54 protein-coding genes, 2 tRNA genes and 1 pseudogene (1 of these 57 running past the window's edge) are annotated in these 57671 nt (G+C 28.7%); 15 read left to right on the top strand and 42 right to left on the bottom strand.

Annotation, left to right across the window (positions count from 1 at the left end; translation table 11 throughout):
• A protein-coding gene (gene pckA / locus B3630_RS01815) for a phosphoenolpyruvate carboxykinase (ATP) (protein WP_346894997.1) crosses the window boundary here: on the bottom strand, positions 1 to 1536 show its 5' portion. 39 nt of this gene lie to the left of the window's left edge; the window shows 1536 of its 1575 coding nt (coding positions 1-1536); the start codon lies at positions 1534 to 1536; its stop codon lies beyond the left edge, outside the window.
• A 386-nt stretch (positions 1537 to 1922) separates the two neighbouring features.
• On the opposite strand from pckA, the gene B3630_RS01810 reads away from it, so the two are divergent.
• Positions 1923 to 3272 (top strand): Mur ligase family protein, encoded by a 1350-nt coding sequence (locus B3630_RS01810; RefSeq protein WP_346895003.1) that lies wholly within the window; start codon positions 1923 to 1925, stop codon positions 3270 to 3272.
• Between the two features lie 15 nt (positions 3273 to 3287).
• Positions 3288 to 4010, top strand: a complete 723-nt coding sequence (locus B3630_RS01805; protein ID WP_346894995.1) for a glutamine amidotransferase — start codon at positions 3288 to 3290, stop codon at positions 4008 to 4010.
• An 81-nt stretch (positions 4011 to 4091) separates the two neighbouring features.
• On the opposite strand, the gene B3630_RS01800 is transcribed toward B3630_RS01805, so the two are convergent.
• From B3630_RS01800 to B3630_RS01770, 7 genes are all read right to left on the bottom strand, one after another.
• Positions 4092 to 5351, bottom strand: a complete 1260-nt coding sequence (locus B3630_RS01800) for an XRE family transcriptional regulator (RefSeq protein ID WP_346894993.1) — start codon at positions 5349 to 5351, stop codon at positions 4092 to 4094.
• A 15-nt stretch (positions 5352 to 5366) separates the two neighbouring features.
• Positions 5367 to 6680, bottom strand: a complete 1314-nt coding sequence (locus B3630_RS01795) for a helix-turn-helix domain-containing protein (RefSeq protein WP_346894991.1) — start codon at positions 6678 to 6680, stop codon at positions 5367 to 5369.
• Between the two features lie 199 nt (positions 6681 to 6879).
• Positions 6880 to 7050 carry a hypothetical protein gene (locus B3630_RS01790; protein ID WP_346894989.1) on the bottom strand — a complete coding sequence of 57 codons (171 nt, stop codon included), beginning with the start codon at positions 7048 to 7050 and terminating at the stop codon, positions 6880 to 6882.
• Between the two features lie 167 nt (positions 7051 to 7217).
• Positions 7218 to 8129 (bottom strand): ribonuclease H family protein, encoded by a 912-nt coding sequence (locus B3630_RS01785; RefSeq protein ID WP_346894987.1) that lies wholly within the window; start codon positions 8127 to 8129, stop codon positions 7218 to 7220.
• Positions 8130 to 8154: 25 nt separating this feature from the next.
• Positions 8155 to 9147 carry a YkvA family protein gene (locus B3630_RS01780; protein ID WP_346894985.1) on the bottom strand — a complete coding sequence of 331 codons (993 nt, stop codon included), beginning with the start codon at positions 9145 to 9147 and terminating at the stop codon, positions 8155 to 8157.
• A gap of 269 nt (positions 9148 to 9416) precedes the next feature.
• Positions 9417 to 10475: an HD-GYP domain-containing protein gene (locus B3630_RS01775; RefSeq protein ID WP_346894983.1), complete on the bottom strand. Its 1059-nt coding sequence runs from the start codon at positions 10473 to 10475 to the stop codon at positions 9417 to 9419.
• A 20-nt stretch (positions 10476 to 10495) separates the two neighbouring features.
• A complete protein-coding gene (locus tag B3630_RS01770; protein WP_346894981.1) occupies positions 10496 to 10894 on the bottom strand; it encodes a DUF6762 family protein in 399 nt (132 codons plus the stop codon).
• Between the two features lie 87 nt (positions 10895 to 10981).
• On the opposite strand from B3630_RS01770, the gene B3630_RS01765 reads away from it, so the two are divergent.
• A complete protein-coding gene (locus tag B3630_RS01765; RefSeq protein WP_346894979.1) occupies positions 10982 to 11323 on the top strand; it encodes a hypothetical protein in 342 nt (113 codons plus the stop codon).
• A gap of 115 nt (positions 11324 to 11438) precedes the next feature.
• Here B3630_RS01765 and B3630_RS01760 read toward each other — a convergent pair whose 3' ends face one another.
• Complete coding sequence (locus B3630_RS01760) at positions 11439 to 12893, bottom strand: aminoacyl-histidine dipeptidase (protein ID WP_414632988.1); 1455 nt, start codon at positions 12891 to 12893, stop codon at positions 11439 to 11441.
• A gap of 19 nt (positions 12894 to 12912) precedes the next feature.
• Positions 12913 to 13464 (bottom strand): manganese efflux pump MntP family protein, encoded by a 552-nt coding sequence (locus B3630_RS01755; protein WP_346894975.1) that lies wholly within the window; start codon positions 13462 to 13464, stop codon positions 12913 to 12915.
• Positions 13465 to 13680: 216 nt separating this feature from the next.
• Here B3630_RS01755 and B3630_RS01750 point away from each other — a divergent pair, with 216 nt between their 5' ends.
• Positions 13681 to 14619, top strand: coding sequence for a magnesium transporter CorA family protein (locus B3630_RS01750; RefSeq protein WP_346894973.1), 939 nt, complete (start codon positions 13681 to 13683; stop codon positions 14617 to 14619).
• Between the two features lie 150 nt (positions 14620 to 14769).
• On the top strand, positions 14770 to 15444 hold the full coding sequence (locus tag B3630_RS01745; RefSeq protein WP_346894971.1) for a DUF4397 domain-containing protein: 675 nt from the start codon (positions 14770 to 14772) through the stop codon (positions 15442 to 15444).
• A 107-nt stretch (positions 15445 to 15551) separates the two neighbouring features.
• On the opposite strand, the gene B3630_RS01740 is transcribed toward B3630_RS01745, so the two are convergent.
• From B3630_RS01740 to B3630_RS01715, 6 genes and pseudogenes are all read right to left on the bottom strand, one after another.
• Positions 15552 to 17582, bottom strand: a complete 2031-nt coding sequence (locus B3630_RS01740; RefSeq protein ID WP_346894969.1) for an ABC transporter ATP-binding protein — start codon at positions 17580 to 17582, stop codon at positions 15552 to 15554.
• 2 nt (positions 17583 to 17584) lie between these two features.
• Positions 17585 to 19336 (bottom strand): ABC transporter ATP-binding protein, encoded by a 1752-nt coding sequence (locus B3630_RS01735; protein ID WP_346894967.1) that lies wholly within the window; start codon positions 19334 to 19336, stop codon positions 17585 to 17587.
• A gap of 191 nt (positions 19337 to 19527) precedes the next feature.
• A pseudogene (locus tag B3630_RS01730) lies at positions 19528 to 19979 on the bottom strand (PadR family transcriptional regulator).
• Between the two features lie 6 nt (positions 19980 to 19985).
• Positions 19986 to 20834 (bottom strand): DegV family protein, encoded by an 849-nt coding sequence (locus B3630_RS01725; protein ID WP_346894965.1) that lies wholly within the window; start codon positions 20832 to 20834, stop codon positions 19986 to 19988.
• A 139-nt stretch (positions 20835 to 20973) separates the two neighbouring features.
• A complete protein-coding gene (locus B3630_RS01720; RefSeq protein WP_346894963.1) occupies positions 20974 to 21201 on the bottom strand; it encodes a DUF1450 domain-containing protein in 228 nt (75 codons plus the stop codon).
• A gap of 147 nt (positions 21202 to 21348) precedes the next feature.
• Positions 21349 to 22272 carry a metal ABC transporter solute-binding protein, Zn/Mn family gene (locus tag B3630_RS01715; protein ID WP_346894961.1) on the bottom strand — a complete coding sequence of 308 codons (924 nt, stop codon included), beginning with the start codon at positions 22270 to 22272 and terminating at the stop codon, positions 21349 to 21351.
• 257 nt (positions 22273 to 22529) lie between these two features.
• On the opposite strand from B3630_RS01715, the gene B3630_RS01710 reads away from it, so the two are divergent.
• Entirely contained in the window at positions 22530 to 23189 is a 660-nt protein-coding gene (locus B3630_RS01710; protein WP_346894959.1) for a metal ABC transporter ATP-binding protein, read from the top strand.
• Positions 23176 to 23976: a metal ABC transporter permease gene (locus B3630_RS01705; RefSeq protein WP_346894957.1), complete on the top strand. Its 801-nt coding sequence runs from the start codon at positions 23176 to 23178 to the stop codon at positions 23974 to 23976. Before B3630_RS01710 ends, B3630_RS01705 begins: the two co-directional genes overlap by 14 nt.
• A gap of 71 nt (positions 23977 to 24047) precedes the next feature.
• Here the strand turns inward: B3630_RS01705 and add are convergent, their stop codons facing one another.
• Positions 24048 to 25040: an adenosine deaminase gene (gene add / locus B3630_RS01700; protein WP_346894955.1), complete on the bottom strand. Its 993-nt coding sequence runs from the start codon at positions 25038 to 25040 to the stop codon at positions 24048 to 24050.
• A 221-nt stretch (positions 25041 to 25261) separates the two neighbouring features.
• Here add and B3630_RS01695 point away from each other — a divergent pair, with 221 nt between their 5' ends.
• On the top strand, positions 25262 to 25915 hold the full coding sequence (locus B3630_RS01695) for a TVP38/TMEM64 family protein (protein WP_346894953.1): 654 nt from the start codon (positions 25262 to 25264) through the stop codon (positions 25913 to 25915).
• Between the two features lie 64 nt (positions 25916 to 25979).
• Here the strand turns inward: B3630_RS01695 and B3630_RS01690 are convergent, their stop codons facing one another.
• Genes B3630_RS01690 through B3630_RS01665 form a run of 6 tightly spaced genes read right to left on the bottom strand, consistent with a single transcriptional unit; the run spans position 25980 to position 30997 of the window.
• Positions 25980 to 26765, bottom strand: a complete 786-nt coding sequence (locus tag B3630_RS01690; protein WP_346894951.1) for an ABC transporter ATP-binding protein — start codon at positions 26763 to 26765, stop codon at positions 25980 to 25982.
• Positions 26766 to 26767: 2 nt separating this feature from the next.
• Positions 26768 to 27559 carry an ABC transporter permease gene (locus tag B3630_RS01685; RefSeq protein ID WP_346894949.1) on the bottom strand — a complete coding sequence of 264 codons (792 nt, stop codon included), beginning with the start codon at positions 27557 to 27559 and terminating at the stop codon, positions 26768 to 26770.
• On the bottom strand, positions 27559 to 28425 hold the full coding sequence (locus tag B3630_RS01680; RefSeq protein ID WP_346894947.1) for an ABC transporter permease: 867 nt from the start codon (positions 28423 to 28425) through the stop codon (positions 27559 to 27561). Before B3630_RS01680 ends, B3630_RS01685 begins: the two co-directional genes overlap by 1 nt.
• Positions 28415 to 29623 carry an ABC transporter substrate-binding protein gene (locus B3630_RS01675; RefSeq protein WP_346894945.1) on the bottom strand — a complete coding sequence of 403 codons (1209 nt, stop codon included), beginning with the start codon at positions 29621 to 29623 and terminating at the stop codon, positions 28415 to 28417. The genes B3630_RS01680 and B3630_RS01675 overlap by 11 nt, the downstream gene beginning before the upstream one ends.
• Positions 29613 to 30212, bottom strand: coding sequence for a CDP-alcohol phosphatidyltransferase family protein (locus B3630_RS01670; RefSeq protein WP_346894943.1), 600 nt, complete (start codon positions 30210 to 30212; stop codon positions 29613 to 29615). The genes B3630_RS01675 and B3630_RS01670 overlap by 11 nt, the downstream gene beginning before the upstream one ends.
• A gap of 8 nt (positions 30213 to 30220) precedes the next feature.
• Positions 30221 to 30997, bottom strand: coding sequence for a (Fe-S)-binding protein (locus tag B3630_RS01665; protein ID WP_035135565.1), 777 nt, complete (start codon positions 30995 to 30997; stop codon positions 30221 to 30223).
• 252 nt (positions 30998 to 31249) lie between these two features.
• Between B3630_RS01665 and B3630_RS01660 the strand changes: the two genes are divergently transcribed.
• Positions 31250 to 31705, top strand: a complete 456-nt coding sequence (locus tag B3630_RS01660) for a rhodanese-like domain-containing protein (protein WP_346894941.1) — start codon at positions 31250 to 31252, stop codon at positions 31703 to 31705.
• A gap of 40 nt (positions 31706 to 31745) precedes the next feature.
• Here the strand turns inward: B3630_RS01660 and B3630_RS01655 are convergent, their stop codons facing one another.
• The 5 genes from B3630_RS01655 to B3630_RS01635 form a co-directional block, all read right to left on the bottom strand.
• Positions 31746 to 32459 (bottom strand): TVP38/TMEM64 family protein, encoded by a 714-nt coding sequence (locus B3630_RS01655; protein WP_346894939.1) that lies wholly within the window; start codon positions 32457 to 32459, stop codon positions 31746 to 31748.
• A 199-nt stretch (positions 32460 to 32658) separates the two neighbouring features.
• Entirely contained in the window at positions 32659 to 33615 is a 957-nt protein-coding gene (locus B3630_RS01650; RefSeq protein ID WP_346894937.1) for a sulfurtransferase, read from the bottom strand.
• A gap of 197 nt (positions 33616 to 33812) precedes the next feature.
• Positions 33813 to 34469, bottom strand: coding sequence for a tRNA (guanosine(46)-N7)-methyltransferase TrmB (gene trmB, locus B3630_RS01645; RefSeq protein WP_346894935.1), 657 nt, complete (start codon positions 34467 to 34469; stop codon positions 33813 to 33815).
• Between the two features lie 64 nt (positions 34470 to 34533).
• Entirely contained in the window at positions 34534 to 35187 is a 654-nt protein-coding gene (locus B3630_RS01640; RefSeq protein WP_346894933.1) for a site-2 protease family protein, read from the bottom strand.
• Between the two features lie 452 nt (positions 35188 to 35639).
• A complete protein-coding gene (locus tag B3630_RS01635) occupies positions 35640 to 37016 on the bottom strand; it encodes a PhoH family protein (protein ID WP_346894931.1) in 1377 nt (458 codons plus the stop codon).
• Positions 37017 to 37217: 201 nt separating this feature from the next.
• Between B3630_RS01635 and B3630_RS01630 the strand changes: the two genes are divergently transcribed.
• Both B3630_RS01630 and B3630_RS01625 read left to right on the top strand, forming a co-directional pair.
• Positions 37218 to 37637 (top strand): Fur family transcriptional regulator, encoded by a 420-nt coding sequence (locus B3630_RS01630; protein WP_035135687.1) that lies wholly within the window; start codon positions 37218 to 37220, stop codon positions 37635 to 37637.
• Positions 37638 to 37980: 343 nt separating this feature from the next.
• Complete coding sequence (locus B3630_RS01625; protein ID WP_346894930.1) at positions 37981 to 38646, top strand: hypothetical protein; 666 nt, start codon at positions 37981 to 37983, stop codon at positions 38644 to 38646.
• Positions 38647 to 38830: 184 nt separating this feature from the next.
• On the opposite strand, the gene B3630_RS01620 is transcribed toward B3630_RS01625, so the two are convergent.
• The 12 genes from B3630_RS01620 to B3630_RS01565 all read right to left on the bottom strand — a co-directional run bounded on the left by B3630_RS01620 (position 38831) and on the right by B3630_RS01565 (position 51672).
• Positions 38831 to 39823 (bottom strand): hypothetical protein, encoded by a 993-nt coding sequence (locus B3630_RS01620; protein WP_346894928.1) that lies wholly within the window; start codon positions 39821 to 39823, stop codon positions 38831 to 38833.
• A gap of 180 nt (positions 39824 to 40003) precedes the next feature.
• Entirely contained in the window at positions 40004 to 40270 is a 267-nt protein-coding gene (locus B3630_RS01615; RefSeq protein ID WP_346869350.1) for a hypothetical protein, read from the bottom strand.
• A gap of 86 nt (positions 40271 to 40356) precedes the next feature.
• Positions 40357 to 40680: a hypothetical protein gene (locus tag B3630_RS01610; protein WP_346894926.1), complete on the bottom strand. Its 324-nt coding sequence runs from the start codon at positions 40678 to 40680 to the stop codon at positions 40357 to 40359.
• A gap of 65 nt (positions 40681 to 40745) precedes the next feature.
• Positions 40746 to 41270 carry a hypothetical protein gene (locus B3630_RS01605; RefSeq protein ID WP_346894924.1) on the bottom strand — a complete coding sequence of 175 codons (525 nt, stop codon included), beginning with the start codon at positions 41268 to 41270 and terminating at the stop codon, positions 40746 to 40748.
• Positions 41271 to 41517: 247 nt separating this feature from the next.
• Entirely contained in the window at positions 41518 to 42249 is a 732-nt protein-coding gene (locus B3630_RS01600) for a CPBP family intramembrane glutamic endopeptidase (RefSeq protein WP_346894922.1), read from the bottom strand.
• Positions 42250 to 42309: 60 nt separating this feature from the next.
• Entirely contained in the window at positions 42310 to 42900 is a 591-nt protein-coding gene (yihA, locus tag B3630_RS01595) for a ribosome biogenesis GTP-binding protein YihA/YsxC (protein WP_346894920.1), read from the bottom strand.
• Positions 42890 to 45223: an endopeptidase La gene (lon, locus tag B3630_RS01590; RefSeq protein ID WP_346894918.1), complete on the bottom strand. Its 2334-nt coding sequence runs from the start codon at positions 45221 to 45223 to the stop codon at positions 42890 to 42892. The genes yihA and lon overlap by 11 nt, the downstream gene beginning before the upstream one ends.
• A 317-nt stretch (positions 45224 to 45540) precedes the next feature.
• The gene (gene lonB, locus B3630_RS01585; protein WP_346894916.1) at positions 45541 to 47232 is read right to left on the bottom strand and encodes an ATP-dependent protease LonB; all 1692 of its coding nucleotides are present in this window, start codon (positions 47230 to 47232) and stop codon (positions 45541 to 45543) included.
• Between the two features lie 139 nt (positions 47233 to 47371).
• Positions 47372 to 48664: an ATP-dependent Clp protease ATP-binding subunit ClpX gene (gene clpX / locus B3630_RS01580; RefSeq protein ID WP_346894914.1), complete on the bottom strand. Its 1293-nt coding sequence runs from the start codon at positions 48662 to 48664 to the stop codon at positions 47372 to 47374.
• An 18-nt stretch (positions 48665 to 48682) separates the two neighbouring features.
• Positions 48683 to 49267: an ATP-dependent Clp endopeptidase proteolytic subunit ClpP gene (gene clpP, locus B3630_RS01575; RefSeq protein WP_346894912.1), complete on the bottom strand. Its 585-nt coding sequence runs from the start codon at positions 49265 to 49267 to the stop codon at positions 48683 to 48685.
• 122 nt (positions 49268 to 49389) lie between these two features.
• Positions 49390 to 50679: a trigger factor gene (gene tig, locus B3630_RS01570; RefSeq protein ID WP_346894910.1), complete on the bottom strand. Its 1290-nt coding sequence runs from the start codon at positions 50677 to 50679 to the stop codon at positions 49390 to 49392.
• A 201-nt stretch (positions 50680 to 50880) separates the two neighbouring features.
• A complete protein-coding gene (locus tag B3630_RS01565; RefSeq protein ID WP_346894908.1) occupies positions 50881 to 51672 on the bottom strand; it encodes a hypothetical protein in 792 nt (263 codons plus the stop codon).
• 572 nt (positions 51673 to 52244) lie between these two features.
• Between B3630_RS01565 and pflB the strand changes: the two genes are divergently transcribed.
• The 4 genes from pflB (at position 52245) to B3630_RS01545 (ending at position 57295) form a co-directional block, all read left to right on the top strand.
• A complete protein-coding gene (gene pflB, locus B3630_RS01560) occupies positions 52245 to 54476 on the top strand; it encodes a formate C-acetyltransferase (protein ID WP_346894906.1) in 2232 nt (743 codons plus the stop codon).
• A gap of 179 nt (positions 54477 to 54655) precedes the next feature.
• Positions 54656 to 55399 carry a pyruvate formate-lyase-activating protein gene (gene pflA, locus B3630_RS01555; RefSeq protein WP_346894904.1) on the top strand — a complete coding sequence of 248 codons (744 nt, stop codon included), beginning with the start codon at positions 54656 to 54658 and terminating at the stop codon, positions 55397 to 55399.
• Between the two features lie 203 nt (positions 55400 to 55602).
• Positions 55603 to 56052: a YbjN domain-containing protein gene (locus tag B3630_RS01550; RefSeq protein ID WP_346894902.1), complete on the top strand. Its 450-nt coding sequence runs from the start codon at positions 55603 to 55605 to the stop codon at positions 56050 to 56052.
• 151 nt (positions 56053 to 56203) lie between these two features.
• Positions 56204 to 57295, top strand: coding sequence for an AI-2E family transporter (locus tag B3630_RS01545; RefSeq protein ID WP_346894900.1), 1092 nt, complete (start codon positions 56204 to 56206; stop codon positions 57293 to 57295).
• A gap of 175 nt (positions 57296 to 57470) precedes the next feature.
• On the opposite strand, the gene B3630_RS01540 is transcribed toward B3630_RS01545, so the two are convergent.
• Both B3630_RS01540 and B3630_RS01535 read right to left on the bottom strand, forming a co-directional pair.
• Positions 57471 to 57547, bottom strand: a tRNA-Arg gene (locus B3630_RS01540).
• Between the two features lie 50 nt (positions 57548 to 57597).
• Positions 57598 to 57671, bottom strand: a tRNA-Gly gene (locus B3630_RS01535).

The raw sequence follows: 57671 nt of genomic DNA, 5'->3' as shown, positions 1-57671 counted from the left end.
ACTTACGCTATTAAATTTTTTAAAGTTTTCACGGAACTGCTTAACAAGCTCGTATACTTTCTTATCATACTCTTTTTTATCTTCCCAAGTATTCTTAGGTTTTAATATTTCAGATGGTACATTTGGAACCTCTTTAGGAATAAGAACATTAAAGTTTTCATCCTTTTCGAATTCAGCATTTCTCAAATTGCCTTCTATAGCAGCCTTAACCATAGCTCTAGTATAAGATAAATTCATTCTTTTACCTACACCGTATTCGCCACCAGACCATCCAGTGTTAACAAGATATACTTCTGTATTATTTTTTATAATTCTTTCTCCTAATAGTTTAGCATATACTTCTGGTTTCATAAGCATAAAAGGTTCACCAAAACAAGCAGAGAATGTAGCTTTTGGTTTAGTTATTCCTCTTTCTGTACCAGCTAGCTTACTAGTATATCCTGACATAAAGTGATACATAGCAGCTTCTTTAGATAATTTAGATATTGGTGGTATCACACCAAAAGCATCTGCAGTTAAAAATACTACTGTATTAGGATTCCCACCAACTCCACTTATTTCAACGTTTTCGATAAAATCTATAGGATATGCTCCTCTTGTATTTTCAGTTAAAGAATCATCATCAAACATTGGTCTATTATTCTCATCTAAAACTACATTTTCTAGTAATGCTCCAAATTTTAAAGCGTTATAAATTTCTTTTTCCTTTTCTTTATCTAACTTGATAGTTTTTGCATAGCAACCACCCTCAAAGTTAAATACTCCTTCATTACACCAACCATGTTCATCATCACCAATCAGTTTTCTATCAGGATCTGCAGATAAAGTCGTCTTTCCAGTTCCAGAAAGTCCAAAGAATACAGCAGTATCACCATCTTCTCCAATATTAGCTGAACAATGCATAGGAAATACACCCTTTTTAGGTAATAAAAAGTTCATTATAGAGAATATTGACTTCTTAATCTCTCCAGAATATTGACTTCCACCTATTAAAACAATCTTCTTTTCAAAATTAATTATTATAAAGGCTTCAGAGTTTACTCCATCCTCTTTTCCTTTAGATTTAAAACCTGGCGCTACAATTACATTAAACTCAGGTATAAAACTTTCTAATTGCTCTTTTTCATATCTTCTAAATAATTGATTAGACATTAGAGCTTGTGATGCCAATTCATTGACAACTCTTATATTCATGCTATACTCTTTCATCGCTCCAACATAACCATCAAATACATATAAATTCTTAGCGGATAAATAATCTATAACTTGTGAATATAAATTATTGAAAATTTCTTCTTCTATAGGTAAGTTAACCTCTCCCCAATTAATTAAATCATTTACACTTTCTTGTCTTACGATAAATCTATCTTTAGGAGATCTCCCTGTATATTTTCCTGTTTTCACAACAAAAGCCCCACTATTAGCAAGAATTCCTTCTTCATTTTTAATAGCATGAGAAACTAACTCAGCATAGCTTAAATTTCTATAAATTTCCTTATTAGTATTAATTTTTAAATTATTTAAGTTAAAATCCATTTTACTACCCCCAAATATCTTCTAGGAATTAATGTAACACATTTTTTAATTTCCTAATATTATAATACTACTTTTCTATAAAAATGCAACAAATATTTTATTTTTCTTTATGAAATCATATTTTATTCAGATTTATTGCAAGTCGAACTTCATTATACTGCATTTAAAATATTATAACGAGATATAGTACATCACTTTTATCGAATTTTGCTAACTTTTAATATTTTTTTAAATCTAAATTAATATTTAAAATCATCCTTTCATTTTTATTTTTCAATGATGTCATTAATGTAGATATATGTTATAATATAAAATTGATATACTTGTAAATACTTAAATTAATTTATTAAAATAACTCTGAGAAATATTTAAAGGATGTGTGAAAAATTAAGATAAATTCATTTATAGCTATAGTCACTTCAAAAATCATATTAAAATTAAGTACCAAATTATTTAAAGGAGGTTCAAACTTTCCTGGTAAGGTCGCTTTAGCCTTAGACAGAGGTATATTATCAACAGTTGCTAAAGGTTATAAGGTAATTTTAATTACAGGTACTAACGGTAAAACTACAACCACTAGCATGATTTATAATATTCTTAATAAAGCCGGTAAAAATGCTATAACTAATAATACTGGTGCTAATATGAATACTGGAATAGTTGCATCTTTCATTTCTAATTTCAAATTTTCTAATAAGAATAAAGATATGTACGCGGTTATCGAAGTAGATGAAGCTTACCTTAAATTCATAACAAAATATATAAAACCTGAAATAATTACTGTAACTAATCTATTTAGAGATCAGTTAGATAGATATGGAGAAGTACATACTACTTATAATAAAATTTTAGAAGGAATACATAAATCTCCTCAATCTCTACTTGTTCTAAATGGTGATGAGTCTCTACTAGGTAAAATTGATACAAATAACCCTGTAGTTTATTATGGCTTTAATGTTCCTATTAAAGAAAATACAGTTTTAAATATAAATGCAGACAGCAAGTTCTGTAAATTCTGTAAGACTCCTTATAGTTACGAATTTATTACTTATAACCATCTAGGAAAATACCTTTGTGCAAATTGCGGTTATGAAAGACCTGAACTTAAATATCACATTGATGAAATAACAGCTTTAACTACCGAAGGCTCAGAGGTTGTTGTTAATGGAGAAAATTACTTTATAAATCAATCTGGAGAATATAACATATATAATGCTATTTGTGCATTATCTGTAACACTAGAATTAGGTATAGAATCAACTTCAATTAAATCATCTTTACAAAATCAAAAGAGCACTTTTGGAAGGCAAGAGAGTCTAAATATAAATGGAAAAGAAGTAAAAATAATTCTTGTGAAAAATCCTGCTGGTTATAATCAAGCTATAAACACTTTGCTTCTTAATAATAAACCTATAAATTTAGCATTGATGTTAAATGATAATTATGCCGATGGTACAGATGTTTCATGGATATGGGATGTAGATTTTGAAAATTTAAATTCACTAGAAATAAATGATATTATAATTTCTGGTATACGTCTTTATGATATGGCTGTAAGACTAAAGATTGCTAATCTTAAAGAAGAAAGCTTTAAAATCTGTGAATCCGATGATGAGCTTATAAATAATATAATAAGTGCTGAAGCAGAAACCACATATGTACTTGTTACATATACCGCTATGTTGCATCTTAGAAAATTGTTGCATAGTAAAGGCTATATAAATAAAATTTGGTAAGGTTAAGGTGAGTTTATGGAAATTAATATATGTCATTTATATCCTGATTTATTGAATGTTTATGGTGATATTGGAAATATTCTAATTCTTAAACATAGAGCTGAGAAAAGAGGAGTAAATGTTATAATAAAAAACGTATCAATAGGTAATGAATTTAACCCTGAAGATTTTGATATAGTATTCTTCGGAGGTGGTCAAGATTATGAACAGTCCATAGTTTCTAAAGACTTAGTAGAAACTAAGAAACAAGGGATTACCGATTATATAGAATCTGGAAAAGTATTTATATGCATATGTGGAGGATATCAACTTTTAGGAAAAACCTACGAAACTTCTACAGGTGATATTTTAGAAGGATTGGGTGTATTAGATATTTATACTAAAGCTTCTAACGAAAGATTAATAGGCAATTCAATTATATATAATGAATTCTTTAATGAAACCTACGTAGGATTTGAAAATCATTCAGGCAAAACTTACATTGGTGATTTAAATCCTCTTGGTATAGTGAAATATGGATTTGGTAACAATGGTGAAGATAAAAAAGAAGGTTGTGTTTATAAAAATACTTTCTGCACTTATTTTCATGGAAGCTTACTATCTAAAAATCCCGAGCTTACAGATAGACTTTTATCTTTAGCAATAAAAAATAAGTATGGTGAAGTTGAACTTTCTCCTCTAAATGATTCCTTCGAAATTAAAGCTAAAGACCATATTATAAAAAGATTTATAAAATAAATATAGGTTGTTGCAAAGTGATTAAAAATCATTTTGCAACAACCTATTTTCATATTAAATCCCAATAAATAAAATCACTAACTAATAAAAACTTTTATCCTTCTTAAAGGCCAAACTAAAATATTTTATTGAATCACTAACATTTCCCATATCATGATACATGGTGCCTATCTTCATATACCTTTTACATATTTCACTCTTAGTTCCATATTTCATCAGGGCATCTAAAGAAAGCATCATATATGTTTCAGCCATTATATAATTTTTCTTCCTTTCGAATATCATGGCTTTATAGTAATATGCTTTTTCCATTATTGGAACAAGCTCTAGTTCAATAGATAAATCTAGCACCTCTTCTATATAGTTTAACACTAAATCGTAGTAACCATACTCTATCAAGCTTTTAACCCCAGCAATCAAAAATTCACATAACTGCTCTTTATCATTTCTTGGATATTCATTCAAAGCTCTTTCTACATAGTCTAAAGCCTCATCTTTAATTCCATTTTCAAACATAGCTTTTGCAAGATCATAATATGCTCTTGCCTTTTTATCTAACAAGTTATCATATCTTTTTAAAGCTTGTTCTTCATAGTATTTAACTTCATTGCCACCTAAATAAATTTCTATAATAGCTAACACTTTATATATTTCTGCATTTACATACTCATTTTTATTAAATGAAAGTATTTCCTTTAAATCTTCACTAACTTTTTTTGCTTTAATTATATTATTACACATTATATAAATTACTACTTGATTATAAGTTGCCTTTATATATTCTACTGAGTCTTTTTTATCTAATTCAATAAGTTTCTTCCTTACTGTTGATATATAACTACCCGCTTGAGAACATTCACCATTAGTATATAAATATTTTGCTATATACATATAATAATTAATATGTAAAATTTCATCCTTAGACTTTTGACAAGAATTATAATATCTAGGTATGGTAGTGCTTAATTCCGCTGACATACCGTGATTCAAATAGTATTCAAACAGTATTTGAAATAGTTTACAACTCAAATCGTAGTAGTGATACTTTTCTGCATAATCTACATTGTATAGTACATCTTCTAAAGAAATCAATGGCGTCATAGAATTAAATTTTTCAATATTTGCTTCTATCTGTTCTCTTACACCATGTTTTAAATACTCCATATCTAATCCAAGCTTATCAACAATAATTTCTAGAATCCAATCTTCCGGATCAACCTTATTGTTTTCTATACAACTCATTTTAGAAACGGAAATTTTATCTTCACATATATCTTTTAAAGTTAGACCTTTATATATTCTGGTCCTCTTTATTTTTTCTCCAGCCGATAATATTTCCATAGTTATCCCCCATTTTTAAAAATCCGTTAAGCATTTTGTTTCTTCAAGAATCCTAACCCCTTCATCTAAATATTTTCCAGCTTCTTCTTCTCTTCCTAAGTCCATGTAGAATTTTCCTAAGGCAATAGCAATTTCAGCACTTTCCTTATGATAATTCATTTTTTCTGTATAGTTTAAAGCATCTATTAAAGTTCTTTCGGCTTCTTCATACTTTTTCTCTAGTAACTCAATTTTATATTTAAGAATATGGTACTTATACATTAAAGTACAATCTGTTACACTTAAATTTTGCATATTAGATACTATCTGCTCTAGTACCTTTTTTGCATTTATTTCATCTTTTAATTTTATATAGTTATTACAAATCAACATTAAAGTATTAACAGTAGATTCCTCAGAAAGCCTTTCTTTAATAGCTTTAGCATCTAAAAGATATTCAAAGGACCTATCTACATATCCATATTCTGAAAACATTTCTCCTAACCCTGACATTAAATCTGTAATTAAAATACTTTGTTGCCTAGTTCTAAATAGGCTCAAACTTTTTTCAGTGTATGCAATAGCTTGGTTTAAATTACCCTCTTTAAACCTTACTTGTCCAATCTTCATGAATGATTCTCCATAGTTTCTCGAATCCTTTAGTTTTAAAAGTTTTTCTTCAGCATATTTCATATACTCTATTGCTTCTTTATCAATTCCCATTTTATTAAGAGTTTTGCTTATGTAATAATAAACCTTACCCATAGCAACTTCATTATATACATCACTTTCTTCAAACACCTTCTCTGCTTGTTGAAAATAGCTATATGCAGAATGATATGCATCAAGTTCAAGAGTAATTTTGCCTAGAAGCATAAATACTTTAATAATTTCATTACTACAATTATATTTAATATATATATTATTAGCTGAAAGTAGTAACTCCTGAGCTTCATCATATTCTTTTTTCTTTTCATGTATTAAGGCTTTTAAATACAAATTAGTTGCCATATTTAATTGAAGATTATATTTTTCAATATATAAAAATGAATCTTCTAATGCCTTCCAAGCTATCTCCAAATTATTGTTTAATATATTAGATTCCGCAATGTTTTGATAGTATATACAAATCTTACCTGCTTGCGTTTCTTCAGTTTCCATAAGGTGTTCTACCGAAACTTTTAATGCACCTGCTAAATATTCTAACAAGTCCATGCTAGGATTAGATTTACCTGATTCAATTAAACTTATTTGACCAGCAGTTATTCTATCTCCAGCCAGATTTTTTAGAGTTAAATCAAGCTCCTTTCTCCTTTTTTTTATTTTTTCTCCTAAAGATAAAATTTCCATAAATTCATCCTCTTCTCTTAGCAAATGCTTCCTAATTACTTCAGATAATTATACCCCTATATTGTATCATAAACAAACAAAATACACAAAAATAAATGTCTTAAATTTTTATTAAATGTGAGTTAATTTAATTAGTTTTATTGTATTAAATTAAACTTTATTTAAAATAAAGATAGCTAGAGCAGAAAATCTGCTCTAGCTATCTTAAAGGAACCATTGCTTTATTAAACATACCTTCAGCTCTATGTTGAAACCTCTTAGCCTTTTTCCTTAATTTTCTTTTAGTTCTTCCATCCATTGAAGGCATTACGTAATTAACAGCTAAGGCTAAACTTGCTATCAACACCATAATCTTTAATAACATTTTCATAAAATACACATCCCTTCTCATTGTATACTTATCTACCTAAAATTCCATAGAATTTTTCATATAAATAAATATTTTAGGTTTCAATAATATTTACTTATTCATAATTAGTAGATCTTAAGTATGTTTATAGGATGCTCATATTTCTAATTTATATGCCTATAATTAATTTATTTTAAGTTTTTAATTAATTCTAATATAATTTTATCCTTAACCTCTATAGGTACACATTTTAAATGCTTTTCTCTCTCTTTTATGTCTATACTATTTAAGTGTTCTATTATTCTGGTAATTGGATATTCATCTTCAATTCCTATAGTACTATCAACATCTATACACATAACATTACTAATATTTTTCTTAATAATTTTAGAAAGTTTATTTTTAACATCACTAGTAGAAACCCTTAAAGTATTGTTTCTAATAGCTTTATCCACTACAGAATCAAATTCTACCTCAGCACCACTTTTTGCCAACTCATCTGCAATATCGTTATATAAATCATTAGTATGACTATCTACCTTAACAAATATAATTTTTATATTTCCTTCTTTTTTTAACTTGTTAATAACTTCATAGTATTCCTTTGATAAAACTGTATTTCTCTCCCATGTACCTGTTGCATGTTGACAGACTCCAGCATAATCATAAAATAATACTATTTCTCTATAGTTATTATCTAATGCATATTTTACACCATTTATAGCAGCCTTAAGCTCTCCATTTACTTGCCTTTGGTTGCACTGATTATTCTTGCCTCCACCATAGTTGACATATGTAATTATATCCTTTTCAACTACAAGTACCCCATATCCAAACCTTTCTGTAGATATGTTATAGCTACCATCAACATATATATGAGGCACATCTAAAGGATAGTTGTCCATACCTTTCTTTAATTCTGAACTATTATCTAAATAATCTTTTGCCTCTTTTTCTGTTAAAAAACTCTTATATATAGCACCTTTCGCTCCTTTTACATATGAAAGACACTCACTCCAACTTTTAACAATAATATTATTAACGTCCACATTATTATTAAAATCTCTTCCTTTTTTTATTGCATAGTATTTAATTGCCATAATAACCCCTACCTTAAACGTAGATTTATTTAGTAAAAAATACTATAGTCTTTTTTATAGATATTCTTACTACATCCACTATTTTTCTTATTTCTTTTGCTCCAAACTTGTCATTTAGTAAAATCATAGCTTCCCTAGAAACCTCTATAATATTGCTCTGACCTTCCCAATTATCAAGAATTATTTCTTCCGGAATATCACAAAGCACCTTTTGAAGTATAAAAAATGTAACTGCTAAATCATCAATTTTACCTATAATAGGTAATGTATCTGGCAATATATCTAAAGGAAACAAAAGATATCCTAAAGCAATAGATATATTAAACTTTACCTCTTTTGCTACTCTTTTATCCTTATATAATCTCATAAATAAAGCAATTATATCCGGTATCATCACTACATAGGGATACATCTTCTCATGTTTTGCAGAAAATCTTTCTTTAAATTCTTTTCTAAACCTTCTATAAGTATACTCTTTATGGCTATCTAAATTTTTTTTATTACATTCTACATTGTAAATTGGAACTTCTTCTTCATTTTTACCATTAGATTTATCATTTTCATTTTTAAAATTAAAATTACTAACCTCTGCTTCAAGTCCATACGGAATTATAGATAAATTTTCTAATTTAAAATTAACCATTGGTATAACTTTACACAACTTATATAAATCTATATTTATCATATCGTCAGTAAATTCTATACCAAAATTAACTACTTTCGAGCTAATTACTTTTAATGCTACATTTACAATACCTTTAAATATTTTAAGACTTTTTACATTAATTTTATCTATACTTAAATATAACTTATTATTCTCAACTTTATTTATAGATATATAAACAGAAAAAGGAATAGATACTTTATGCTTATAACTTCCAACTACATTAATATTTTTATCTACTAATATTTTGTCAATTTTAAGTCCTTCAACAGGTACATAGTCTCTTAATAAATCTACAACAATACTGTATAAATCTTTTTCTGTTATTGAAATTTTTATATTAGATATCTTCATTTTATTTTACCTCCAATTGTACTTTAATTTTATTATAAACAGAGTTCTTTGTTTCAGAGGGAGGTTTTTATCCCCTCTGAATAAAAATCGTTATCCAAGGACGTAGTAACTCTTTACCCCCATTTTGAAAAAGATAGAAGTATTAGAGCTGGTAGTCATCAGGTAGAATATGTTTATAAATATACCGAATTTCTATATTAAAACCAAAAGGACATACCTCAATTATACAACATAATTAAAAACAGTACATCCCTCAATCCATATATTTATTAAATTACACATTGAATAATTAAATTAATTTTTTCCAATAAATTAATTTCATAAAATTTGACTGGTTTTCTAGTTTTATGATCATATAGCACTCTTATTATAGGCCTATCGGGGAACCCTTTGTTCTGACTTATAACATATCCTTCTACTCCATTAGAAAGTTTAACACAACATCCTAATGGATATACTGAAAATGTTTCTTTAAATGTACGTACTAATTTTTCATCAAACTGACTTCCTGATCCAGAAAGTATAAGCTCATAAGCTTGATTAGGCTCAAACTTTTTTCTATAGCTTCTATCACTAGTTACCGCATCATATACATCGCATATTCCTACGATCTTACCAAATCTTGAAATTTGATCCCCTTGCAATCCATAAGGATACCCTTTTCCATTAATTTTTTCATGATGCTGCTCTACACCTTCAATTGCACTAGCTGGAATTTTATAATTTTTACTTAATATTTCCCCACCATAAATTGGGTGTTTCTTCATGACTTCAAACTCCTCATCAGAAAGCTTACCATTTTTATTAATTATACCTGCAGGCACTTTTATTTTTCCTACATCATGTAACATTCCACATATACCCAATTCTCGCACTGTCCACTTTTTCATTCCAAGGCTCATTCCTAAAAACACTGACATAATTCCAGTATTTATACTATGCAAAAATGTATAGTTATCATGAGTTTTTACATCATTTAAACATTTATTCACATCTTCAATTTCCATTATATAATTCAATAACTGATCCATATTTTCTAAATATTCATCTCCACATGAACCAACTATACTTCCTATACCCCTTGATATATTCTTTAAACTTTTCATAGTTGCTTGTTTTAGTACTATTAGTTTTTCATCTATTATGTCTATATCTTCTAATCGTTCATCCTCAATATAAACATAATATACTCCTAACTCTTCAAGTCTTTTTATGTATACACTACTAAGACTCATACCAGCTTTTAACAATATTCTTCCATCATCCCCATATACATGTTTACCAAGTATATCTGATTCATTAACTCTACATATATGCTCTAATCTCATGATTCTCCCCCAATTATGTACTATTGATATTCCTCACATTTTCCTTTTATATCAATAAAAACTTTTTCTAAAGCTTCCTTAATTCTTGTACATACATTGTTTAATCTATTATTTAGCACATTATGATCTTCATCGTAATCAAAAGTAACAATCCATGTAGGATTAAATTCCTCATCATAAATTTCTATAGAGTCAACCAAATCAGTTAAACTTTCATCATCGAACAAATCATATATGGCTGAAAATTCCCACTCTTCTACATCTTTATTAGTATCAAAATATAAATTTACCTTTTCGCCATCATAAAATAGTTTAGTAATATATTCTGCACCTTCGTTAACCTCATAGCTTCCAAGCTCTCTTGTAAAAAATTTTGTCTCTTTATCCTTTTCCATTAATACAATAGCAGAAAAATCCATTATCATACCCTCCTATTTTTTTGTAATTTATTTACATAAATTACTTTAAATGCTATAATTGATTATATCTTTAAAGGAGTGTGAATTATGAATCTTGTAAAAAATCTTAAAAAATTCAAAACTCTTTCCCTCATATCTTTAATTATTATAATTACTATTTATATAATTGTTTTTAGTTACACTAACTTTAAATGTAAAAACTTAGATTATGCTATAAAAAAATACTCCACTTCTGGTATTTTTAATAAATATAAATTATATTCCCTAGAAGACTTTAAGATTAAGTTTTCAGATGGTAATATATGTATAGCGGAAGTGAATGGCATAGAAGGAAAAAGCCCATATAAAACCACAACTTATAATCTTCACTTGGTAAAACATAAATCTGGCAAATGGAAACTATCTGAAATTTCTCCTAATAACAATTGATTTTTCCTATAAACACAACTATTTTAGTATACCTTAGTAACCATAAATATACAACAATAAACAACTCCCCTTAAGATAATATTTATCGTTACCTTAAGGGGAGCATTTGTTCTTCCTATCTTATTTCTGCTAATACACTTAATAAGTAATCATACATTCTATCTAGTGAAGAAATACTTACATGCTCATCTGGTGTGTGAACATCAAAAATATTTGGCCCAAAGGAAATCTGATCTATATTCCCATTAAATTTATCTCCAATTAATCCACATTCAAGTCCTGCATGAATTGCAGATATTTCTGCTTTATTACCAAATTTATTTTCGTAAACTTGTTCAAATATAGTTCTAATTTTAGAATCTGCATTATACTGCCACTCAGGATAATCTGATTCAAGTTCTATAACACAATTCATTATTTCTGCAAGTACTGTAATTCTATCTACAATTGATTTTTTTAAAGAAGCTACTGAACTTCTAACTGCATTGTCAAATTCCACAGATTCACTAGTAGTAGTTACCACACCTACATTGGTAGAACTTTGTACTAACCCTGGTATTGACATACTCATAGTTTGAACTCCATTTGGTATTAAGAATAATGTTCTTATTACTTTCTGTCTAGTATCATCGCAGAATACTTTATCTACAGGATTAGTAACTTCATAAGTTAATTTCAAATCATCATCTATACCTTGTAATTCATTTATAAATATAGATGACCATTCTTTTATTTTTTCTTCAACTTTAATTACATCTTCTGGTCTTACAGCTATAATAGCATCTGCTTCTCTTGGAATAGCATTCATTTTAGCTCCTCCATTTAAAGATGCTAGTTTAAAGTCTACAACTGAATTAAGATCCATTAAGAATCTACCCATCATTTTATTGGCATTTCCTCTTTCTTTCTTAATTTCCATACCAGAGTGTCCGCCTTTAAGTCCTCTTATTTTAATAGCTAATGAACTATAGTTTCCTTCTATATTCTCATAATTTGTTGGCACAGAGAATCTAAGTCTAACTCCCCCTGCACAACTTACTAATAGTACTCCTTCTTCTTCAGAGTCTATATTTATTAATATTCTTCCATTTAAATGTTCTGGGTTTAAATTTGTAGCTCCACCCATTCCTGTTTCTTCTTCAGTAGTAATTAATACTTCTATAGGAGGGTGAGCTATTGTTCTATTATCAAGAATTGCAAGAGCATAAGCTACCGCAATACCATTATCCGCCCCTAATGTAGTTCCATTAGCCTTTATAAAGTCATCGTCAATAATAAATTCTATTGCATCCTTTTCAAAGTCATGTTCAGTTCCTTGATTTTTTTCACAAACCATATCCATATGTCCTTGTAAAATCACTGTTGGAGCATTTTCATAACCACTAGTAGCTGGCTTCTTAATAATAACATTTAGTGCTTTGTCTTGTATAACTTCTAAATTTCTGTCCTTGGCAAACTTAACTAACCAATCGCTAATAGCCTTTTCATTTCCTGAACCTCTTGGTATTTCATTCATCTCTTTAAAAAATTTGATTGCCTCAAAGCTTTTTAAGTTTTTTAATGTTTCTATCATTTTAATCATCCTTTCCTTAAAAGAAAATCATCTTTAATCCAAATAATATCAAAATTATGCCTCCAATGTAATCAGCATATTTTCTTAATATATGGATTTTTCTTAGATACTTTGCTATTATAAATGCTAATATACTCATAAAAAATGTTATCATACCAACAATAGCAGTAAAGAGTGTTAAGGTTACCATACTTTCTATCCTTGAGAAAGCAATAAATCCAATTACTATTGCATCAATACTCACAGATATCCCTAAAATGAAGTACATTTTAAAGGTTATGACAATACTTTCTTCTTTTTCTATCATACCTTCCTTTATCATAAGTATACCAACTATTGCAATTACTATTCCCCCCATAACTGCAGGGACGGAAGCAATATTCTCTGTAAATATTTTACCACCAAATCCTCCTAAAATAGAAAACAAAAATTGGAAAAAACCAAAAGAAATTGCAAAAGAAAACTTTTGTCTTGCCTTAGCCCCCCTGTTTAAGCCAATAGCTATTGCAACACCAAAAGCGTCTAATGAAACTGCTAAGGCTATGAATAGCAATTCTTCTATTGCCATAAAAGACCTCCTACAAATACAATAATTTAATATTATCATAAATTTATATTTTCAATAAAAACATTAATATTAATATTATAATTCTAACTTTTCAAAATTATGATTATAAATTAAATTATTTGTACTATAATAATTATTACTTTTAAATATACAGTTGTCAATTAGAAATATAGTGTTAAAATATATTCATGAGTTTTATTATATGAGGTGATAACATTGATTACAATATTTAAAAGTGATACCTCGGGCCGTCTCACAGAAATCGATTCTATAGAACATGGCTCTTGGATTAGTATGATTAATCCATCCGATGAAGAAGTTCTTCTAATTACACAAAAACTTAACATTCCTCAAGATTTTATAAGAGCTGCCTTAGATGAAGAAGAGGGTTCAAGAATAGAATTTGAGAATAATGCTACTCTTGTAATTATAGATATTCCATTCACTGAAATGGATGATAATTCATTAACTTACGATACATATCCATTAGCAATAATATACACTGAAAGCGTAATTATAACCGTATGTCTTAAAAACAGTCCTGTATTATCAGATTTTACCATTGAAAAAATCTATTCATTTTATACTTTTAAGAAAGTCAGATTTATGCTTCAAATATTATATAGAGCATCAAATTACTATTTATTATACCTAAGACAAATAAATAGAAAGAGTCTTTTGGTTGAAAAAACCCTTTATAAATCTTTAAAAAATAGAGAATTAATTCAATTATTTGCTCTTCAAAAATCCTTAGTATATTTCTCTACATCTTTGAAATCTAATGATTTAACCTTAGAAAAACTTTTAAAGCAGGAAATCCTTACAAAATATGATGAGGATAGAGATATTTTAGATGATGTTATGATAGAAAATCGTCAAGCTATAGAAATGTGTAGTATATATAGTGATGTCCTCACTGGTACTATGGATGTGTTTGCTTCTATAATTTCTAATAATCAGAACCAAGTTATGAAATACTTAACATCTGTAACTATAGTTATTTCTATTCCAACTTTAATATCAGGTCTTTTAGGTATGAATGTAGGTGGAATACCTTTTTTCAATGCCTCTGATGGATTTCTGTATATGTGTATAATTGTAGGATTAATAACTTTAGCCGTTACCTATTATCTTAGAAAAAAAGATATGTTTTAATTAATAAAAACCCAATAAAAATCTAGTATGTAATTATAAAGGTATTTATGGATAATTGTATACTAGATTTTATATTGAATCCCCTCTTGTAACATTACCTAATTATATTTCATATACTATATTTGATAATATTTTTATATGAGGTATATAATGCAATATATTAATGTTCCCTTTAATATTCCTACAAGAGTAGATGACATGATCAATTCTGAAGATAATATGTCAGCCTATGTTAGAGTTGCTCACCTTGCAGCTAGAGCCCCTAATGTAGATATTTATGTAAATGATAAACTAACAATACCTGATCTTGAATATAGAGATTTTACAAACTATATTAAACTTCCTTCCGGAACTTATAACATAAAGGTATATAGAGCTAATAGTACTGATTTTCCCTTGGCAGATGTAGATATTTTTATAGCACCCAAAAGTGTAACTACTATTGTAGCTTACATGCAAAGAAGAATGTTAAGCTTATACCCTGTGGATGAGACTCCATTAACATCTACAACTGACGGCAAAGCTAAAATTAGAATTGCTCAGTTTATTGAAAATATTCCACCTGTAGATGTAGTTCTTTCTAATGGTACTGTACTTTATAAAAATGTAAACTTTAAGGACATAAGAAATTATATTGAACTACCTATTGGTAGATATACTATGTTATTAAAATTAGCTAATACAGATATTGATATGTTATATGTTCCTAATATAAATCTAAAATCAGATAAATACTATACTCTTTATTTGATTGGTTTAGTTAATAATTTCCCAACACCACAGATGTTAATTCCTTTAGATGGAATAAGTTATTTAAATATATAAATTTTACTTCTTTAGTCTCTAAATCTTTATTAATTAATCTTTACACATTAACGTAAAAGCTAGCCACAAGCTAGCCTTTGCGTTTAATTTTTATTTGACTACTTTAATTATTGTCCTGCATATTGTAATTTATACAAATTACTATAAAGCCCTTTTTGCTCTAATAGTTCTGAATGACTTCCAATTTCACGTATCCTACCCCTGTGCATTACAATAATTTTATCTGCATTTTTAATAGTTGACAATCTATGTGCTACTACTATAGTAGTTCGTCCTTTAGTTAATTTATTTAGAGCATCTTGAATTAAACTTTCTGTTTCAGTATCTATGTTAGCTGTAGCTTCATCTAAAACTAAAATTGGTGGGTTAAAAGCTAATGCTCTAGCAAATGCAATCAGTTGTCTCTCGCCTTGAGAAAAGGTTGTTCCTCTCTCATTAACCTCAGCATTATATTTATCTGGTAACTTTTCAATAAATATATTTGCGTTTACATATTTACATGCTTTTACAATCTCTTCATCTGTTATATTCTCATTATTTAATCTTACATTTCCTTTTATATCACCAGCAAATAGAAATACATCTTGAAGCACTGTAGCTACATTTTTTCTAAGTTCGTCCTTAAACATTTCTTTAATATTAATTCCATCTATTAGGATTTCACCCTTTTGAATATCATAAAGTCTAGTTATGAGACTTATTATTGAGGCTTTTCCTGCTCCCGTTGCTCCAACAAAGGCTACCGTTTCACCTTTTCTAATTCTAAAGCATACATCTTTTAATACCCAATCTTCATCATTGTAGGCAAACCAAACATTTTTAAATTCAATATCCCCTTGGGCACGTCCTATATATTTAGGCTCCTGTGGGTTTTTAATTATAGAATCATTATCTAATAACATAAATATACGCTCTGAAGATGCCATAGAAGACTGAAGTATATCAAATTTTTCAGATAAATCAAATATTGGTTGGAATAATTTTTGTATATATATTACAAATGCATATAACACTCCAAATTCTAATGTTAAATTTAGGACTGCTGTACCACCAACCCAAATTAATATGCATAGAGCTAATTGATAAGTCATATCCATAAGTGGTCTAAATATAGCGAATACTTTAATTTGCTCCATTGCAGCAGTGGAATATGATGTATTAATTTCATCAAATTCACTATACTTCTTACTTTCAACTCCAAATATCTGTACAGTCTTCATACCACTTATATTTTCAGACAAATTAGAGTTAATTCTAGATAATCTAGTTCTTACTTTCCTATAAGCTTCTCTATCATATTTTCTAAATATAAAGGTTAAAGCAACTACTAATGGAAGGGTTATAATTGATACTATTCCTAATTTTATATCTAATAGAAACATAGCAATTACAATGCCACTAACAAGAAATAAATCTTTGATTAAATATACTAAAACAGATGTGTACATTTCATTTAAGGTTTCTACATCATTTGTGATTCTAGTTACTAATCTTCCCACTGGACTCTTATCAAAGAAAGATAATGATAAACTCTCTACATGCTTAAATATTGAAGCTCTTATATTATATACAATCCTTTGTCCAGTATACTGTAACAAATAAATTTGAATATAATTTAGTATAAATATTACTATATAAATTAGCAATATTTTAACAGCACTCCACTTTATCAAATCTAAATCATTAGTTCTTAATACTTTTATATCTTTTATGGTTATTTTATGAGCTTTAAATTCATTGTTATCTTGAAAAAACTTTTCACCTGATATTTCATAGGCTTTGTTTTTCCTTGGTTCACCCTCTATAACATAGGGCTCATTATTCCCATTATATACTATTGAAGCTCTTATTGATCCATCTCTTTCTCCCCTTACTACATATTTATCTCCTATGACTATGGAACTATTTTCAGCTTTTTCTATAATAGAATATTTTCCACTTAAAGGATTAATATTATTATCTATAACATTTTTTATTATGAAGGGAACAAACAAATCTAAGCACACCACTAAAAACATTATAATTACTACTATTCCCATTAAGCCTGTATATGGAAATACAAATTTTAAGAGCCTTTTCATCAAAAGGGAGTCATATTGCTTATCTAATACTTCATCTTCCTGATTAAAGTCTTCCATAATTATATCTCCTCCTCTTCCATAATTTCTTGCTCAATCTGTTGTTTTTCATATATATCTTTATAAATTCCTGGCATATTTTTAAGTTCTTCATGTGTTCCTTCTTGAACAATTTCTCCTTGTTCTAGAACTATTATATTATGAGCATCTTTAATTGCTGAAATTCTATGAGATACTATAATAGAAGTTTTCTTCTTCATTACACCTTTTAAATTCTCAAGAATTATAGCCTCAGTTTTTGCATCTACTGCTGATAAACAATCATCTAAAATTAGAATATCAGGATCTTTAATAAGAGCTCTAGCTATAGAACATCTTTGTTTTTGACCTCCTGAAAGAGTAGTTCCTCTTTCTCCCACTATAGTTTCAAACTTCTTTGGAAAATCTATTATATTATCATAAATATCTGCCTTTTTAGTTGCATCATGTATTTTTTCAATATCTACTTCATGAAATACAAGTCCTATATTTTCAGCTAAGCTAGTGGAAAACAAAAAAGAATCCTGTGATACAAACCCAATATTAGTTCTAAGACTATTTAAAGATATTCTATTTATATCTTTATCTCCTATAAAAATCTTTTCATCTTCCACATTATAGAGTTTAAGCAATAAACTTATAAGAGTACTTTTACTACTTCCAGTCTTACCCACAATCCCAAGAGTTTCTCCTTGCTTTACTCTTAAGTTTATATTTTTAAGAGCTGATGTTGTTGTGTTATTGTAGCTAAAAGTTAAATCCTTTATAACTATATCACCTTGTAATTTATCCACATATGATGTACAACAATCCACTATATCAGGTTTTGTATTTAAGACTTCTTCTATTCTTTCAAGGGATGCAAATCCTCTTTGTAAATTATTAATTACTTGTCCTATAGCCATCATTGGCCAAACTAAGTTTCCAAGATACATGTTAAAGGTCACAAAGTCCCCAAGAGATATTTTCCCTAAAACTACAAAAGTTCCCCCCACTACTATTAGTAATGCAAAGCTTAAGGATGAAATAAATTCTATCAAAGGAAAGAATATTCCCCAAATTCTTATAAACTCCATATTTATTTGAAAATTTTTATCATTTTCTTCTATGAACTTTTCATATTCCCTTTCCTCTTGAACAAAAGATTTAACTATTCTAATCCCAGAAAAATTTTCTTGAACTATATCTGTAAGTTTTGAAAAACATCTTTGTACCTTTGTGAATTTTCTGTGTATTCTTTTACCAAATTTTTGAGATATAAATGCTACAAAAGGAAGTGGGATTAATGATAACAAGGTAAGTGGTACATTAATAGTTAGCATTATAATAATAGTGGCAATAGTCAATACTACTGCATCAAAAAACATGATAACGCCAGGACCTAGTGCCATTCTTACAGCATTCAAATTATTTGTTGCTAAAGCCATTAGATCTCCAGTTTTTCTTTCATTGTAAAAATTAGAAGATAATCCTTGTAGATGCTTAAAAAATTTACTTCTTATATCGTACTCTATTTTTCTTGAAGTACCATTTACATATATTCTCCACATAAATCTTCCAATAGCTATAACAGATGCTATAGCTAATATATATACTATAGATTTGACTAAAGTATTTTTATTAGCACTTCCTAAGGCAAAACTATCTGTTAAAAAACCTAGAATTTTTGGTGGAACAAGCTGTAAAAAGTCTACTAGTATAAGAAAAAATATCCCTATAAAATATCGTTTCTTATATTGCTTTGCATACTTTAATAGTTCTTTAATTTTATCCATATTCCCCCCTAAATTATAAATCTCCCCTATAATTTTAGAAATAATTAAATTTATACTACATATATATTATACAATAAATTACCTTTTATTTAAATATATTCAATTCGAAATACGAAACTTTTATATATTAAAATAGATTCACTATGTTACTAATGAAAAAGTTCCATAAGCTAATAAGCTTATGGAACTTTTTAATCATATAAATCTTTTTTTATTATCTTAAATACTTCTAGCGCCTCTTCTATCTTTGACTTTAATAACTTTTTTTTATGTTCAAACTCTTGAATTCCTTTATTTGTAATCTTATATATCTTCTGAGACTTTTTTTCTTCATCCCAACTACCTTCAATAAATCCTTGTTTCTCCAGTTTTTTAAGCATTGGATATATTCCACCCGTACTAGGTATCCAAGATCCATTAGTACGCTTTCCTATTTGATGAGATATATCATTTCCATTAGTAGGCCCCTGAACCAATATATATAATGTGTATATNNTAATCCTTTAGTAAACACTTGGCCTACTGCTTCATTTTCTGTTTTTACCTTTCTAAGTTCTTGTAATTTTCTTTTATATTCTTCATAAAGCTTCTTTTCTTCAGCTTTTATATCATTTAAATCTCTCCCTAATTCATCCTCCACCATATCAACCTACTCCTTTTCATAGATAAGTACTCCTATGAATCCTGGTCCTGAATGAACACCTGATACTGGACTTAGATAACCTCCGAAATTTACGAAGTTAGCATTTTTATGAGCTTTAAATTTATCTAGCAATGTCATAGCCTCTGCCTCTGCTTCACCATGCATTATATGAATATCATATTTTTTATCATTTAATTTTGATACTACAACATCATAAATTTTATTCAAAGATTGTTTTCTTCCTCTAACCTTTGCATAAGTATAATACTCTCCTTCCTTATCTACACTTACAATTGGTTTGAGATTTAAAAATTGAGCTATAGTTCCAGCTACCTTTCCAATTCTTCCTCCTCTTATAAGGTATTCTAAGGTTCCTATAACAAAGTATATATTTATTCTCTCAGTTATTTTAGGAAGTTCTGATATTATTTCATCAAAACTTTTTCCTTGTTTAATCATTTCTGCTGACTCTTCAATAAGTATAGTTTCTCCCTTAGATATAGACTTAGAATCATGAACATAAGTCTTAATCTCAGGATGATCCTCTGATATTAGTTTAATGGCATTATTAAACCCTGATAGTTTTGAAGAAATTGTCACTACTATTGCGTGAGTATATCCTTCTTTTTTTAATTCATCATACATTTCCTCCATATCTCTCATGGATGGTAATGAAGTGGTTGGTGCATTAGTTTCCAAAGTATCATACACATATTTAGATGTAATATCTACTCCATCACTATACTCCTTATCCCTATATATTATCTTAAAAGGCAATACCCTTACATTATACTTATCTACTATATCCTTAGTAATATCACTAGCACTGTCAGTAATTAAAGCTATTTTTTCCATATTTATCACTCCTACATCTGTTCTATTATCATTATATATCAGTATTGAGTATATTATCAATAGTGATATATCAGAAGTGATAATATTATATGCATTTTTTTAAAATTTAATTATTTTTATTGATAATTTATTTTCAAAATTAAATTCTATGAACTTCTTCCTTAATAGAATTTAAAACCTCTTCTAAACTCTCATTCTCCACAAGTACTCCATCTACCCTAGCAATATATTTATGACTGCATAAATTACATGCACCTATACACATATTTTCTGTTATTTCATTCTCATCATCAATAACTTTTTTTAATTCCTCTACTAATTTTTCCTGTCCCTCATTACACTTACATGTACTAATCTTTTTTCCCATAGTTTTTTAATCCTTTCAACCGTTATTCATAAATTATATAATTATTATATACTATAGTCCTATATTTACAACCATCATTAAATTTGATTTTCATGGAAAATTATAGGCGTATACTATAAAGTACACGCCTTCTTTTACATTATATAATTATTTATTATTCATAGCACCGTATATAGTTTCTACATTGTATTTTAAAGCATTGGAAAAAGATTTTCCGTCCTCGTTACTATGTAGAGTATAAATTTGTTTAGTCTGTGCTCCCACTTCTTTAGCTAAAGTATCTGAAAGTTGAGTACTAATTAATTTTTCAACAAAAATAGTTTTTATATTATTCTCTTTACAGTATTCTATAAGATTTTGCAATTCCTTTGGTGATGGTTCTCCTTCTGCAAAAACTCCCTCTATACTCTTTTGTATAAGGCCAAAATCTCTACATAAATACCCAAAGGTTGCATGACCTGTGACAAAATTTTTATTATCTAGTTCTTTGAACTTTGGACCATACTCCTTAATTATGCTATCTATTTTTTCATTAAACTTCTTAAGGTTTTCTTCATAATACTCTTTATTTTTAGCATCCTTTTCTACCAAAGCATTTTTAATATTTTTACCTTGAATCTTTGCTTCATTTAATCCAAGCCAAGTATGAGGATCCTTTCCTGAATGATTATGTTCCCCATGTTCTTCAGCTTCTTCATCAGCATTAATAAGGTCCACATCTTTGCTAGCTTCCACAACTATTAGTTCTTTCCCACTTATAGCTGCTTCTACATCCTCAATCCACGATTCCATACCAGCTCCATTATAAATGAATATATCAGCCTCTTCTATGGCCTTCATATCCTTAGCCTTAATGTCAAAGTCATGAGGTTCACTACCTTCCGGAATAACATTTTCTATGCTAACCTTATCTCCACCTATCTCCTCAGTTAAAGCCTTCATACCATAAAAGGAAGTAACAATATTTATCGTATTATCCTTTTCTTCATTATTCTTTACCTCTCTATTAGAACATGCTGTCAACATAACCACTATCAAAGTTAACGCTCCTAAAACCTTTAATTTCTTCATAATTTTCTCTCCTTCAATTGAAAATGATTTTCATAAGTAGTATAATTATATCATATTCAATGTTATTATCAACACTGACCTATAACTATTCTGTAATAGGTCAGTGTTAATAATTTGCATATATTACATTTTTAAATATTGTCACATTAATAAAAATTCATTCATTCTTACATAATTTTTATTTTATTTTATTTAAACCATAGCTATAATATGTAAAATTATGGCTAGACTTATAATTGTAGAAAGGAGCAACACTAATGATCAAAATTAAAGACCTATGTTTTTCATATAATAATTCTAAGCCCTATATTATTGATAATCTTTCGCTAAACATAGATAAAGAAAGTTATGTATCCATAATTGGTGCTAATGGTAGTTGTAAAAGTACCTTAATAAAGTTAATTTTAAATCTACTTACTCCTCAAAAGGGAAGTATTAATTTAACCTCTAAAAAAATTGGATATGTTCCTCAAATAGTGGAAAGTTTTAATAGTTCTTTTCCTATAACCGTTTGGGAAATGCTTAATGCTCATAGGAATGTTCTTAAAATTAAAGATAAAGAATCAATCACTGAAGCTCTAAATAAAGTGGGTATGCTTGAGTATAAAAATTCTCTTATTGGAAACTTATCTGGAGGTCAAAAACAAAAGATTTTTATTGCAAGAGCTATATTAGCTAATGAAGACATATTAATTCTCGATGAACCTTCCACTGGAGTTGATAGTAAAAGCATGAAAGAAATATATGGGCTTATAGCCTCTTTAAATAAAAAGAATGGAGTTACCGTTATATCTGTAGAGCATAACTTAGAAACAGCTCTTCAAAATTCATCCCATATCCTTACCATGGAGAATGGATTTGGAACTCTATATACATCTGAAGAGTACATAAGGAGGATTTCTAATGTTTCAATATGAGTTTATGCAAAATGCCTTTTTAGCAGCCATATTCATATCCATACTATGTCCTATTGTAGGAGTATTCTTAGTGCTTAAAAGACATTCCATGATGGGTGATACCTTGGCCCACTCTGCCTTTGCCGGTGTTGCTATAGGCTTAGTAATGGGATTTAATCCAATAATATGTGCATTTATATTTACAACCATATGTGGTTTATCTATAGAATTTCTTAGAGACTACTACAAAAAATATGCAGAACTTATTCTTTCTATAGTTCTAACCTTTAGTGTTGGTATAGGAATTACTCTTATAAGCACTGGAAAAGCTTCCGGAAACGTCAATAGCTATTTATTTGGAAGCATACTAACCGTTACTAAAGCAGACTTAATTATTATGGTTATTCTTAGTTGTATATCTATTGTGGTTATATACTTTTTATATGATAAGCTTCTTTATACTACCTTTGATGAAGAAGGCGCTAAAATTTCTGGTATAAATGTAAAAGCAGTAAACTATATATTTTCTTTACTTGTTGGAGCTACCATTTCTGTCTCTATACGTATAATGGGTATTCTTGTAATGTCATCAATGATTGCACTACCTGTAGCTACCGCTCTTCAACTAGATAAAGGCTTTAAACCTACTTTATTACTATCTATCCTTTTTGGGTTCATAGATATAATCTTAGGCCTTGTTTTTTCATATATACTAAATTGTGCTCCTGGAGGTACTATAGCCTTAACCTCTGTTTTTATATTAATAGTAATTATTATATTTAAATCTACTTTTAAACCTAGAAATTAAAATATAAATAGCTATAATCTTAAAATACTAAGATTATAGCTATTTAATATAGTAATTATAAATCCAATCCATTATGTTAAAGTTTTTAAATATCCTTTAACTTCTTCTGTAGTAAATGCAGCATCTACAGAATCCATGTATATCTTTTTATAGTCTTCATAGGTCATATTTACAATCTTACCTATACTTTCACACTCACCAGTTACATTAGTAGCAGAAACAGTTCTATTATCAGTATTAAATGAAACTCTTATGCCATCTTTATAGAATTTAAACAATGGGTGTTCTTCATAATTTTTCACAGCTTTTGTTTGCATATTACTAGTCGGACACATTTCTAAGGTTACATTATTTTCTTTAACTAAGTCATATGCTTCCTTAAGGTCTCTTATTGCTACTCCATGACCTATTCTCTCTGCTTTAAGTAGTTTTATAGCATCTACCACATTTACTCCTATACCTGTTTCTCCTGCATGTATAGTAACTCTATAGCCATATTCTCTAGCTACCTTTATTACATCTACAAACGCCTTAGCAAAGCCTTCATTTTCTGCTCCACAAAGATCTATAGCCACTACACCTTTTCCTAAGAATTTCTTTCCTGCTTCAACTACTGTAGATGCACTATTTGCACCATTATGTCTTAAGCAAGATAAGATTAAATTAGCCTTTATATTAAAGTCTTTTTCACCTTGTCTAATTCCATCTAATACACTTTCAATAACTTCTTCTAATGTTAATCCCTTTTCTGTATGTAAAGTCGGTGCATACCTAATTTCTATATACTTTACATTTTCTTCAGCTGCATCTTCTAAAAGTTCATAGGTAATCCTTCTTAAACTTTCCTTACTCTGCATTATCTTTATTGGAATGTTAAATCTATCTAAATATTCCACTAGTGATTTACACTCTAATGGAGCTTCTAATAATTCCCTCAATTGTTCTAAATTATAAGTTGGTATTTCTATATTTTCTTTTGTAGCTATATCTAATATAGTTTTGGGTCTAACACTTCCATCTAAGTGACAATGTAATTCTATTTTTGGCAATGCTTTAAAGTCCATAACTCATACCCCTTTCTATTTTGTTGTATATTATCATATTCTTCTTTAAATATCAACCAGTTAGTTAAATTATACTAAAATTAAAGTTAAATTACTACATTTTAGTAATCATTACATTTTACTTATAGAAATTCTCTATACTAATTTCAATATATTGACTTACACTGTTAATTTATATACTATATGTTATGGAGATATAGTCACTATAAGGAGGCAACACTGTGAAAAAAAATAAAAAACTTACAATTTCAATGATAACCCTTTTAATACTTGTTATCACCTATTTTGCATTTTTCAGAGGATTAACTCCAGAGATTTTAAGAAATTACATAGGTGATTTTGGCTACTTAGCACCATTTATTTATATATTATGTTTTACTATACTTCCAATCGCTTTTTTCCCTGTACCTATCTTAGCCCTTGCTGCAGGACTTCTATTTGGATTTCTTCCTGGCACCATATATACCTTAATTGGAGCAGTTTTAAATAGTGCCATAATGTTTTTAATGGCTAAAGTCCTAGCAAAGGATGCTGTTACTAATTTACTCCAAAGAAAGCTTCCTGAAAACTGGAGCAGCTTCTTATTTAATTTAGATGAAAAAAGAGGCTTTGGAATTATATTTATTCTAAGGTTAATACCAGCCATGCCGTACAATTTAATTAATTATGGTGCTGGATTAACATCAATAAAGTTCAGTTCCTATATGTTAGCTACTATCCTTGGAATTCTTCCAGGTACATTAGTATTTTTGAACATTGGAAATCAAGCTTTGAATATCCATAACCCAGCATTTATGGTATCAATTATACTTCTAATATTGCTGACGATTTTCTCTTTAATCCTTGGAAAAAGGATAGGAAAAACCAATTCTTAAAATAAATCTCATATAAATTTCCCCATAACATTTAACTATATAATATAAAAAATAAGGATATCAATTAAATAATTGATTCCTTATTTTTTACCTTTATAATTCTATCAGAAAAAATAATCCTTCCATCCTCTAAAGTAGTAATTTCACCTAAGTATTCATCAATACAAGGTATATTAGTTAATATATTTAAGTTTTCTGTTTTATCTACTAAAGCTATTCTTCCTTTAAATAAAAAAGCTATTCTACTACTCATAGAAAAAGCATCTTCTTTTTCATGAGTGATCATAATGGTAGTAATTCTAAGCTGTCTTTGTATCTTCATTATATAATCTTTTATATAATGCTTTAAATTATTATCTAACCCTGTAAAGGGCTCATCAAGCAAAAGTACCTTAGGGTCTATAGCTAAAGCTCTCATTAATGATATTAACTGTTGTTGTCCCCCTGAAAGTTGATGGGGGTACTTTTTCATATGTTCACTCATGTTAAAAAACTCAACAAGAAATTTAACCTTATCATCAATATATTTCCTTGGAAACTTTCTCATTTTTAATCCAAACTCTACATTTTCTCTTACAGTCATATGTGGAAAAAGTTGATTTCCTTGGTGTACCATTACTACATTTCTTTTTTCCATAGGTAAATAGTTAATAATCTCACCATCTAATCTAAGCTCTCCCTCATTAGGTAATATAACTCCTGTAATAGTTTTAAAAATTGTAGACTTCCCTGCCCCACTAGGACCTAATATAGAGAAAAACTCTCCATCTTCAATAGTTAAATTAATATTTTTTAGAATTTCCTTATTACCAATAGAAAAATATATGTTTTTAAGCTCTATCTTACTCATATTTAACTCATCTCCCTACATTTATCATTACTGTACTTCTTTGTTATATATGAACTCATTATCATTACTATTACTCCATGGAGTATATACATTAATGTATATACCGAAGCTATATTTCTGTTAGAATTTCCTATATACGGCGTCATAATCATAGAAAAGTTAACATGGCTATTATCTCCAATAAACATATTTATGAAATACTGAGAGTAAGATATAATAAATGCCATAAAAAAACTTGATGCATACCCTTGAGCATATAGTGGTATATTCACATATTTAAACGCTTGCCAAAAAGATGCACCCAATCCTCGAGCTGTAAGCTCATCTCCTATACCCCAAACAGTATAATAGGAATATATTAATTTAAATGCATAGGGTAAGGAAAAATAAATATGTAACACTAAAACAGCAATACTACAAGAAGTAAAATAGTTTAGAAATAATTTATGACTTCCTAAACATATACTTATTACTGGTAGTAACATAGGTAAATAAAAAATGCTTTCCAATGTGATTTTATACTCTATATGGGTAGTTATAAAAAATCTTGCAGCCATGATACTTAAAACTAAAGATATTAATGCTACTTCTATAGAAAAGAAAATAGACTTTATTCCAATAAACCAATCTCCTGATGTAAAAAAGTATTTAAAACCATCTAGCGTAAAAGTATTAGGTAAAATATCCGTCGCTTTCCAATTTTTAAAAAAGGCCCAAACCATCATAGACATTATAGGAAGTACTAAAAATATAAGTATAGAAAATATCAATACACTTTTAATCCACCTTCTCACTATCTTACCTCCTCTTGTCCATTATCCTTTATCATTTTATAATAAAGCACACATAATATTAAAGATATTGTGATCATTATCATATTTATAGCCATTCCATATATTCTATTGGATAAATCTGCATTTAGGTAGGTTTTATAAGCATAAACCCCTATAGAAATTGGGTTTGATGGTCCTAGATAGTAAAAACCTTCATAAGTAAACATATTAAAATTAAATATTACTAAAAATGAAGTAAATATAGCTCTCTTAGCTAAAGGTAAAAGAATTTTTATCATATACTGAAATTTTGTACATCCTAAGTTCTGTGCTATAAACCTATAATTTTTATTTGCTTTCATAAAAATAGGAGCAACACTAAATGCTATGAAAGGCATACCTTTAAAAATATTTAAAAGTATTACTGCTATTCCCTTGGAGTTAAAAATTAAATTTATATTTATATTAGAAAATCCTAATAATGATATTATGTGAAATAGTAAGCCCTTATCACTATAAGTTGTATATATAAGAACTGCCGCTGCCACATAGGAGAGTAGAATTGGCAATCTATATAAAACATTTATAAATTTATTCCTTGATTTTGATATGTAATATCCTAGGTAACTACCTAAAACTGTAGCAATTACTGAAGATACTAAGGATATTTTAAAACTATAGTATAAACTATTTAAAAAAACAGGATCTGAAAATAACTCTTTATAATATTTAAATGTAAAATTATTAAAGGAAAGCTCAGGAATATATCCTAAGCTTTCCATAAAGGTATTGATAATAACAAACATAGTAATTACAACTATCACAGATAAAGATGGAATAATCATTAATCCACCTATAACCTTTTGTCTCTGCTTATTATTTATCAAAAAGAATCACGTCCTCCCATACCTTTTCTATAATTACCACTAAGTCTGATCTTAATTCTGCTTGTTGGTGCTTTGAAAGTTCTTCATAGTTTAGAATTGTATGTTCATACTCTTTATCTGGAGTAAGCTTTATATCAAGCTCCTTCTGTTGTTCTTCATTTAACTTATTATATCCAACAGATGGTAGATCAGCCCATCCCCTTAAGTCTGCTTTAGATATTTGCATTTCAGCTGATAAGGCAGCATTAATTACCTTTAGTGCACCATCTACATTAGATGCATTAGCTGCAATGGCTAAATAATGTGTATTAAATGGAGTTCCTTTATCCCATACAAAGGATTTAGTAGACACAGGCCAACTTTTATCCATTACTTTACTTAAAGCTTTATTAGCATTGTAATCCATGGCAATATCAACTTCACCATCTTGATATAAACCATCTAGTTGAGCAGAATCTGTAGGGTAAACCTCCCCTTTTTTCCATAGATAAGGCTCAATCCCTTTAAGGTATTCTAATGCAGGTGCCATAGCTTCTTTAACTGCATCATAATCTGTTGGTAAATCTTTCAGATTATCATAACCAATAATATCATAAAGTACTGTTCTAACAAAGGCTGAGCCAGTAAAATTACTAGCCTGAGGATATGTAAATCTACCAGGATTCTTTGTTACATACTCTTTTAACTTTTCTGCATTAGTCGGTGGTATATTTATCTTATCGCTATCATAATTTAATACAAATTGAGCTGTTCCCCAAGGCGCTTCATATCCTTCTGTAGGATACCCAAAATCCTTATTTGCAGCATCACCTTCTAAGTCTATATACCTTTGTGCATCTTCTAATTTATCTAAAAAAGGTCCATACAAAAGCTCATTTTCCTTAGCATAATGAAAATTTTCACCATTTATCCATATAATATCAATAGTCCCTTTTTCTGTAGAGCTTTTTTCATTAGTAAGTTTCAGTAAAATTTCATCAATATTCATAGGAATACGATTTAAAGTAATATTGTAGTTCTCTTTTGCATAAACTGCCAATTCCTTATCAATCCAAGTGTTAACTCTTTCATCTCCACCCCATCCATATAAGTTTACCACTTCAGCTTTATCATTTTTCTTACCACAGGCTACAAGTCCAAAAACAAGTATTATGGAAAGAATTATCAAAAGTATTGATTTTAATTTCTTATTTTTCATTGTTACCTCCTAATACTTTAATTGCCATATATAGTCTTTGTACTGCTGTATATAAAATTAACACGGCATAAATAAATGCTAATATTTTCATATGAGAATAAAAGATTATCATAAAGGTAAACATTATAAACCCTTCAGTTCTTTCCATTAATCCAACTTGATAATGAAAACTTTTTATACCTGTATTTTCTAAGAGCATTCCACTAGTCAAAAATACCGTCATAGATAAAATTATAGTGCAAGCTAATATCATTAAGGTAAAGGTTGCCTCATTACATACTATAGCAAAGGATATTATATATGAAATTTCAACTAATCTATCAAGCCATATATCTAATAATGTACCTACCTCTGAAACCTTACCGCTTTGTCTTGCCATAGAACCATCTGCAGCATCTAAAAATCCAGAAATCCATAATAAAATTATTGATATAATAAACTTACCAAAGGAAAATGAAACAGCTCCTACAATTCCAACAATAGCAGCAATAATAGTTATATGTGTTGGCATGAAACCGATTTTAAGAAAACTTCTTCCGATTTTATCAAATATTCTATCAAAATATTTTCTTCCCCTTGTATCTAACATTATCAATCTTACCTCTTACTCTTCCTTACAGAATTATACCTATTCTTCCAAGACCCATTAGCCTTTGTTTCCCATAATAATTCTAAAATATGATATGCTTCAAAACTATTTTTTCTAAAAGTATCTACACAAGAACTGCAGTATGTCACTATTTCTTTGGATGGTGCTTGTTTTGCACGAATTTCAAATAGCTTTTGACCTTTTTCTGGATATAAAGTCATAATCATATCTTTTTTCCCACAACAAATTGTTCTATCCCTATTATTAGGGAACTCTAATATATCTACTCCTAGTTTATTTAATATATTTCTTGCAGCAACAGCATTCTCTAAATAACCTCTTATTGGACAAGGATCATGTAAGGATAATTTTCTTCCTTTATATATATTATATTTATTTTTTGGGATTATCTCATCTAAAACTGTCCATGCTGATATTATTTCACAATTGCTATTTTCAACCAAAGTATTTTGACAATTAGGACATAAAGTATAAATTTTCTTTACTCCATTTTTCTCAAAAGCCTTATTTAAAAACTGTTTTCTTTTCTCATAAGGTTTTCCACCATCTATATGAAGTGATGGTTTTCCACAGCACATAGTACTTAATTTTAAATCAGGTATCTGTGTTTTTAAAAGTTCATAGGTTTTCATCACTATTTCTTCTCCCATAGATAAAATAGCACACCCTGGCCAAAATACATTTTCTCCTGGTGAAAGCTCAATAAATAGTGAACTAAAACTAAGAAGTTGATGAGTTTTTATGCTTATTTTCCCCTTAACCATCTTCTTATAACACTACCTTTCTAAACATAAAAATAAGAGGTACTATTGCCCCCCTAATTCCATATCCTTTTATTTCAACAAAAAAAGTATAGCTTTAATAATAATTATTGTCAATAAGTATAGCTATCTCTAATACACCCATTACTTTTAATTTAATTTTCCTATTTGATTTTAATATATATACTATATATAATAATTTTCGTAATAGAAACCAATTTTAAATATATTAATTTACCTATGGAGGGATATAAAATGAAAAAGAAACTTACTCTTATACTTGCTCTTTGCTTAATTATCTCAACTATGCTTATGGGATGTAATAAATCAAAGGATACTTCAAAAGAAGGTGAAGAAAAGCAATATCAATATTACACTGCTGAACAATTAAAAACTGCTATTGAAAATAAAGATGATATTTATTTAATAGATATACAACCTAAAGAAGATTACGATGCACATCATATTGTTGGTACTGTTCCAACTTATGCTTATCCAGCAGATACTGATGATTTAAGATCTAAAATAGATGTTACCTTAGATGAAATTAATAAAACAGATAAGCCAATAATAGTTGTTTGCCCAGGTGGTGGCGGTGGTGCTAAAAACACTATTGATTACTTAACAACTAAAGGTGTAGATGCAAAGAGAATGTTTATATTAGAAAAAGGCCAAAAAGGTTGGCCATATGATGAATTATTAAAAAAATAATTTTTATTATAAAATGCAGAGTGAATCTTAACTCTGCATTTTATTTTTTACTTTTCTTTTGTTTCTCATTATATATCTGTTTAAACATAAATACTAATACAGTTATTGCAAAAAGTATTAATAATGCTGTAATAATCATTTGAGCTCCACCAGTTAACATACCACCTATATAGGAATAAACAACAGTTGCTGGTAATTGTCCAATCCCTGTAGCCACTATAAATTCTAAAAACCCCATAGATGTTAGTCCTGCTGCGTAGGATATAAAGTCAAAGGATACAAAAGGTAATAATCTACATACTAAAATTGTATGTTTACCATACTTTTCAAAGAACCCGTCCACACTTGCCATTGCATATTTACTAGTAAGTTTTTCAACAGCATCTCGTCCAAGAATTCTTCCAATATAAAAACATAAAGCTGCTCCTGTCATAGAACTAATCCAAGATAATAGAGCTCCCTGCCACCATCCAAAAATAGCAGCATTGGCAAAGGTTATTAGAAATGCAGGCAAGGGTGCTGCCACTGATTGAAATACCATTAGTAAAAATGAAACTAATACTGCATATATTCCAAAGGATCTTATATATCCAGCCACAGACTCAATACTCATAGATCTGAATAACATAAAGATACCATTTACTTTTGAATTGAAAGTTGGTATAAAAAAATATGATAAACCTAGTGATACTATAATAATTAATATTAAAATTTTTCCTAAATTTCTTTTTTTGTGTGTCAATTCCTTTTCCATAACATACTCCTTACTTTAACTATGTGTATTTATCCATAGAAAATCATATTTACTTATTATCTTTTTTGTATCATATATAATATCCAAGCTATTCAGTAATTTGTATTATTTCTTGTATTAGATATAATATTTTTCTATTGTAATAAAGTATTCTTTGATATCAAAGAATACTTTATTTTATAATATTAACTTTACGATATTATTTTTCAACTTCCTCTACCGCACACCATCTATAGTATGATTCATCATAATTTAGAGAATTTTCAAATCCACACATTTCAAGAATTAACTGCATATATGCAGAACGAATACCTGCTGTGCAATAGGTTACTATCTTATCACTTTTTGATAATCCTGATGTTTCAAATATTTTTGTTAAATCATCATTTGACTTTAAATTTCCTTCTTCATTAAATAAATCTGTGTATTTAATGTGTATTGCCCCTGGTAAATGACCACCTTTTGCCTCACCATACAAGGTCTTTCCTTCATACTCTTCATCAGCACGAACATCTACTACCTTTACATTTTCATATTCTTTTTTTAAAGCATCAGTGTTAATTAAATGAGTATCATCAATAGCCTCAATTTTTACACCTGCTAGCTCCGGTGTAGCAATCTCCTTTACTACTGGTAACCCTGCTGATACCATAGCATCGTATCCACCATCAACCATTTTAACATTATCATAGCCTGCTGCTACAAGCTCCCATAAAATTCTTCCGTCATCGCCCCATCCATTTTTAGCCGCTGCAAAAATAATAATCTCTTTATCTTTATCAATACCAAGGTTACTTAGCTTTTTACTTAACTCTTCTGGTTCTAGAATAGTACCCCACATCTCATCTCCAGCTTTGCTATCTTCAACTTTAGCAATAGACTGCCATGCCATAGCCATTGCTCCTTGAATAGTTCCTTTTTTTGCAGTTTCTTCACCCCTTGCATCAATGAGAAGTAGATTTTCTTTTTCTAAACTTTCTTTTACATATGAAACATCTACTATGTACTTACCTTTAAAACTAACCTTTTCTTCAACTTGAGCTCCTTTTGAAGAATTTGTTTCTGGTTTTACTTCTTCTTTTTTACCACAACCAACCAAAGAAATAGTAGTAGTTAACATTAAGCTCATAGCTAATAATAATGCCTTTTTTCTCATATTAATTCCCCCCCATATAGTTTTACTATTTTATATACCTACATAAATATAGCAAAGGCACTATCCATAGTCAAAATTTATTAAATATACTTATAGTTTTCTTATTTTCTATTTGAAATATCTATAGATTAAATACATTATAAAAATAAAAAAACAAGATTCAACATCAATATAAAGCTAAATCTTGCCTCTTATTTTTATTTTAATCTTGCCACTAAGAACATAGTTTTCATTCCCATAGCTGTAAACTTGCTTTCATACTCTGTAACTACATTATCTTTAAACCCACTATTATGTAAATCATAGGTTATAAATTCTAAAGAAAATCCTGCTTCTTTAAAGTATTCTTGAGAATCATTGAATAAATCTACATCATCGGTTTTAAACCATATCTCTCCATTTAGGTTTAAGAACTTTTTATATGATTGTAAAAATTTCGTATATGTAAGTCTTCTCTTGTTATGACTTTTTTTCGGCCAAGGATTACAGAAGTTTATATATATTCTATCTATCTCATCTTTACCAAATACGTTGTCTATAAGCATTATATTAAGAACTATGAGTCTTGCATTTATATCCTTTGCTCTTTCTATTCCTTCAAATGATGCCATAACTTTCCTTAATGCATATACTACAACTTCATCTTTTAAATCTATTCCTATATAGTTTACATTTCTATCTTTAATTGCACGTTGACTAATATGTCCTCCCATACCACAACCTAACTCTAAATGAATAGGATTATTATTTTCAAATTCGTCTCTCCATTTTCCGCAATGACCATATTTATCATATATTACAATATCACTAGCTTCTAATTCTGGTCTTGCCCAATGCTTTTTTCTAAGTCTCATAAATTTCTCTCCTCGGTATTAGTTTATTAATTTATATTATATATTTATTTTGTCTATATAAACTCTATAAAAATAAATATGTGGCTATAGCTGCAAAAATATCATATATATGCTGGCCTGGTATTCCAACTACATAATCTAAAATTGAAAATCCACCTATAATAGGTAGAACTAATATAATAAATACTAACATATTATTTTTATACATTATTGTTTGAAATCTTTCAGATTTATCTCCTAATATATCTACTATTATGCTAAATCCATCAAAACCTGGTATAGGTAATAAATTTAATACAAACCAAGAACAATTTATTATAGCTGTTTGTTGGATAATTAAATATATTATATACTTAATATCACTATTTCCTGGTATAAACTTGACATATAAAGCTAGAGCTATTGTAACTATAAATCCTATAGTCAAAGTAGTTAGAAGTCCTCCAAGTCTTATTTTAAAATCATCTTTATAATAATCTTTTAAATTCGATTTATTAATTTCTACAGGTTTTATCCATCCAAAACCTATTATAAGCATAAATATAAACCCAAATACACTGATGTGCTTCAAAGGATTTAAAGTGTTTCTCCCATACTCTTTTGGGGTATCATCACCAAGTTTTATAGCAATTTTAGATTGAATGTATCCCTTGAATGTAAATGCAACTAAAATTGCTGGTATAACTAAGATCCTTCCCAATAAATAATTGTTGTTCATCCTTTTCACTCCTTCTGCAATACTCCTAGTATATCATATTTTTATCAATCTTTTTTAATTCTTTTATTAATATAAAATTTTTATTATTTGTTGAACTACTTAATTTAATAAAAAATATTTGTATTATATCTTTACTATAGACTTAATTGCACTATTAAAATACAAAAATAGCTGAAACTCGCATGGATAAAACAACTAGTTAACTATTTAAATATTTATATATTTAAATAGTTCCATATGTAACATTCTAAATAGGTGTAATTTTAGCTATACTCACTCCATGTATTAATCAATTTTCTTAAATAATATATTGGAGCATTTGTAACATTTATCATTTTAATTAACTACAGAGCCAAAAAAGAACCAATAAATATTATAAAATACTTATCGATTCTTTACTATTATATAAATACTATAAAAATTATTATATCCTAATAAACTTGTGATTTATACTACAAACGTTGAGCAGCTTCAAAAGATAGTGGTGATCTTTCACATTCATCATATTTCAAAGTTACTTGGTAACACAATTTACTACCTTTCATTCTTTCAGATGCATAACATAACCCATTAGATCTAGAATCCATAAACGGGTGATCTATTTGGTCTGGATCTCCAATAAGTATAAGTTTTGTTCCAATACCTACCCTAGTTGTAATAGCCTTTACTTGCTTTGGAGAGAGATTTTGAGCCTCATCAATAATCACCCACTGTCTTATTATTGATCTACCTCTTAAATATGCTATGGCTTCAGTGGTTATAATCCTTCTATCAAATAATTCATTTACCTTATCTTGTAACTCTTTTTCATTTTTATATCTTTCTTTTTCATCTGAATCCACTAGAACTTCTAAATTATCAAAAATAGGTCTCATAAATGGGGATATTTTTTGCTCTTCAGTACCTGGTAAAAAACCTATTTCTTCATCCATAGTTACATTAGGTCTACATACTAATATCTTTCTATATTCACCTGTTTCTTCTTCTATGATTTTCTGTAATCCTACTGCTAAAGAAAATAATGTTTTGGCTGTTCCTGCTGGACCCTTTACTATACTTAAAGGAGCCATATTAGATGATGTAAATAGACACTCTAGCATAAATCTTTGTCCTACATTTCTAGCACTTAATCCAAGAGGTTTGCTATCCTTATAATGCAAATGCACTATATTTTCTCCATCAAATCTGCCTAAGGCACTTTGTTTTTTATTTTCTAAGGAATGCATAACTAAAAATTGATTTGTATAAAGGGTAGGAGTATAATACTCATCATTTTCTTCTTGATAACATACTACATCATTTTTAGATATAACCTTTTTTGAATAGAATTCTGAAAGCTTATCTTGTGAAACATAGACTTCGATTCTACCAGTATACTGATCATCTCCAGCTGGAACTACCTTCTCGTAAAAATCTTCGCTTTTCACATTAACAATATCTGCTTTTATTCTTTCAAAGGTATCCTTTGTAATTAATATAACATCTTCCCCAGCATCTTTTAATGCCTTGCATACTTGTAATATCCTGTTATCAGCCTTATTTCTATCCCAAAACTTTGGAACTTCTGCATTTAAGCAATTAGTCTCTATTCTTAATTTACCGCCACCAGGAAGAGGTACTCCTTCATTCAAATTTCCTAACTTTCTTAATCCATCTATAATTCTCGATGCCTGTCTAGCATTTAACCCAAGGTCAGTTTTATTTTTTTTAAAATCATCCAGCTCCTCTAATACCACCTCTGGTATTACTACATCATTATTACCAAAAGATAATAATGCTCCTGATGAATATAATATAACGTTAGTATCTAATACATATGTTTTTTTCAAGTCATTCTCCTCCTCTCTTATACTATAATATATGAGTTACTTCTTATTAATTGAATTAATTTTTTAAATTTATATAAATATTTTATTATAATTGCTATAATATAGCTATATTATATAATAATCATTATCCATTCTTTCCCTTTGACAATGGATAATATTTATTATATAATATCTATAATAAATAACTATAGAGGTGATTCAATGGATATTAATTTTACCCAGGTTTTCAAAGAAAAAAAACTGAAACTTACACCTCAGCGTATAGCCGTATACAATTACTTGAAATCAACAAAAGAACATCCATCAGCTGAAACAATTCATAAAGCTTTAAAAGAAGCGTATCCAACCATGAGTTTAGCAACAGTTTATAAAACGCTAAAGGTTTTAGTAGACGTTAATTTAATTCAAGAAATTAATGTTGGAGAAGGCAACTTTAGATATGATGGTTTTGCTGATCCACATCCTCATATACATTGTATAAAATGCTCTAGGGTAGATGATTTAGAAGGTGTTAACTTTGATTTTCTAAATTCTAGTGTAAAAGATAATACAGATTATGAGATTATTTCTAATAAAGTATATTTTTATGGACTATGCCCCATGTGCAAGAAATCAAAATAAGAGATTAGATTATCTAATCTCTTTTTTATTTGTCTAATTTTTAATAATTATTGTCTCTCTTTACACATATAATTTATAGAGGGGTGATTATAGTGTATAAGAAAAATAATTTGTATACTAAATTATTTAATATATTCTTATTTGTATTAGCTACTTTATGTTTTTTAAAACTATTTTTTGAAGAAGATAACTTAAAAGAGAAAAATGTATTCAACTTATCTGAAGAAAATATTGTAATTAATGAAGATTTAAATAATGATAATAAAAAAGATTCCATNNCGACTTATTAGCTCAGGTAAATTTAAATAGTAATGAAACCTATAGTTTAAACTATGATAAAAATTTGCAGACTCTTGGAGAATACTGCACGTATTGGCCTGTAAGGGTATCCACCTTAGATATTTCTAGAGATAATTCTAAAGAAATATTTATTCAAAGCTCTTTTCATAATAAAGCTGTTCAACATATTTTTTCTTGGAATGGTAATGGATATGATGACATATTTTGTTCTACCAATAATTTATTAGGATTTATCGATAGTGCTAATAGTAGAATTCCTAAAATTGTATCAGGTAACTTTCAAGATAATAATATTAATTTAAAGGGATATTTATATAATAGAGGCTCCCTTAAAGAATTTGATAATAATCTAACTACATCTTTACCAGGCAAAGATACTATAACTAACTTTATATGCCTAATAGAAAGTTTGCCTGACCCTTACTTCTCTGTTCCCAACTATTTTTATTCTCAAATAAGTGGTTCAGATTTAGAAAGTATTTTTAGGCTTGCTAATGGATCAAATTATTATAAATTTCAAGATGGTTATTTTACAGATTTAGCTTGGGATAATACAGGAAATATAACCTGTGAAAATTGGATATTAAACTTTAGAGTAATAAGCACATCGGATAGTAAAAAAGTAAGTAATCTAACTATAAATTTAATGATAAATAAATATAATGATAATGATTTTCCATTTAAAATCACCTCTGTCAATATATATTAAGCTATTTTACCTTTTTAATTTTCTCCTCCCATTATTAGAATTATTATATTCAAAAAATAAAAATGGGACCTAACGGTCCCAGGGGGATGGGGGGGCCTCTAAAATTACTTCTAGAGGTTTATGGAGATTTTAACTTCCATTACATTTTTATTATTGACTAAATTATATTTTATATACATCTCTTTTAAATATTTTGGTCTTTTTCTAAATTATTATATTGAAAAATTTTTTGTAATAATTTAATCTTATTTGGATCAATGAGTCTAATTAATATATTTATAATCTTATTGTACTCTTCCTCCGTTAACCCTTTTTCATCTCTAAATATGTTCTCTTCAATTATATCTGCTTCATCTACTGTAGTAATATTTTCTTCTGAAAACTCATCACTTTTTATAATGTCATTTATGTCTAAATTATTTAAATCTACATTGGAAAAATCTATTCGTGAAAACTCCAAGTTATTCATGTTATTCAATATGGCATTAAAGTCAAGATTAGCTAATATTTCATCTACTGATTCTTTATCTTTTTTTTTTATCTCTGTATACTCTTCAACATTTTCATTATTGACATTATTACCATCACTATAATTATTAGAATTCATATTCTGTAGCAGTGTTTTTAATTGTTCTATATCCTCTGGTTTAATCTGAGATAAAATTTGTTCTATAGAACTATAATTATTTACTGAATTATTACCATTGTTTACATTATTAGAAGGTGCTTGCGTATTACCTCCTCCTAATAAAGAAGATATCATGCTAATTAAATCGCCACTATCCCCTGTGTTACCTCCGCCTATGCCTAAATTGCTAAGCAAGTCTAGAATACCATTAAAGTTTCCGCCCATGCCTCCTAATATGCTAGCCAAAGGATTATTTCCTACCATATTATTCATAGGATTCATCATACCCATAGGATTCATTTCCATGGGATTATTCATTCCCATTTGGTTGTTCATTCCCATTGGGTTGTTCACTCCCATTTGGTTGTTCATTCCACCTGGATTATTCATTCCCATTGCACCTAAGTTAGTAGCCATATTCATTGCATTCATGCCCATATTATTATTCATTGGATTATTACCATTATATCCTCCAAAGTATCCATTATTATTTTGCTCTTGCACATAGTTTTCTTCTCTATCTCTTTTTCTATGCTTATGCTTTCCCATCTACTCACCTCTTTACTTATTATAAAATTTTAAAAAAGCAATCCATGAATAACATGGACTGCTAATTTTCTTACTTTTCTAGAAACCCCCCTATACTGGGCCATGGTTTACATCATTCTTTATCCATTGTTATTTCTACTTTTATAAGCAGTCCTTACTTTTGTTTAAACATCTTATAGTTTAGCAACATTTACAGCAGCATTGTTTTCTGCAGCAACATCCACTATTAAAGTTATTATGGCCAAATCCAGCATTCCCTCTATTAAATCCAAATCCACCAGAGCAACATAACCAATATAAGAATATTAAAGTTAATGCATTTCTAGCACTTGAATTACATTCTGTGTCTAGCAAACACTGATTTTTTAGAATTACGATTAATAGTAGAATTGTACATGGTTGAAAGCCACAACCTGAATTTCCTATATTTCCGCATCCACACATCATAAATTCCTCCTTCTTGTGAAGTGTACTTTCTAATTATCATAGATTAATTACTTAATAACTTTTGTTAATTTTTAATGTTTAATGTGCTATGCACAACAAACTTTTATTCTTTTACATTTGCATTTTTTTTCTTTGCATTTACACTTACAGCATTTACATTTGCATCCACATCCACATCCACATCTACATGAGCATTGGTTTCCACACATTGATCCATAGTTACAGTTTCCTAACATGTTATTACTTCCACATCCACCATTGAATCCACATAACCAATATAAGAAAAGTAATGTTAATGCATTTTTAGACTTTGATGAACCATCTAATAATCCTTGATTTGCAAGAATAACTATTATTAAAAGAATAGTACATGCTTGTGAGTTACATCTATTATTTGAATATCCACACATTTATTCATTCCTCCAATCTTTATTTATCGTTTTCTTATCTATATGCTTCTTGTATACTTTATTCTTTAGCATGGTTTACATACTTGTTGAGGTGTTCTTCTTATAAGAAAAATAGCTATTATAAGAATTATTTGACATATATTGCATCCACCAAAGCCACCAAAGCCGCTATTCCCAAAACAACAATTATTACCACCACATTGATTTTGATTACAGCATTGATTTTGATTACAGCATGGGCTACAACATGGGTTACATGAAGCAGTTTCTATAATATAATGCTTTTGTTTTTTACAATCTTTTCTTACTCCGCCACAGCAGCAGCAATATTCTTTACATTTGCAGCAGCACGGTTCACAGCAACAGCATGAGCAATCACAAGGATCACAACAGCAATTATTTCCGCCGCAACCACAGTTTCCATCGAATCCACCGAATCCACAGTTTCCTCCGAATCCACCTCTACAGAAAATTAGTATTAATATTATCCAAATTAGTATTTTTCCACTTCCAAATCCAAAGCTTTGAGAAGGGTTTCCATCTGTACAGTTTCCGCCAAACATCTGATATAGATTTGAATAGTCACTCATAGTTTTTATCCTCCTATTATATTTACATTTTTATATCATCATTTGTATAATACACTATATGATTTTGCTTAAGTTTTGACACTGATAATTACATTTTTGAAGTTTTTTATATATTTAATCTATAGTATTTTTAGTGTGTTTTTCCTAAGCCTCTTTACTACAATATATGTTTTTCCATAAAATCGGTGATAAAAAAGTCATCTCATAATTTTNNAAAATTATGAGATGACTTTTTATTATCTTATTACTATAAAATTATCTTGCTTAGAAGTAATATAACAGTAGAAACTCCATTAACAAATAAGTGGGTAAATACTGAATACCAAAACCCTTCCTTTTCAATTAGATAGCAGTTAAAAAAACTTACTACGAATAACGAAGCAAAAGCACTAATACTAAAGTGAATAGATGCAAATAATATACTAACAATAGATGCAGATATTATAAATCCAAACTCACCCTTAAGTCTACTTCTTAAAAACTTACCATAAAATAAGTACCTAAAAACGAATTCTTCAACCACTGGTGCAAAAATAACTGTAAAAGGAATGGTTATTATAAAAGAAACTAAATCATAATTATTTAGCATAGTTATAACTTGTTGTCGTTCAATAGGTATCTTTAATAATAATAGTAATAAAAACCAAAATAAACCACACACTATTATAAATCCATAAGCTAATAACACATATATCAATGCTTTACCTATTCTAAAGTCACCTAAAGAAAACCTATATTTTATATAATCATCATTCTTACATTTTGAACTAAACCAATTAGCTAAGATAAAAATTATTAAAACAAAAGGTAATATATTATTGTAAAGTTCCGGTAATAAGAAATACAATGATATATATGCTATAATTACTATAATTTTAATTAGCTTAGAATTTCTTTTTATTTTCACTGTTCTTAGATAAAATACTAGTGGTAAAATATAAAGCATAAATATAATAAATAAATTTCCTAATATCTTCAAATAAACACCCCTCTTTAATTACATATATACTTATATGTTTAAAAGTAAATCAATATTATTTTACTCAATTCCTAAGTCTTTAAATATTTCCTCAAGTAATTCTTCTTTTCCTTCCTTTTTTAAAGAAGAGAATAATAATAATTTATCTTCTTTTCCAAGCTTTAATGTTTCTTTTATTACCTTAGCACTTCTCTGTAATTCACTTTTAGTTAACTTATCTTTTTTAGTTGCTACAACTATAACTTCATAACCATAATGCTTAATCCACTCATACATCATTATATCATCACCAGTTGGTTTATGCCTACAGTCCACTAAAATAACTACTTTTTTCAATTCTGGCCTATTTATTAAATATTGTTCCATCATTTTTCCCCAAGTAGCCTTCTCACTTTTTGATACTTTAGCATATCCATATCCAGGTAAATCTACAAAGTATAGCTTATTATTTATAGTAAAGAAATTTATAAGTCTTGTTTTGCCAGGTGTACCACTTACCTTAACTAACTTTCTTCTATTTGTTAAAGTATTAATAAGTGAAGACTTTCCTACATTAGATCTACCAACAAAGGCAACTTCACACATTCCATCTTCTGGATATTGGGTGGGCTTTACAGCCGAAGTTTTAAATTCTGCTTGTTTAATTTCCATTTTTATCTTCTCCAACTAGTGCATTCTTCAATACATCTTCAATTTTTTCTACTGGTATAAATTTTATTTTATTTTTTATAACTTTTGGTATATCCTTTAAATCTTTTTCATTAGCTTTAGGGATAATTATAGTTTTTATTCCCATTCTGTAAGCGGCCAGACTTTTTTCTTTAAGTCCCCCTATAGGTAATACTCTACCAGTTAAAGTAACTTCTCCTGTCATAGCTACTGAATATTTTATTTTTCTGTTGCTTAAAGCAGAAACCATAGCTGTAACCATAGTAACTCCAGCGGATGGACCATCCTTAGGAATAGCTCCTTCCGGTATATGAATGTGTATATCTTTATTTTTATAAAATTCTTTATCTATACCATACATGTCACAATGAGCCCTTACATAACTGTAACCGGCCTTAGCTGATTCCTTCATTACATCTCCTAATTGACCTGTAAGTTGAAGCTTACCATCACCTTCCATTACTGCTACTTCTACAGGAAGTGTATCACCACCATATCCAGTCCAGGCAAGACCTGTGACTACTCCAATCTTATCTTCTTTATCTAAATCATCATAGCTATATAATTCAGAACCTAGATACTTCTTAACAGTTAAAGAATTTATAGTTATTTTTTTCTTATTACTTTCCATTATTTCGGTTATAGATTTTCTTATTACTGAAGCTATCTTTCTTTCTAGATTTCTAACTCCTGATTCTCTTGTATATCTATTTATTATAGTTCTTAAAGCACTTTCATTTACTATAATCTGACCATCTTCCACAGAATATTCCTTCATAACTTTAGGTACTAAATATTTCTTTGCTATTTCATATTTTTCTTCTGTAGTATAGCCCGAAACCTCTATTACTTCCATTCTATCTAATAGTGGTCTAGATATAGTATCTAAAGTATTTGCTGTAGTTATAAATAATACTTTTGACAAATCAAACTCTACATCTATATAATGATCTCTAAAGGTCTTATTCTGTTCTGAATCTAGCACCTCAAGAAGAGCATCTTCTACGTTTCCTTTATAATCCTTTGATACTTTATCTATTTCATCTAAAAGACATACTGGATTTTTGTAACCAACTTCCTTTAATGCAGATACAATTCGTCCTGGAATTGCTCCTACATAAGTTTTTCTGTGGCCTCGAATTTCAGCCTCATCTTTTACTCCACCTAAACTCATTCTTACAAATTTTCGTCCTAGTGAATTAGCCACTGATTTTGCAATAGATGTTTTACCAACTCCTGGAGGTCCAACTAAGCATACTATAGGTGACTTTAATGATTTACTCATTTTTCTAACTGCTAAATATTCTATAATTCTTTCTTTTACATCTTCTAGTCCGTAATGCTCCTCATCTAAAACTTTTCTAGCATTAGTTAAGTCTAAATTATCTTTTGTTAGCTTATTCCACGGCATACCTAAAATAGTATCTAAATAAGTTTTTATAACTGATCCCTCTTGGGATGAAGGCCCAATATTTTTAAGTCTATTGATTTCAAATTCGATCTTAGTTTTAATATCTTTAGGTAATTTAATTTGCCCTAATTTTTTTTCATAATTAGTTATTTCTTTTCCAAACTCATCTTCTTCTCCTAACTCTTCTTGAATTACCTTAAGTTGCTCTCTAAGATAGTACTCCTTTTGAGATGCACTTACTCTAGCTTTAACTTTATTACTTATAAGCTTCTCTACTTTTACAACTTCAATCTCTTTTTTTAGAATAACTAATAATTTTTCCATTCTTTCTTTAATTGAAATAATTTCTAATAACTCCTGCTTTACATCAGCCTTTACTGGTAGAAATGCACTTATTACATCACAGTATACACTATTATCTTCTTCTGCTTCTAATTCCACTATTAAATCTTTAAATTCTTCACCAGCTAATTCTAAATAATTAATAAACATATCATTTAGTGAGTTTTTATATCCTTCAGATTCTGTCTTATCTTCTATATCCAACTCTTCAACGGCTTCAACTTCTGCACTTATACAATCATCTTCATCTAAATATTTTACAAGTTTAGCCCTATATTCTCCCTCTACTAATACTCGCAAGTGATTACCTGGCAACTTCATAAATTGCTTTATTGTACATACACATCCAACATTATATATATCTTTTTCAGTTGGATTTTCAGTAGTTGCTTCTCTTTGACTTATTATAAATATCTTCTGATCTTCATCCATGGCTCTATTAATTGCTTCTATAGATTTCTTTCTTCCTATATCAAAGTTTAAAGCCATATGTGGAAAAATACTTAATCCCCTAAGGGGAATTAATGGAAGTTTCATTATTTGATTCTCCATAATATCTCCTCATTTCTATCTAATCTATTATTTAATCTTACTTAATTTCACATTATAAAATCTTACCTAGTTTACTCAAACTAATAATTCAACCTAAAGTATTTATATAGGAATCTTTCAGGGCAGGGCAGTGTTTTCTTTTTTATTGTAAAATACAACTTATAAAAGAAATTCCTACTTTAACAAAATATCTAAATGATATGTCGTTATTGTATTAATTATAATTAGACTAGTATATTATACCTATAAAAATATAATTTTTCAATTAAATAATCCCTATAAAAGTTTTATCCATTGAACTTCTATAGGGATTATATTTAGGCATCTAATTGAGGTAACATATTCAATTCAAACTCTTGCTCTTTTTTTTCTACACTTATGTGAAGAATTTGATCTTTTATTATTGCTTCATCTATTACTTCCTTTATAGTATTTACCGGTATTACTTTTATATCTTTATAATCTTTATATACCTCTTGCCAATTTTCTTTTGGAATTAAAACCTTTGTTGCACCTGCTTTTATAGCACCAGTAATCTTAGCTGTAACACCACCAACTGGCTTTACTTCACCATGAATAGATATTTCTCCTGTCATAGCTGTATTATTATCTACACTCCTACCTGTTATTGCACTATAGATTGCAGTAGTCATACTTATTCCAGCAGAAGGACCATCTACAGGTATTCCCCCTGGAAAATTAACATGTATATCGTATTTTTTTGTATCTATGTTATATATTCTTTCCAACACTGTAATTACATTATCAATAGAATTTCTTGCTGTACTTTTTCGTTTTAATTTTCTACCCTTATCTCCTAATTCCTCTTCCTCAACAATACCTGTTATTTTTACTATTCCTTCTCTTTCTCTTGCCTTAGTTGCTGTTGCCTCTATTTCCATTACAGATCCAACATTTGAACCATATACCGCAAGTCCATTTACATAACCAACCTTTGGTTTCGCACATATTTTTTTATTAGGCTTTGGTGAGTATTGACCATTCTCAATAACCCATTGTATTTCATTTATACTAACAGTATTTCTATTTTCATTAATTACAATTCCACAGGCTAATTGAACCAAATTTACAGCATCACGACCATTATTAGCAAACATTCCAACTAATTTTGCTGCTTCTTCTTCTATTGATATTTCAATTTTTTCTGCCGCATTTTTTGCAATTACCTCTATTTCATCCCCATCTAGGGATCTAAAGAATATTTCTACACATCTAGATCTGATAGCTGGAACTATTTCTTCTGGACTTCTAGTTGTTGCACCTATTAATCTAAAGTCAGCAGGAAGTCCTTCTTCAAATATCTCTTTAATATAAGATGGCATATTAGGATCTTCACTATTATAATATGCACTATCCAAAAATACTTTTCTATCTTCTAACACTTTCAATAACTTATTCATTTCTATAGGATGTAATTCACCTATTTCATCAATAAATAGAACTCCTCCATGTGCTTTTGTAACTGCTCCAGGTTTTGGTTGAGGTACCCCTATAACACCTAATGGACCCGCCCCCTGATATATTGGATCATGAACTGATCCTATTAATGGATCCGCTATTCCTCTTTCATCAAATCTTATAGTTGTAGCATCAATTTCTACAAAAGAAGAAGTTGCCTTAAATGGTGAAGCTGGAATTAGTTTTGCCTCTTCTAATACCAGTCTTGCTGCTGCTGTTTTTCCTATTCCTGGAGGTCCATATATTATAACATGTTGAGGATTTGGACCACATATGGCTGCTTTTAAAGCCTTAATCCCCTTTTCTTGACCAATTATATCTTCAAAATTTCTAGGTCTACTCTTTTCTGTTAGAGGCTCGGTCAAACATATACTTTTTAACTTTCTCAGCTTTTCAATTTCTTTAGTGTTCTCCTTATTAATTGTAATCTTAGATGATTTTTGTCCCTTTAATGCATTAAAGAAGTAAATTCCCATTACTATTGTAACTAATAGTTGTATTAGCATAATTAAAATCGCTACTGGTTCCATATCAATATTAGCCTACTTTATAAGCAAACTAATCTTCCCTCCCTTTACTAATTATTTAAGTCACAATAGTATTATTCACAATATATTGGATTAATATTCTATAACAAGAAAAAACTGCTGAAATTCAGCAGTTTTTATATTATGCAAGTTCAGGTGTTCTCTTTACACTCTTTTTACTATCTATTTTTAAAGGTTCTCTTTTTCCATTGTCTGCAATGATATATTCAGGAATCTTTGTATTTAAAGTTTCTTCATGAATTATAACCTTTTCTATTTCTTCACGTGAAGGAATCTCATACATTATTTCTTGCATTATATCTTCTATTATTGCTCTTAATCCCCTTGCTCCTGTGCTTCTCTTTATTGCTTCTTTAGCTATAGCTATAAGAGCATTTTCATCAAATTCAAGTCTAACATCATCAATTTCTAATAACTTTTGATACTGCTTTACTAATGCATTTTTAGGTTCACTTAATATTTTTACAAGAGCATCTTCATCTAAGTTATCTAAAGTTACTATTACAGGAATTCTTCCTACAAACTCTGGAATTAATCCAAACTTCAGTAAATCACCTGGCATTATTTGCTTAAATAATTCTCCTAAGTCTTGTTTTTCCTTAGACACCACTTCTGCACCAAATCCCATGGCTGATTTTTGAGTTCTCTTTGTTATAATTTTTTCTAATCCATCAAAAGCTCCACCACAAATAAATAATATATTAGATGTGTTTATTTGGATAAACTCTTGATGTGGATGTTTTCTTCCTCCTTGTGGTGGTACAGAAGATACAGTTCCCTCAAGAATTTTAAGCAAAGCTTGCTGAACTCCTTCACCAGAAACATCTCTAGTTATAGATGGATTTTCAGACTTACGTGCAATCTTATCAATCTCATCGATATAGATAATGCCTCTTTCAGCTCTTTCTATATCATAATCAGAGTTTTGAATTAATTTTAATAATATATTTTCTACGTCCTCACCTACATATCCAGCTTCCGTAAGAGTTGTAGCATCTGCTATTGCAAAAGGTACATTTAACATTTTTGCTAGTGTTTGAGCTAATAAAGTTTTACCTGAACCTGTTGGTCCTAAAAGAAGTATATTACTTTTTTGTAGTTCTATATCATTATCCATAACATTAGAATTTATTCTTTTATAATGATTATACACTGCTACAGACAAAGCCTTTTTAGCATCATCTTGCCCTACTACATACTGATCTAAATACTTTCTAATTTCTTTAGGTTTAGGTAATGTGCCCATGTCAATTTGGACATCCTCTTCTCTTTCATCTACTATGATTTCAGAACAAAGCTCGATGCACTCATCGCAAATATATACACCTGGACCTGCAATAAGTCTTCTTACTTGCTCTTCACTTTTTCCACAAAAAGAACATTTAAATTTTTTCTTTTCTTCATTTCTTGGCATGTTGACACCCCTTTAAAGCTATTTCTTTTTAACAATTACTTCATCTACTAATCCATATTCCTTAGCTTCATCCGCGGACATAAAATAATCTCTTTCAACATCTTGTTTTATTTTATCTAAAGGCTTGCCTGTTCTTTCACTTAATATTTCATTAAGAGTTTCTTTTATCTTTAATATTCTTTTAGCATGAATATCAATGTCAGTTGCTTGACCTTTAAATCCACCTAACGGCTGATGTATCATTATCTCACTGTTAGGAAGCGCATATCTTTTTCCCTTTTGTCCTGCTGCAAGTAAAAAAGCTCCCATAGATGCAGCCATCCCTACACAAATTGTAGAAACCTCAGACTTTATATAGTTCATCGTATCATAAATTGCCATTCCAGAAGTTATTGAACCACCAGGGCTATTTATATATAGATATATATCCTTATCTGGATCCTCTGACTCTAAAAACAAAAGTTGTGCTACAATTAAACTAGCAGTAACATCATTTACTTCATCAGATAAAAAAATAATTCTTTCTTTTAATAATCTAGAATATATATCATAAGATCGCTCGCCCTTACCCGTTTGCTCTACAACCATTGGTATATAACTCATAATTACAACCTCCTTACTATTGTAAATATATTAGAATATTTACTATTATATCCTCATTAAAATTATTTTAACCTATTTTATTTAAAATAATTGCCAGTATATACTGGCAATTATTAATTAACTTAAATAGTTTTGCTATTTTCCATTATCATGTTCTTAACTTTTTCATTTACTATTTGAGTTCCAAGATATTCTCTTTGAACTTGAACTAATCTATCAACAGTTTCTTCCAATTTCTCAGCTTCACCATACTTGCTAGCAATCTCTGTAGCTTTTTCTCTTATCTCATCTTCTGATGCCTCAATTTTCTCAACTTTAGCAATTTCACTTAATACTAATTCATTTTTAACATTTTTAGTTGCTATATCTTTCATTTGTTCTCTAAAGTCAGCTTCTGAAGTATTTGTAAACTTGAAGTAACTTTCTATATCTAAACCTTGATACTTTAATCTATTCTCTAAATCTTGTAGCATTCCATCTAATTCTCTATTTACCATAGCATCTGGAATTTCTACATTAGCATTAGCTACTACAGTTTCTATAACAGCCATTTCATATTCATTTATTACTTTCAACTCGTTAGCTTTTACTAATTCTTCTCTTATACTATTTCTAAGTTCCTCTAAAGTTTCAAATTCAGAAACCTCACTAGCGAATTCATCAGTTATCTCCGGTAATTCTTTTTTCTTAACAGATTTAACTGTTACTTCAAATTTAGCTGGTTTTCCATTTAAATCCTCTTTTCCATATTGTTCTGGGAAATTAACGTTTACGTCTTTAGACTCTCCAGCTATTAATCCAACTAATTGATCTTCAAAGTTATCAATAAAGCTACCTGAACCTATTTCTAATTCGTAATCTTTAGCTTCTCCACCTTCAAAAGCAACTTCATCTACATAACCTTTGAAGTCTATAACAGCTATATCACCTTTTTCAACAGCTCCCTCTTTAACTTCTACTCTTGTATTTTGAGCTTGTAATTCTTTTAATTTATTTTCTACATCCTCATCTGTAACTACTACTTCTTCTTTCTTTGCTTCTATTCCCTTATAATCACCTAATTCAACTTCTGGTACTACTGGTACTGAAGCAGTATATATAAATTCCTTGCCTTCACCAATTTGAACAATATCAATTGATGGATAATCTACTGGATTTATATTATTTTCTGCTAATACTTCTGGATAAGTAGTTTCATATATGTAGTTTATAGCATCCTCATATAATGCACCTTCACCATAGTATTGTTTAATTATATTCATTGGAGCCTTACCTTTTCTAAATCCAGGCACATTGAATTTTTTCGCATTTTTTCCATAAGATTTTTTAACAGCCTCTGCAAATTTATCTGCCCCTATTGTTACTTCAAATTTAACAACGTTTTTTTCTAGCTTCTCCATTTTAACGTTCATTATTTCTTCCTCCTAATATTCCCAACTCTGTATTTCTTAAAATTATAACATAAATTTAGTAAAGTAAATAGTACATTTCATTATTTAACTGTTAGTCAGATACATCATCATTCTCTAAATTTATGATAATAAATTAAATATTACCTAATAAATTATACAATAATACTATTATTATGTACAATACTTTTTGCCATGATATATTTATTCAATTATTTTACCATTTTTATCCACGATTATTTCTTTATTATCTAAAGATATAGTAAGACCCTTATCTGTTATTTGTCCCACTTCAAAAGTTTTTCCTTTTACATTATAATATGCCCTATGAGTATTACTCTCCATATTATATATCCACAAATACTTATCATCACTATTATTTATCCAAGGCAAGCTACTAGAATATGCAATATGTGTATTGTCAATAAATTGAGCACTTTCAACCCATTTATAAGAAGGATTATATTTTAATACATTTTCCTTTTTAAATACTTCATTAGTAGTTGACACATACTGTTCATTGGTGATGTTTATTAGTTTCTCTTTACTATTTACAATATACATATCTTGAGCTTCTTTGTCTAAAATTAAAATCACTTCTTGAGATGGGGCTATACTACATTTAACTTGTGAATCTGAATCAATTGTGTTGATTTTCTTAACTTGATCTTTTTCTTCATAATTAATAGTAATTTTTTTTCCTGATTTAAGAACTATATCTGAATAGGTTTTAGTAGACTTTTCTTCTAAAACACTTTCCTCTTCAGAACTTTCTTCAGTTTTATTCTTATTTTCTTCTGACTTATGGTTACTATCCTCTATTCTTTCTTTAATGAAAAATTTTTTTATAGCCACTATTCCTTCTCTATTAGTAAAAACTAATCCAGTTATCCCAATAACCATTATTATAATCAAAAATATAATCATATATTTTATACGCCTCAGCTTTAACTGTCTGCGATAATCTTTACTAAACATACTTGGCTTTTTCCTCACAGCTTTTACCTCCATAGTTAACTTTATTATTTTAATAATACATTTTGATTAATAATTATATTCTTATAACTTATTATAACTCAACTTATTATAAATTAACATTTTTTTATACCAAATCAATTTAAATTTACAATTAATTTATTTAATTATATTAACCAGCTTTATTTTTTGTTTTATGTTTCCAATTATCATTACTGTATTACTTTAATATATCAAATTATGTTTTACAACAAATTAACTTCTCTCTGTTTCAAAATTTCATTTAAGCTGTTATATCCATCTTTAGATTAACCTTTAATGAAAATTGTTAAATGCCTTCTTGCAATTATCTTTTTACTAAATTTTAGAAATTTAATCCTTTACTTGATTTAATTTTCTGAATTTTTAATCTTTTATCCCTATTAAAAAAACTGTTGTTTTCCATCTGTTATAGTTGTATAATTATAACAGATGGAAATAAAATTAAAATCAAATCAAAATTATTAATTAATAATTTTAGTACATAAAACAAATAAACTAAATCTGTTTTATACTTTGATTTTATTAAAAATTATTTTTTAGGAGGATTATATATGTTTACTCAATGGAATGGATTCAAAGGCACAATTTGGAAAAAGGAAGTTAATGTAAGAGACTTCATTCAAACTAACTATACTCCATATGAAGGTGATGCATCATTTTTAACAAGTGCTACAGAAGCTACAAATAAATTATGGAACAAAGTAAGCGAATTATTTGAAAAAGAAATAGAAAACGGTGGCGTTTTAGATGTTGATACTAAAACCATATCTAAGATAGATGCATATAACCCAGGGTATATAGATAAGAATCTTGAAAAAATTGTTGGTATTCAAACTGACGCTCCACTTAAAAGAGCTGTTATGCCTCAAGGTGGAATAAGAATGGCTGAAACTGCAGCTAAATCTTATGGATATGAAATCGACCCTTTAATTTCTGAAATATTCTCAAAACATCGTAAGACTCATAATCAGGGAGTTTTTGATGCTTATACAGATGAAATGAAATTGGCTAGAAAATATGGTATAGTAACAGGTTTACCAGATGCTTATGGAAGAGGTAGAATCATAGGTGACTATAGAAGAGTTGCTTTATATGGTATAGATAGATTAATAGAAGATAAAATTCAACAAAAGAAAAGCTTAGAAGTTAGTACTATAGATGCTGATGTTATTCAATTAAGAGAAGAATTATCCGATCAGATAGTGGCTCTTAACGAGTTAAAAACAATGGCAGCTAGTTATGGATTTGATATATCAGTTCCTGCTAAAAATGCTCAAGAAGCTATTCAATGGTTATATTTTGGGTATCTTGGTGCAATAAAACAACAAAATGGTGCTGCTATGTCTCTTGGTAGAACTTCTACTTTCATTGATATATATATTCAAAGAGATATAGATAATGGCATTCTTACTGAAAAAGATTCTCAAGAAATTGTAGATCACTTTGTAATGAAGTTAAGATTAGTAAAATTTTTAAGAACTTCTGATTATAACAACCTATTCTCCGGAGATCCAACTTGGGTTACTGAAGTAATAGGTGGTATGGGATTAGATGGAAGAACATTAGTAACTAAAAACTCTTTCAGAATGCTTAATACATTATATACATTAGGAGCATCACCTGAGCCAAACTTAACTGTACTATGGTCAACAAGATTACCTCAAGGATTTAAAGATTTCTGTTCAAAAGTATCTATTGATACAAGCTCTGTTCAGTATGAGAATGACGATTTAATGACAACTTATTGGGGTGATGACTACGCTATAGCTTGTTGTGTATCAGCTATGAAAGTTGGGAAGCAAATGCAATTCTTCGGAGCTAGAGTAAACTTAGCTAAGACTTTACTATATACTATAAATGGCGGTATAGATGAAAAATCCGGAGTACAAGTTGCTCCTAAGATGGAAAAAATAACTTCTGAATACTTAAGCTATGATGAAATTATAGAAAAATTCGATGTTATGGTAGAATGGTTAGCTAAACTTTATGTTAATACATTGAATGTTATTCACTATATGCATGATAAATACTCTTATGAATCTTTACAAATGGCTTTACATGATAGAGATGTATTTAGAACAATGGCATGTGGTATAGCTGGACTTTCAGTATGTGCAGACTCTTTATCTGCAATTAAATATGCTAAAGTTAAGCCTATTAGAAATGAACAAGGAATAGCAGTAGACTTTGAAATTCAAGGTGACTTCCCTAAATACGGAAATGATGATGATAGAGTTGATGATATAGCAGTATACTTAGTTGAAACTATGATGAATAAGATTAAAAAGAACAAAACATACAGAAATGCATATCACACTCAATCAGTGCTTACTATAACTTCAAACGTAGTTTATGGTAAAAAAACTGGTTCAACACCTTGTGGACGAAAGGCTGGCGAGCCATTCGCTCCTGGCGCTAATCCTATGCACGGAAGGGATAATAGCGGTTCTTTAGCATCTCTAAACTCTGTAGCTAAATTACCATATGAATATTCTCAAGATGGTATTTCTAATACTTTCTCAATTATTCCAGATGCTTTAGGAAAATGCTCTGAAAACAGAATATCAAACTTAAGTAACTTATTAGATGGATATTTTGTACAAAATGCTCATCACTTAAATGTAAATGTATTTAATAGAGAAACTTTATTAGATGCTATGGATCATCCAGAAAAATATCCTCAGTTGACTGTAAGAGTTTCTGGATATGCTGTTAACTTTATTAAATTAACAAGAGAGCAACAATTAGATGTTGTTAACAGAACTTTCCACGCATCAATGTAATCTGACTAAAAAGAATTAATTATAACAACATAGTAGAGATATCTTAGTTAGATATCTCTACTATATTTAGTATTTTGAAAGGAACTTAAATTAATTTTATAGAGAAATTATAGAATTTATTTTTTGTATAAAGTTAATTATATTATTTAAATTAAATTAAATTAGAAGGAGGCTTTATAATGAAAACTGGTAGAATTCACTCAATAGAAAGCATGGGCTTAGTTGATGGTCCTGGTATAAGAACTGTAGTATTTTTTCAAGGATGCAAATTAAGGTGTGCTTATTGCCACAATCCAGATACTTGGAACTTAAAAGATGGTAAGGAAGTCACTTCTGATGAAATTATAAATAAAATTATAAGATTTAAACCCTATTTTCAACCTTCTGGAGGTGGTGTAACATTCTCTGGTGGAGACCCCCTTGTTCAACCTGAATTTTTATTAGAATTATTAAAAAAATGCAAAGAACTAGGTATTCATACAGCTATTGATACCGCTGGCTATGGACATGGTGACTATGATGAAATATTAAAGTATACTGATCTAGTTTTATTAGATGTAAAGCATATTAATAGTGATGGATATGTAACTCTTACCGGTAGGGATACACAAGATGTTAACTTATTCTTGTCAGCTCTTAGAAAGTCTAAAACTTGTGTATGGGTTAGGCATGTAGTAGTTCCTGGTTATACAGATACTTTAGAGCATATGGATAAAATAGCTAATATAATAAATGAAGAAATTCCTAATGTAGCTAAAATAGAATTATTACCTTATCATCTTTTAGGTATAAATAAGTATGAGAGTTTAGGTATAGACTATAGGCTAGATGGTGTAAATCAAATGGATAAAGAAAGTTGTAGTCAACTTCAAGATTATTTAATATCTAAAGTTCAACAGAGTAAAAAGAGTAAAATTTCTTAACCTGTTAATATTTTTACATTTTTTTCCACATAATCCCCAGATTTATCCACAGGTTAGTAATAAACTATAATTTAAATCATATACTTATAAGTTATACAATTCTATTTACTAACCATCTCTTTTATGAGATAATTACTAATACATTATAATATATATAATATTCAAAATATATTTATATAAATTTTATTCAAGGGGGAAATAGTATGAGAAGTAATGCTATAGAATTTGAAAAATATATAGAAGAACATAGACTTCCATTAAACAAAGGACTCAATGTAGATGAATTTACCATCTTTTCATTTCCTGAAAAGATCACTATAAACGGAGTTACTAAGCCAGTTCTAGGCGGTGGACAAGATAGAAGAGCTGTTATATCATTAAGAGATGATGATACATTAGCTGACATCTTCTGCTTTAATATAGCCTCTATATCTAAAGATCAAGATAAATATAAGTTATATGCTTTATTCAATGAATTAAACTCTACATATAAATATGTATCCTTTTATGAGGATAATGAAGTTATAAGTGCAAAAGTATCTCTACCCTTTAATAATAACTTTGATGCAGATTTAGTTTTCCAAATGCTTTCTATAATATTTAGAGCTGTAGATGAAGAATACCCTAAAATTCTTTCTACCTTGCACAACTAAATAAACTAGAAAACTAACATGCTAGTTTTAATTTTCTAGCATGTATTTTTTTAATCATTTATGTTATTACATATAATGGCATTAACTTAATTAAAGTTAAATAAATCTCAAAGTCTTTACCATTCCAAAATTTAAATTAAAGGAGGAAAAAATGAATAAAAATAAAAATTTTACTAAAATAATACAAATTCTTCTAATAATAAATTTAATTCTGCTAGCTATAGGACTCTTCAGTAAAATGAATTTTGTACTATCTCCTATAACTACAATTCTTAATGCTATGTTTATACCTATAGTTTTAGCAATTTTTCTTTACTATTTAGTGAGACCTGTTAAAAGATTTCTTCAAAATAGGAAATTATCAAGTGGAATAGCTACAGCCCTTTCAATACTATTGATAATAGTATTAATTGTATATATGCTTATATATTCTTCATCAATAATAGCTACTCAAGGTGAAAGTTTAACCATAGCTATTATTGAGTCCGTGCAGAACTTAGCTGATAAATATAGCTACTTATTTCCACAAATTAATGAATTTTTAAATATTGGTGAATTACTTCAAAAAGCCGCTAACTATTTAGTAAATTCTTTTACAGACATAAGTAAAAACATATATGTATTTGCTAGTTCTATAGGTAATTTTATAGCTCAGATGATTTTAATACCAATAATAATGTTTTATATACTTAAAGATGATAAAAAAATATATAATACTTTCACTTCCTTTCTTCCAAGAAAATTTAAAAGTATTATATTGAAAATACTTCATGAAATTGATACAGTATTAAAACAATACATTACTTCACAGATTATGGTTGCTTGTGTCATCGGAGTTCTTATGTTTATAGGTTATGTAATCATCGGAATGCCTAATGCTCTTGTTCTATCTCTATTTTCTCTTATAACTGCCTTTATTCCTTTCTTAGGTGTAATACTGGGAATTATTCCAGCCATCCTTATATCCTTAAGTATGGGCTTTGGTATGGTACTTAAAATAATAATTCTTACAGTTGTTGTTCAACAGTTAGAAGGCAATGTTATAACCCCTAATATCACTGGTAACCAACTGAATATGCATCCACTGACAACTATTTTAGTAGTTACCATAAGTGTATACTTTGGAGGCTTCTTCGCAGCCTTCCTTGCAGTTCCTATATATAACATTGTTAAAATTCTTGTTAAGAATTTATATTGTTATTTGATAAATAAGCATAATACGGAAATTACAGTTGAAAAATAACTTTCAATATTAAAATAAGCACTATTGATTTAACTCATCAGTGCTTATTTTTTTACTCTATCATTTCTATAATATTATTGATTATGAGTAAATCTCATCATTAATGAAAAGTTAAGAATAAAATAAAAAATACCAACGATTTCACCTACTGAAATCGTCGATATCACTACATTCATGGTACACCCAACAGGATTTGAACCTGCCACCGATGGATTCGAAGTCCAGCGCTCTATCCAGCTGAGCTATGGGTGCAAAAGCGAAATATGAATTCCTTATAAAATATCTTCTCAAAAAATAAAAAATGGAGCGGGTGAAGGGAATCGAACCCTCGTAACTAGCTTGGAAGGCTAGCACTCTACCATTGAGTTACACCCGC

The sequence above is a fragment of the Clostridium sp. UBA7503 genome, assembly GCF_002477055.1.
Taxonomy (GTDB): domain Bacteria; phylum Bacillota; class Clostridia; order Clostridiales; family Clostridiaceae; genus Clostridium_J; species Clostridium_J sulfidigenes.
This window is presented reverse-complemented; position numbering and strand designations above follow the sequence as displayed.

What these genes read in the sequence shown, in the direction of transcription:
- B3630_RS01740 (WP_346894969.1), bottom strand. Translation starts at nt 17,582, where the DNA reads ATGGAAGACTTTAATCAGGAAGATGAAGTATTAGATAAGCAATATGAC.
- B3630_RS01800 (WP_346894993.1), bottom strand. Translation starts at nt 5,351, where the DNA reads ATGGAAATATTATCGGCTGGAGAAAAAATAAAGAGGACCAGAATATAT.
- B3630_RS01780 (WP_346894985.1), bottom strand. Translation starts at nt 9,147, where the DNA reads ATGAAGATATCTAATATAAAAATTTCAATAACAGAAAAAGATTTATAC.
- B3630_RS01665 (WP_035135565.1), bottom strand. Translation starts at nt 30,997, where the DNA reads ATGGTTAAGGGGAAAATAAGCATAAAAACTCATCAACTTCTTAGTTTT.
- B3630_RS01545 (WP_346894900.1), top strand. Translation starts at nt 56,204, where the DNA reads ATGAATAAAAATAAAAATTTTACTAAAATAATACAAATTCTTCTAATA.
- B3630_RS01610 (WP_346894926.1), bottom strand. Translation starts at nt 40,680, where the DNA reads ATGTGTGGATATTCAAATAATAGATGTAACTCACAAGCATGTACTATT.
- trmB (WP_346894935.1), bottom strand. Translation starts at nt 34,469, where the DNA reads ATGAGACTTAGAAAAAAGCATTGGGCAAGACCAGAATTAGAAGCTAGT.
- B3630_RS01690 (WP_346894951.1), bottom strand. Translation starts at nt 26,765, where the DNA reads ATGAGTAAGATAGAGCTTAAAAACATATATTTTTCTATTGGTAATAAG.
- B3630_RS01755 (WP_346894975.1), bottom strand. Translation starts at nt 13,464, where the DNA reads ATGGCAATAGAAGAATTGCTATTCATAGCCTTAGCAGTTTCATTAGAC.
- B3630_RS01790 (WP_346894989.1), bottom strand. Translation starts at nt 7,050, where the DNA reads ATGAAAATGTTATTAAAGATTATGGTGTTGATAGCAAGTTTAGCCTTA.
- B3630_RS01770 (WP_346894981.1), bottom strand. Translation starts at nt 10,894, where the DNA reads ATGGATTTTTCTGCTATTGTATTAATGGAAAAGGATAAAGAGACAAAA.
- yihA (WP_346894920.1), bottom strand. Translation starts at nt 42,900, where the DNA reads ATGGAAATTAAACAAGCAGAATTTAAAACTTCGGCTGTAAAGCCCACC.
- B3630_RS01655 (WP_346894939.1), bottom strand. Translation starts at nt 32,459, where the DNA reads ATGGAAAAGGAATTGACACACAAAAAAAGAAATTTAGGAAAAATTTTA.
- B3630_RS01775 (WP_346894983.1), bottom strand. Translation starts at nt 10,475, where the DNA reads ATGAGATTAGAGCATATATGTAGAGTTAATGAATCAGATATACTTGGT.
- B3630_RS01705 (WP_346894957.1), top strand. Translation starts at nt 23,176, where the DNA reads ATGTTTCAATATGAGTTTATGCAAAATGCCTTTTTAGCAGCCATATTC.
- tig (WP_346894910.1), bottom strand. Translation starts at nt 50,679, where the DNA reads ATGAACGTTAAAATGGAGAAGCTAGAAAAAAACGTTGTTAAATTTGAA.
- B3630_RS01650 (WP_346894937.1), bottom strand. Translation starts at nt 33,615, where the DNA reads ATGAGAAAAAAGGCATTATTATTAGCTATGAGCTTAATGTTAACTACT.
- clpX (WP_346894914.1), bottom strand. Translation starts at nt 48,664, where the DNA reads ATGCCAAGAAATGAAGAAAAGAAAAAATTTAAATGTTCTTTTTGTGGA.
- add (WP_346894955.1), bottom strand. Translation starts at nt 25,040, where the DNA reads ATGGACTTTAAAGCATTGCCAAAAATAGAATTACATTGTCACTTAGAT.
- B3630_RS01795 (WP_346894991.1), bottom strand. Translation starts at nt 6,680, where the DNA reads ATGGAAATTTTATCTTTAGGAGAAAAAATAAAAAAAAGGAGAAAGGAG.
- pflA (WP_346894904.1), top strand. Translation starts at nt 54,656, where the DNA reads ATGAAAACTGGTAGAATTCACTCAATAGAAAGCATGGGCTTAGTTGAT.
- B3630_RS01605 (WP_346894924.1), bottom strand. Translation starts at nt 41,270, where the DNA reads ATGAGTGACTATTCAAATCTATATCAGATGTTTGGCGGAAACTGTACA.
- B3630_RS01725 (WP_346894965.1), bottom strand. Translation starts at nt 20,834, where the DNA reads ATGGAAAAAATAGCTTTAATTACTGACAGTGCTAGTGATATTACTAAG.
- B3630_RS01620 (WP_346894928.1), bottom strand. Translation starts at nt 39,823, where the DNA reads ATGGGAAAGCATAAGCATAGAAAAAGAGATAGAGAAGAAAACTATGTG.
- pflB (WP_346894906.1), top strand. Translation starts at nt 52,245, where the DNA reads ATGTTTACTCAATGGAATGGATTCAAAGGCACAATTTGGAAAAAGGAA.
- clpP (WP_346894912.1), bottom strand. Translation starts at nt 49,267, where the DNA reads ATGAGTTATATACCAATGGTTGTAGAGCAAACGGGTAAGGGCGAGCGA.
- B3630_RS01715 (WP_346894961.1), bottom strand. Translation starts at nt 22,272, where the DNA reads ATGAAGAAATTAAAGGTTTTAGGAGCGTTAACTTTGATAGTGGTTATG.
- B3630_RS01640 (WP_346894933.1), bottom strand. Translation starts at nt 35,187, where the DNA reads ATGAACAACAATTATTTATTGGGAAGGATCTTAGTTATACCAGCAATT.
- B3630_RS01735 (WP_346894967.1), bottom strand. Translation starts at nt 19,336, where the DNA reads ATGGATAAAATTAAAGAACTATTAAAGTATGCAAAGCAATATAAGAAA.
- B3630_RS01630 (WP_035135687.1), top strand. Translation starts at nt 37,218, where the DNA reads ATGGATATTAATTTTACCCAGGTTTTCAAAGAAAAAAAACTGAAACTT.
- B3630_RS01670 (WP_346894943.1), bottom strand. Translation starts at nt 30,212, where the DNA reads ATGTTAGATACAAGGGGAAGAAAATATTTTGATAGAATATTTGATAAA.
- B3630_RS01785 (WP_346894987.1), bottom strand. Translation starts at nt 8,129, where the DNA reads ATGGCAATTAAATACTATGCAATAAAAAAAGGAAGAGATTTTAATAAT.
- B3630_RS01660 (WP_346894941.1), top strand. Translation starts at nt 31,250, where the DNA reads ATGAAAAAGAAACTTACTCTTATACTTGCTCTTTGCTTAATTATCTCA.
- B3630_RS01675 (WP_346894945.1), bottom strand. Translation starts at nt 29,623, where the DNA reads ATGAAAAATAAGAAATTAAAATCAATACTTTTGATAATTCTTTCCATA.
- B3630_RS01550 (WP_346894902.1), top strand. Translation starts at nt 55,603, where the DNA reads ATGAGAAGTAATGCTATAGAATTTGAAAAATATATAGAAGAACATAGA.
- B3630_RS01745 (WP_346894971.1), top strand. Translation starts at nt 14,770, where the DNA reads ATGCAATATATTAATGTTCCCTTTAATATTCCTACAAGAGTAGATGAC.
- B3630_RS01615 (WP_346869350.1), bottom strand. Translation starts at nt 40,270, where the DNA reads ATGATGTGTGGATGCGGAAATATAGGAAATTCAGGTTGTGGCTTTCAA.
- B3630_RS01720 (WP_346894963.1), bottom strand. Translation starts at nt 21,201, where the DNA reads ATGGGAAAAAAGATTAGTACATGTAAGTGTAATGAGGGACAGGAAAAA.
- B3630_RS01805 (WP_346894995.1), top strand. Translation starts at nt 3,288, where the DNA reads ATGGAAATTAATATATGTCATTTATATCCTGATTTATTGAATGTTTAT.
- lonB (WP_346894916.1), bottom strand. Translation starts at nt 47,232, where the DNA reads ATGGAACCAGTAGCGATTTTAATTATGCTAATACAACTATTAGTTACA.
- lon (WP_346894918.1), bottom strand. Translation starts at nt 45,223, where the DNA reads ATGGAGAATCAAATAATGAAACTTCCATTAATTCCCCTTAGGGGATTA.
- B3630_RS01710 (WP_346894959.1), top strand. Translation starts at nt 22,530, where the DNA reads ATGATCAAAATTAAAGACCTATGTTTTTCATATAATAATTCTAAGCCC.
- B3630_RS01765 (WP_346894979.1), top strand. Translation starts at nt 10,982, where the DNA reads ATGAATCTTGTAAAAAATCTTAAAAAATTCAAAACTCTTTCCCTCATA.